The following is a 57671-nucleotide window of genomic DNA, read 5'->3' as shown; positions in this document are numbered from 1 at the left end:
TTGAAACAACTTCCGAAATAACGGAAAGAGCCATATCATCAAGTTCCGCCTGCTCTTCTTTATTGATTAAACTAGTCAGTTTCTGGGCAAATTCTGTAGAAAGAATAAAAAGATGGTCGCCCTTCAAGGCGGTTGTAAAATCGGCCATTACAGCGACAACCATTTCAGGAAGTTTTGCGAGCAGCTGGTCGCGCTCAAGAATTTCCACCGATGGCGTTTCAACAGAAAATTCACTGCCTGTCATTGAGTTGAGTTTAGTCTTTAATTCGTCTTTTATACCGTCAGCGAACTTTTCAAGGACAGAAGTATCAATATTCACAGAAGAAGAATTTCCTCCTGTAATTCCACCCATGTCCACGCCTGACAGCAATGCATCAATTTCGTCTTGAGAAATAGCACCATCACTCATATGATTCATCTCCTTCTACGGATAATTCTTCAAAATCTTCTGTTTCGCTGTCATCAATTTTTTCAATTATCTGAACAGCCATTTTTTTACCGACAACACCCGGCTGGCAATAAAACTTTTTCTTATTGCCGACACTAAGCGAAAGCGGATCACCGACGCGGACTGTTGAAAGCCGCACGACATCTCCAACCCGCAACGCAAGAACATCGCGAATCGGCATATTTATTGTTCCAATTTCCGCAACAACATCCATATCAACGTCAGAAAGTTTTTCTTTTAACGTTCCAAGATACTGAGTTGTAGAACTTCTCCGCACAGAACTAAACCAGAACTGCGAAGAAAGTTTTGAAATAATAGGCTCGATGGTAAGATAAGGAATACAGAAGTTCATCATTCCTTCTTCCTCACCGACCTTTGTTTCCAAGGTTACAAGAACAACCATTTCCGACGGAGGAACAATCTGCGCAAACTGAGGGTTTGTCTCAATCTGTCCAAGACGAGGACGCAAGTCAATTACCTGAGTCCAGGCTTCGCGCATATTCGCAAGAATTCTTACGATGATTCCTTCCATTACGGACTGCTCAATATCCGTCAAATCGCGGCTGACTTTTGCTCCCTGCCCTGTACCGCCAAAAAGACGGTCAATCATGCTGAAAGTAATCGCCGGATCAATTTCCAAAACCGCATTTCCCTTTAACGGATCCATATTGATTACAGCCAAAGTTGTCGGAGTTGGAATAGAACGGATAAACTCTTCGTAAGTCAGCTGGTCAACCGACGCAACATGAACGTGAACCAGCGAACGAAGTTGTGCAGAAAGAGATGTTGTTGTAAGACGCGCAAAAGTTTCGTGCATAATCGAAACCGTTCGAATCTGTTCCTTAGAAAACTTATCCGGACGCTTAAAATCATATATTTTTATTTTGCGCGTGTCATTTACAGGTTTAAAGTCAGTGTCTTCGCTTTCACCAGAACTTATCGCCTGCAGGAGTTGGTCAATTTCATCTTGTGACAGAACTTCGTTCATGCCTGTTCCACCTTTATAATCCGCTTTTACTGCTGAATAACATCCAGCTGCATAAAGCGCACATCTTTTATTTTTGAACTGCTTAAAATTGAATCGTTAATAGCATTGCGAATCTCAATTCTAAGCTCTTCCTCATTCTGCGGTCTTAATTCGTCTGCGGATTTCTGCGTAAAATAACGGCGCAAAAAATCCTTTAATTCAACTGTTCTCTGCGTAATTTCTGTCGAAGTCGTCTTATCATCCTTTTTGTAACCCAATACAACTTCTACAATTACAGACGAAGGATTTACATCGCTCGTCTTTGTTCTAGTTACGCCAAGAGAATTATACCAGTCAAGGATTTCTTTTGTTGAACTGTATTCTTCTGTAACAGGAACAAGCGCAGCCTGTGATTGATTTCCACCGACAACTTTCATTGTAATTACAACTACAGTCACAATCAAAATAACCGCAACCAAACCGATTGCAACCCATTTCAGAAGGACAGGAAAAAGACCGCCCAAACCCTTCTTTTTAGAAGATGCTGATGAAAGGTCGTCTGAACCGCCAGCATCATCGTTAATATCCAAATCATTATCATCAGCCATAAATTACTCCAGTTAAGAAAACGCTCTGCGCGCTTTCATTGTTTTTTTTAATATCGGATTTTTTTCAGCACAACTTAAGGATATAGAAAAAAGTATTTTATCCATTATTCTGCGCCAAAAAAGCTAAAAATGTCCTTCATCGAGAATTATTATATCGACACGGCGGTTGTAAGCCTGACCTTCCCTTGTATCATTTGAAAACACAGGTCTAGTATCGGCATAGCCGGCAATCGAAAATTTGCTTTCATCCACTCCAAAATCCGAAAGATAGTGAAGAGTATTCAATGCGCGCGCCGCAGAAAGTTCCCAGTTAGACGGATACTTTTCGTTTGAAACAGGATTGCTGTCCGTATGTCCTTCAATTCTAAAACGACGTTTTTGAAGTTCAGGTTCCTGAAAAAATTTTGAGAGTTTTAAAAGAATTTCGCGGGTTTCTTCGATATTGAGATCGGCGCTTCCCTCTTCAAAAAAAGCATCTGAAGCCAAGGTTATTACAAGCCCGCGTTCATCCGAGGAAATTGTTATTTTTGCAGAGTGAATTTCCGGCGCAAAAAGAGAAATGGCCTTTTTCTTGGCAAGACCGAGGGATTTTCCCTTTTCTACAGAAGGAAGGCTGTTTACTGTATTTCCCAAATCCGCAAGACGGCCTGCTGTAAGCGACATTCCGCCGGTTGTCGTAGGGTTTTCCATTGATTCTTCCTGAATTGCAAGCGATGCCTGAATCTGAGAAAGAGTCGTCGTGTCTACTTCTGAAGGATCGTAAAGCATAACGAAGAAGCAGAGCATGAGAGTAATCATATCTCCGTAAGTGCCCTGCCAGGCGGTTGAAGGTTTCTGTGGTTCATTACTTTTTTTAGCCATTTTTAACCTAATCCTTCAGAACGTCAGCCTCAATAACCTTTCGAGTTTTCGGATCCAAATAAGTCAAGAGTTTCATTGCAAGAATACGAGGGTTATCTCCAGCCTGAATTGAAAGAACCCCTTCCAAAACCATTTCGCGTGAACGAAGTTCCGCACTGTTCTGCGAGATGAGTTTTTGAGCCATTGGACCAAAAAGCCAGTTTGCAAGCATAGAACCGTAGAGCGTAGTTACCAAAGCTACGGCCATGTTCGGACCGAGAGAAGATTTATCCTCAAGGTTGTTAAGCATACCAATAAGTCCGATTACAGTACCAAGCATACCAAAACCAGGACCAAAACCAGCCCACTGAGTTACAAGGTTAATTCCAACCATGTGCCGCGCTTCCATCTGGTTCATTTCGTTTTCCAAAATCGAGCGGATAACGTTTCCGTCAGTACCGTCTACAACCATTCTAAGGCCAGATTTTAAGAACACATCGTCCAAATCATCAAGACCTTCTTCAAGTGCCAAAATACCTTCACGGCGAGCCTTTTCTGAAAGGGCAACCATATTTTGAATCAGATTTTTTTCGCCATAATCAAAAGTCTTAAAACAGCGTCCCATTACCTTGAACATTCCAAGAACATTTTTTAGGGAATCACAAAGAAACAGGGAGAAAAAAGAACCGCCGACAGTTACAAAAATCGAAGGAATATCAATGATACCGCCAATTGAACCACCGGATGTAAGAACACCTAAAAAAATTACACCTATACCGCCGACAATGGCAATAAGCGACGCAATATCCATAAAAAGTTTCCTCCCGCAAACCCACCAGACTTTTTTATTATAAGGAAACCTCTAAAATTCATTTTTCAGAGGCAACTCAGAATATTTTATATTTCCTGAGCGGAGATTCCAAGCCGCCGTCTGTAATCCACAATCCGCTGAATCAATTCTTCAGGCGAATCTTTTACCACGACTTTCTTGCCAGACAAAAAAGTGATGGTGAGGTCGGGAGTTTTTTCCATACTTTCTATCATGTGAGGATTTATCCAGTATATATTCCCATCCAAACGCGTAACCGAAATCATCTTCTTATTTTTACTTCTAATTTATTTATCGTCAAGTAGAAACATAAATTATGCCAGCTTGAACAATGTATTTTATAACAAATTCTAAAATAATTCAAAAAAAATTAACGAATTGTTATAAAAAAACTTGCTTTTTTTGTTGTTTGTGATAATTTAAATAAAAAGAAAAATAAGGAAATATAAAAATGAATTCTAAAATTCTTGTTGTTGAAGACGTTCCAGAAATGGCAGAACTTGCCTCTATGTATCTGAAAAAATCAGGAATGACAGTTGAATCCGTTGGCAGTGCAGAAGAAGCGCTTGAATACATTGGCAAGCAAATGCCAGACTTAATCATTTTGGATTTAAATCTTCCAGGAATGAGCGGCTTTGACTTCCTGAAAAAATTCCGCGATGAATACAATTCATCTCTTCCAGTAATCATAGTTTCTGCCCGCGACGCAGACGAAGACATTATAAAAGGACTCGGAAACGGCGCAGACGAGTTTGTCACAAAGCCGTATTCACCAAAAGTTCTTACAGCAAGAGTCGAAGCAATTCTTCGCCGGCAGGCAAAAGTTACCGCCGCAGCAGAAGCTTCCTACGAATTTGGTCCGTACACTGTTTTACTTAACAGCTGCGTGCTAAAAAAAGGACCAGAAAAAATTCCTCTCTCTACAAAAGAATATGAAGTTCTCGAATTCTTAATTTCTCACGAAAATGAAGTTTTGGGACCAGAAAAAATCTACAGAGAAGTATGGAAGGCCCAGTACGGAGATATTACAGCCGTTGCAGTATATGTTCAGCGCTTAAGAAAAAAGATTGAGGAAGATCCTTCTTCTCCAAAATACATTAAAACAGTATTTGGCATGGGCTACAAATTCGAAAAAGGCACAATCTAAATGAAAATAAAGCGGCAACTACATATTTTTCTTCTTCTTGTTGTACTTATTCCACTAGTTGCCTTCGCAATGATTCCAATCAACAGGCAGCTTGCAATCGAAGGAATTTCTTTTGAAAAAATCATAAGAATTTCTTTTCTTGTCGCCTCGGTGATTGAGCTTGTCTGCATAATTTTTACACTGCATATTTCAAACACAATTTCAAAGTCAATAACTTTTCTTCAGCGTTCTACAAAAAGGCTTGCGGACGGACAGGTGTCAAAACCTCTGGAAAGACGGAAAAACCACCGCGGAGAAAACGAGATTACGGATTTAATCGGAAACCTCGACAAAATGCGCATGAGCCTTCTCGAAAACGAAGAGAGAAGAAAGCGCTTTATAATGGGAATGAGCCACGATTTACGAACTCCTGTTGCGGTCATAAAAGGTTATCTTGAAGCAATTGACGACGGAGTTGTAAGCGGCAAGGAAGAAATTGCAAAATCTATAAACATAATTTTAAACAAGACAAACCAGCTCGAAGCCATGCTCAATTCGCTTATAAACTTTGTCAAGCTTGAGACGGCGGAACAGAAAAACAACCTTACACTGCAGCCGATTCTTCCTTTGCTCCAGGAATTTGCAGAATCATGCAAAAGTTCCGGAACAATCTTTAACAGAAATGTAAAAACAGAGATTCAGGTTTCGCCGGACACGCAGATTATGCTCAACAAAGAACTTGTTTTAAGAGCCTTGGACAATCTTTATTCAAATGCCCAGCGCTACACAAAAGACAAGGGCGTAATAATAATCAAGGCAAACGAAACAGAAAGCGAAATTAAAATTTCTGTGGAAGACACAGGTATCGGAATAAACGAAAAAGACATTCAGTTCATTTTTGATATTCTTTACAGGGCTTCAAACAGCCGGAACGAACCTGGCTACGGAATCGGACTTTCTGTCGTAAAAAACATAATCGATTCTCACGGCTGGAAAATCGACGTAAAATCGCAGGTCGGAGTCGGAACAAATTTTACAATAACGATTCCAAAAACAAGTTCAAAAGCATAAGTCCACGTTCGTTAAGAGCATAGAAAGTTTTGCCGTCTTTTTTGTAACTGCGGGCAAGATGCTTTTTAGACCATTCAAAAAAAAGTCCGTCTTTTACGCCGATTCTCTCTTCAAGGCTTTTTCCGAAGCGTTTTTTAAATTCTTCTGAGCACACGCCTTCCAAAAGTCTAAATCCCATAATAATCCATTCAAATTCCTGGGTCTGCAAATCGATTTTTTCAACCTGACGTATCGATTCCGGAATTTCTGATTCAGGATTAAAATCAAGCCAGAAATTTTCATAATTTTTAATAGAACAGGTATTTGTCCACCGTTCTGAAACCTCGCCGTAAACACTGCCGCACGCACCGCTTCCACAGCCAATATAATTTTCAAGATGCCAGTAAACTTTGTTGTGAAGACTTTCTGCTCCTGTTCTTGCAAAATTGCTTACTTCGTACTGAATAAACCCATTTTCTTTTAATATTTTTCTGCCTAAAATCCACATCCGGTCTGTTTTTTGCTGGCTCCATTTTATCTTTCCGGACTCGATTTTCTTATATAGCGGAGTATTTTCTTCCAAAGTAAGCGAATAAAGAGAAATGTGGTCGATATTTTTGAAGTTAAAAACCGTTTCAAACTGTTTTTTAAAAGAACTGTAAGTCTGGCCCGGAAGACCTGCTATAAAGTCGACAGAAAGCTTTTTTTTCCATTTTTTTTGAAGAAGCTCAAGTGAAGAAATCGCCGTCTGAAGCGGACAATGCCTGTTTACGCTGTCCAAAGCCTTCTGGTCAAGAGCCTGAATGCCCGTTGAAATTCTGTCAACGCCGGCTTTTTGAGCAGAATCCAAAATATCTTCTGCCAAATCCTCAGGATTCATCTCAACGGTAAATTCGTCTGCAGTCTTGTCGGAAACAGCACTCTTTATGCCCGAAACAAGTTCAAAAAGAAGTTTTGCTCCAAGCTGGCTCGGAGTTCCGCCTCCAATATAGACGGTTTTCCAGCGCGAAACTGAGTACTTTTTTACGTAAAACCGAATTTCATTTAAAACTGAACGGACATATTTCTCGTCGGGACAAACGCAGGAGGCACGGTTTGAAGGAATACTGAAAAAATCGCAGTAATCGCACTTCTGCCGGCAAAAAGGAACGTGAACATAAAGGGAGATTTCCATTTAAGGTTCCTCAAAACTAAAAAAGCTTTATTTTTGAAAAAGGAAAATAGATTAAAAGCGCCCTGCCCTTAAATGAAGCCGAAGTTACAGGTCCCCAAAGCCTGGAATCCGAAGATTCAAGGCGGTTGTCCGCAAGAACAAAATATTCGTTTTCTTTTAAGGTGAACTGGTCCATATTTCCTACAGTGCCGATTCTGCTGTCAGTTTTTGCAGAAATTTCTGGAACAGAGAGGGTGTATTTTATCTTTGTAAGTTCAAATTCCGTAAGAAACTGGGACTGGCCTTCTGGTTTTATGTAGACAAGATGGTTTGAAATATAAATCGTGTCTCCTGGAAGACCGACAACGCGCCGAAAAGACGGAGACAGTTCGTTTTTAGAAAAAGGAGAATATTGCTGGGCCGTAAAAAAGCGGCAGATAAAGTCAACAGATTTTTCAAAAAAAGAATGAACAGGCTCATCTTTTGGACTTACCAGCATAACCTGACCGCGCTCAGGACTGCGCAAAAGAGGGGCAATTTGAACAACGCAATCAGAAGAAATGTCGGGCGACATAGAATCAGATTTTGAAAGAACAGGATAAAAAAGCGCAAGCCGGATTAAATTTATGCTTACAAAGCAGACAAAAACCGAAAGCAGGATTGAAAAAACACGGTGATAAAGCTCCCTTTTCATTCTGTAGGAAACTGAATAAATATCTCGAAACATAAATAAAACATACATCTTTTTATGGCAGGTTGCAAGGTAAACCCATTAAGAATATAATTACTTCTATGTCTGAAAACGTAAAAATTATTGCACAAAATAAAAAAGCCCGTTTTGACTATTTTGTCGAAGAAAAATACGAATGTGGAATTGTCCTCGAAGGAACAGAAGTCAAGTCTGTAAAAGAAGGAAATGTTTCATTCAACGATTCTTTTGCCGAAATTCAAAATGGTGAATTATGGATGCGAAATTTTCATATTTCAGAATACAAATATTCATCCATTTTTAACCACAATCCAGACAGAGCAAAAAAACTGCTCGTCCACAAGGAAGAGTTAAAGAGGATTCAGCGCAAAGTTGATGAAAAAGGTTTTACTTTGATTCCATTGGATTTTTATTTAAAAAATGGACGCGTAAAACTTACGCTCGGCGTTTGCAAAGGTAAAAAGCAGTTTGACAAGCGGGCTTCAATCAAAGAACGCGACGTAAACAGAGATTTACAGAGAGAATTTAGAAATTCAAATCTGTAAAACGGGGATTTTATTTGAAAAAATTATCTGCAATTTTTACAGCAGTATTTCTCACCGTAGCGCAATCAGTTTTTGCAACCCCGCTCCAGCTCGATTATTACGGCGTCATTTCGTCGTCGGCAGATTCCAACATGCTGAAAATGGCCCAGGATTTTTTCTTTACGCAGATAAATGCGATCGACGGAGTTTCTGTCCAGGACAAAAGGCAGAATCCAGGAACTGTCTTGACTTCAGTTCCGGACACATCTTCAACTCATGCGCCAAAAATTGCTTTTTACGCAGAAATAAGAGAAGATAAAAAAGACGAGTCAGCAGTTTTTTGGAACTGTATTTTTTTTGCAGGGCTTGCAGACTCTTTAGGCGGAACAACCTACCAGAAAAGCAAAAATTATGATTCATACTACAAAATGCTGACAAACTCAAAAGACACGATCCATGAACTTTTAGACACGATAAAAATAAAAACTTCCGAGAATGGATCTTTGTCGGCTTCTTCAAAAAATTCAGCCTTTGCGCAAAAAAGTTTTAACATTGAAAAACTTTCGGGAATATGGAGCGGAGAGCCTTTTACAGACAAAATCGTTATCTTGCGAGGCGGACGCGGTTTTATAATCTTTAAAAACGGCGCAACTATGAACATTTCGGTTTCTGCAGAAGAAAATTCCGAACACGGAAGCCTTATAAAAATCCGGCAGATCGGAAAGCCAAACGCCTCTTTTTATCCTGAACTTCCGCGCGAAATTGCGCTTTCTGTCGCACCGAACGCCTCTCCAATCGAGTGGAATTTTACGATGAACGATGAAAACGCACTTTCCGGCACAAAGACAACTCTTTTACAAGACGATTCAAAGGCCGAAAAAGTAAAGGCTGGAAATCAAAGCGTAACCTGGTACAAAAAATAAAAATTTTCTTTTAGAGCGCGCAGTTGAGTTTTATCTGCCCCTGGCGTACAAGCTTGACGGTTCCGTCTTCTTCCAATGCGACGATTGTCGAAGGAACACCAGAAGTCTTGTCGCCGTCATCAATAATCAAGTCAACAGCAGAACCAAATTCTTTTTTAATTTCGCAAAGGTTATTTAAAGGAGCAGAGCCGCTTTTGTTTACGCTAGTTGAATAAATTGGCGCGCCGCATTCTGCGATCAATTTTCTGAGCCATTCGTCGCCCGGACAGCGGAATGCGGTTGTTGCAAAATTTCCGTCTTTTTCAAAGGTGTGTACGATTATCGTGAGCGGACCTGGCCAAAAAGAAAGCAATTCATCAGGAACAAGATCGCGGGTGTATTTTTTTAAATCTTCTGGTTTTGAAAGAAGCTGGATGCACCTTTTTCCTTCTTCCCTTCCCTTTATTTCTGAGATTTTTTGCTCTGTGTGATAAGAATAGTGTCTTCCGTCAACAATTCCAGAAAAACCGTAGACTGTGTCGGTTGGAAGAATGACGATTTTTCCGCGGCGAATGTAATCGGCGGCAATAAAAATAGATTCTGAATCAGACTTGCGGCAAATCATAAACAGGAATACCCTCCATAAAGACAGGATTTTTTCTTCGCTTAAAAAGTCCGGATTTTATATCTTGATAAAGTGAATACAGGCAGACCGTCAAAAAGGCTGCAATTCCAAGAATTTTGCTGACCCATTCAGGAAGATATTCAGGTTCACGGGCTTTTACAGGCGTACCTGCATCATATATCTTTTCCTGTTCAAATGAAAGACCGTTTATCTTGACGATTTTGTCGCCGTCAGAAACATAACCGAGTTTTTTTGCAAGACCTTCGATTACTTCTTTGTCGTTTTGCAAAGCCGTACATTCAAGCTTGAGAGAATTATTTGTTTTTTGAATTGATTCTGTCCGGACTGCGAGTATTCTTTTCTGTTCCCGCTGCTGCCGTTCTGCCAAAAGGCCGTCCCTTCCTGCAAAAACAGAAATAAAAACATAGACAAATGTTCCTGTTAAAGCCGCTGACAAAATCCTAAACCTTTTCATAATCAAGAATATCGGCGGATTTTTTGATTTTTATAACGGGATTTTTTATTTTTTTTGAAATTTAAAACCAAAAAACAAAACTTTTTTGAGAAAAACCTACCCCGGACAAAAGGGGCGGCGTGCCGTTGCCAAAAAGCAATGAGCGCCTAGCGAACCCCGGCTGGCCGGATTGACGGGCGATGCGGTCCAGATTAAAAATAGTTTTAAGCGATTTTAAACCTGCAAAAATAGACTTTGAAAAAAAATTCTGTTAGAATACTGATTTGTAAGTCTTATTTTTTAAGTTTTTAAGATGAAGATTTTGAGCGGTTATGCCGATATTTTCTTTGATAAAACTTTTTGCAAGGGGAATTTTATGAGCGATTCAAAAGAAACAAATGAACTTGACAGTTACGGTGTCTGGGTAAAAAACCCTCCAAAGACAGTGGATTCCTCTGAGACTTCTGTTAATTCAGACGACGCTTTTAATTTTGACACGGATTTGCCAGATTTTTCTGATTTAGATGTAATTGATGAGCCTTCGGATATTTCGGCTTCGGACAATTCGGGCGATGCGCTTTCGGCTGAGGATTTGGCTGGACTTGAACCAGAAAATAATTCACATCCGGAGGACAAGGCTCATGATTCGCCAGGTTCCAACGTTGAGGAAGAAATTTCTCTCGACGAATTTATCGAAGGCGGTGTTTTTGAAACAGGACCTGATGAAGACAAGATAAAAGAAAAAGAAGCGGAAAAAGCGGCTGCCCAAGCTGAACAGGAAAATAATTCTGATTCACAGCCACAAATTTCAAATGAGACTGCCGCCGAGGACGATTTTAACGTAACAGCGGATTTGGAAACAGAAACTCCTGAGGACGCGTTTAATTCCGGCAATTCGGAAAGCGCTTCGGACGATGATATTTTTAACGTGGATCTTTCGTTTGACGAGCCGTCTGATAATCCGGCTCCAGTTTTGCAGGAAACTTCTCAGAATGCACAGGAAACTTCAAGCGCAAACTCTCCGGCAGGAACCCAGGACGTTGATTTGAGCGAATTTGGTCTTGATGACTTGAACTTTGACCAAAGCGATTCTTCTTCCGAAACAAATGCAGGCAACGACGGAATGGAAAGCGTTGACTTGAGCGAATTCGGTTTTGACGATTCGGATTTCCAGGAAACAGAAAAAGCTCCGGAAAGCGCAGAAAAAGAGGAAGTGCCTGAGATTCCAGAACAAAAAGAACCTTCTCTAGAAACAGAAAACACTCCAAAACAGGAAATTGAAACCATAAATACTGAAGAAACAATTGCTCTTGAACCAGAAGCAGAACAGAGTTTTGAAGAAAAACCTCAAGAACCAGAAACATCTGAAGCAATTGCCGACGATGATGATTTTGACCTTGATTCAATTCTCGACAATATTACCGACGAAACTACAGGAGGCACTGTAAGCATTTCGGACGCTGGCGGAAGTTCAAAAGAGCCGGCTGAAAATACTTTGGAAAGCGGAATTATTGACGAGCCTAAAGAAGAAGTTTCTGAAAACACAGCTTCTGAAAGCGAGACTTTTGCAGAACCGGTTGAAATCACTCCGGAAAGCGGAATTATTGACGAGCCAAAAGAAGAAGTTTCTGAAAACACAGCTTCTGAAAGCGAGACTTTTGCAGAGCCGGTTGAAATCACTCCGGAAAGCGAAATTATTGACGAGCCTAAAGCCGATGCCGCCGATTTGACAGAAAAAGAAGTTGAAGAGACGGAAATTCCGGACACATTCGACGAAGAAGCGGCGTCTTTCCTTGAAAATGACGACGAAAAAGTCGCAGAAGTTGCGGATTCAATTACGGCGCCAATTTTGGACGAAGGCGAACTTGAAACAGAAAAACCGTCAACACAGATGACAGCGATTTTCAGCCAGATTGTTACAGAACTTTCTTCGCTAAAAAACGAAATTGCATCGTTAAAAAATGAATTTGAAACCCTCAAAAACGAAAAACAGCCGGAAAATTTAAAATTGGAAAGCAATGATTCTGGAAACGAAGGATTTTTCTCAAATTCAGACGAAGACGACACAATTGCCCTTTCAAAAGATGAAATGGACAATATTTTGAACACAGCGGACATTGCACAGGCTGAAAAAACAGAAGCAACACAGGAAAATCTTTCTGAACCGGAAGAACTTTCCAGCGAAGAGCCGGAATTTAAAGAAGAACCGGAAGCTACAGATGAAACCGAAAATCTTTTTGGAAGCGCAGATGACGTTGCAGATATTTCTGACGAAGACATTCTTTCGGACGATGATTTTGCAATGGAATTCGAAAACGCCCAGCCGGAAAATATCGAGGAACCTACTCTCGATGACGTAGACTATACGAATATTTCTAAGGAAACTGATTTGCCGGAAGAAATTTCCGTTCCAAAAAATGACGACATTTTGGTTGAATCAAGCCCGACCGACCTTTTAGAAACAAAGGACAGCGAAAATGAAGGCAAAAACTCTTCTGACAGTTTTGACGAAGATCCGTTTGAACTTTCTGCCGTTGAACCTTCAATTAGCGAGACTCTCACCGACGAAAAACTTGACTATCTCTCAAAAACTCCTGAAGAAGCGGAACAAAACGTAAACTCAGAAGAGGTGCTGGAACTTCCAGAATCAGAAGAAACTGAAAATGCGAAAGAAAATGAAGCCGCAGAAGAAGTTGAAACTGAAAAAACAGAAGCAACACAGGAAAATATCTCTGAACCCGAAGAACTTTCCAGCGAAGAGCCAGAAACAAAAGAAAGCAAAGATATTTCTGACGACCTTAAAACAGAAATCAAGTCTGTACTTTCTTATATGGATCAGCTGCTCGAAAATTTGCCGGAAAACAAAATCGCAGAATTTGCGCAGTCAGAGCAATTTGATACATACAAAAAGCTTTTCAAGGAATTGGGACTTGCATAATGGGTCTTTTAAGCCGTATAGAAAATTTGACTACAGAAAAAGCCGGTCTTTTAGCTCGTGCCGATGAGTTAAAAAAATGCGCCAGCAAACCTCAAGCACAGGAATCAGCAAATATTGATTTTTGTGCTTTTGCAGGTAAAAACGGCTTTACTCATTCAGGAATTTTCTCTTTAAAAGATGATTTTTATTATCTTTCCGAAACCCAAAATCTTGATTTGACAACGATAACAAAGTCACTTTCGACAAAAGATTTTTGGGACGGACTTATAAGCGACAAAAAAGGCTGGATTTTTTTTGAAGGAGAAAGCCTGAATCCTTTTTTTCAGCTTTTTTCGACTGAAATCAAAGACAAAATCAAAAACATTTCCATATTTCCGTTCTCACACGAAAATTCAACCTGCTATTTTTTTGCGCTAAATTTTCAGGAGGAATTAAATCTTTCTGAGACAGAATTTGCAGAAAATTTAAGAAAAATTTTAGAAAACAATCCTCTCCAAAACCAGAATTTGCCTGGCGAAACAAAACTCTGCGAAGGATTTGATGTTTCAAATGCCAGCCTTTTTATTATTTCTGCAAAACTTTCGCTTGAAGAGGCATTTAAAAATTTTTCCTCGCCTTTTAAGGAACTTTTAAAACAGACAGCATTAAAACAGCTTTTTGAATATTTAAAAACTCTCTTTTCTTTTCCAAACTGCTGCGCTTTGGGGCAAGATGAAGAAATTAAAGCCGTAATTTTTTCAAAAGAAGAAATTGATGAAAAATTTTTACAGTTTCAGTTGAACATTTCTACAAAAAAGTTTTTTTTGAATTCAAATATGCAAAATCTTCTTGTCCTCTGCGCAGGAATCTGTAAAACTCCGCACGGAACGCTAACATTTTTATCCCGGGACTAATTCAAATTGAGCGAAAATAATTTGAATTTTGATTTTTTTAATGCAAAAAACGGCGAGCAAACATGCAGACTGAACGGAAAATATTTTCATTCTGCTTACGCTCCTTCAAAAGAAGCCCAGACATTCTGCAATTCGATTGAATGCACTTTTAAGCCGTCCTGCGTAATTATTCTGGAGCCGGCCCTCTCCTTTTGCGCCGCTTTTTTAAGAAAAAATTTTCCTTCTGTCGAACTGATTGCAATCCGTTTTACGGATGTTTTTTGCAAAACTGACAGCCTTTGGGACAAAGTTTTTTATTTTTTTCAAACAGAAAATTTTGCCCAAAAACTTTATTCTGCGTTGGGAGAAGAAAAAATTCTTTCTGCGCTGATTTTAGACTGGCCTGGAAGCAAAAATATTTTTCCGGAAATTTCAAATTCAGCCTGGAAGGAAATTAAAACTGCGGTTTTGACGGCAAGGGACGTGCTTTATACGCGCGAAAAATTTGCAAAGCGCTGGTTTTTAAATTCCCTGGCGTTCTGCAAATTCGGACAGGATTTTTATTCACTTTGCAGAATAAAAAAAGACATTTTAGTAACGGCTTCCGGCCCTTCCTTGAGTTCCTCTCTAAAAAATATAAAAAAATACCGCGAAAATTTCTTTTTGATTGCAGTTTCTTCTTCACTTTCGGTCCTTCTCTACAATAAAATTTTTCCAGATTTGGTGATTAGCACCGACGGCGGATTTTGGGCAAAAAAACATCTTGAATTAAACGGTGAAGATTTAAAAAAACTTAAAAACACAGTTTTTGCGCTCACAGACGAAGCAAACTGTCCAAAAGATATTTTGCAAAACCAAAAAATTCTTCCGCTCGCCTATCAATCTTCTATCGGAGAAAAAATTTTTACTGATTCAAAAATTGAATTTTTGCCGGCATTAAGAAACGGAACTGTAAGCGGAACTGCGGCGGCTTTTGCGCTAAGACTTACTCAAAAAAATGTTTACTTTTGCGGACTAGATCTGGCAGAAAACAGCGGATTTCAGCATGCCCGGCCAAATATGCTTGAAAAAAACTCCCAAAATAAAGATTTCCGGCTTGAAACAAAAGAAAAAAGGCAGGTTTCTTCGAGATTTAATTCAAAAGGTTCGCTCGAAATCTACCGCAGCTGGTTTAAAAATCAGGGAAAAAATTTTAGAGAACGGCTTTTCAGGGTTTCAGACCATTACAATTTTTCGGAAAAACTCGGACAAATAAAAGATTTGTCATGGGAAGAACTTGTTTTTGACAAAAAAAATGCTGATTTTGATTCCACAACGGAAGTTTTTTTCAAAACAAAAAATTCAGCCGAAAAAAAGGAATTTGAATCACGTTTTTTAAAAATTCTTGAAAGTGGAGATTTTGACGGAGAACTTTTTCCGCTTGAATCAATACTTTTAGCGCGGGAATTTGACGAAGAAAAGAAAAATGGACAAAAATTAAAAATCCAGCAAAAAAAAGCAGAACTTGCAGAAAAAATCCGGAGACTTTTTGATGAATAGTTCCTACACAGCCCTCGAAAATTCAAAAAACGGAATTTTAATTCCCGTAAAAAATCGAATTTACGTCTGCTCAAAATACGATCCAGTTCACGAAGCTGAAATTTTTGCGTCCCAATTTGAAAAAAAAGAAAAATTTTTTGTAGTTGCAGGTTTATGTTCAGGCTGGCATATAGAAAAACTCTTAAATGAAAACTTTGACAGAAAAATTATCATCGTAGAAAACGCCGCTGAGGATTTTGATTTTTTAAGGCAGATTCCGCTTTGCAAAAAACTTTCGGAAGACAGCCGGATTATTTTTTCAACTCCACAAAGCCTTTTTAACGACATTTTATCAAATTATCTTCCTGCAATTTTCGGAAACCTTAATTTTTGTTTTTTACGCGGCTGGGAAAACGCTTTTTTAGACAAAATGCCGCTTATAAAAACAATCGTCGAAAAAGCAATAAAAACTGTAAAAGCCGATTTTGCGGTTCAGAGCCATTTTGGAAAAATCTGGAATAAAAATATCTTTGAAAACCTAAAAATTGCTTCTGAACAAAAAAACACCTCACAAACAATCGAAAATCTCAAAAAAAACAATAAAAAGACCGCGGCGATAATTGCGGCAGGTCCGACTCTAGAGACGACAGTTGAAAAACTGAAAAAAAATCCTGACAAATATTTTATAATTTCGACAGATACAGCATATTCAAGCCTTTTGCGCTCAAAAACCGTTCCAGACGTTGTTGTAAGCATTGACGGCCAGAACATAAGCTACGCGCATTTTCTTCATCAGGCACAAAAAAACAAGACGGTTTTTGCCTTCGACCTTTGCGCAAATTCAATTCCTGCAAAAAAGATTTCAGTTCAAAAAAACAAAATTCTCTTTTTTGAATCGGGACATCCGCTTTCAGTCCTCGCCTCACGCTTTAACGGAACAAATTTTATTCATTTAAATTCCGGTTCCGGAACAGTCACAATCGCCGCCACGGACCTTGCTTTTTTTCTGGGCTTTGAAAAAATTGAATTTTTTGGAGCGGATTTTGCATATTTAAACGGAAAACCTTACGCAAAAGGAACTTATCTCGATGACATTTTTTACAAAAAGCAAAACCGGCTTTTTACGGCGGAACAGTCTTTTTGCGCTTTGATGTACAGAACCGAACTTATTCCTCTTGGAGAAAAAAAATTTACAACAGAAGTTATGGAAAGTTACAGGTTTTCGCTGGAAACTTATTTGAAAAATCCCGGAAAATCAATTTCCGTCGAAACCAAGGACTTTAACTTTGAGATTTTCAACACTTTTTTAAAGAAAAAACTTCTCTCCCTTCCAGAAAATTTTACCGGCGAACTAAAAAACCAGATTTTGTATCCTCTTCTTCCGCTTATGGCTTTCTACGAAAAAACCCATTCAATTCAAGACAGCTATAAACTTGCACGTGCTGATTGCTTGCGATATACTTATTAAATATGAAAAAAAGAACTTTTAACTTGATTTCTGTAGTCATTGCGGCTATTTTTGTTTTTACGGCAGTTTATTTTATTGCAGGCATCGTTTCCGACAAAAAAAACGGACCTTTGCAGGCAGAAGAAATTTTCGATTCTTTAGTTATAAAAACTCAAAATGCCGCAAATTCATATCCGCTCAGTTCATATAATTTTTCGGATTCTTTTATCCGTGCCGCCGGAGATTTCAGCAATTACCAAAAATTAAACCTTTCTGTTGACGGAAAATTGATTTATTCGTATCCGTCAAAAGACACATACTTTTCAAGAAAATCAGGCGCAAAGTCTTTTACAAAAAGTTTTACGACAAAAAACGGAAATTCAATCCTTATAAACGCAGAAATTTATACGACAGTCCAGTCTTCGCTTTTTTACCACGCAAGGACAGCTTTCATAGTCATTTTTGCGGCAACATTGGCTGCTATTTTGATTTTAATCTTTGCAAAAACAGAAAAAGACGAGATTGATGGAATTGATGAAATTTCATTTGAAGACGAAACAGAAAGCACTGACAAAGAAATTTTTTCTCAAAATAAAACAGATGAAATTTCTTCAGAGAAACAGCACGACGAATACGCTTTGACCGAAGAAGAAAAAAAACAGCTTTTTGACGGTTTTGACACTGTGGATTTTTCTCAAAACGAAAACAAGGACGAAAAGATTTTTTCTGAAAATACGGACACAGAAGAAGAAAAATCTTGTCCAAAAACACAACCGATTGAAAATCTTGAGGCAAAATGCGAAGAAGCCCTTGTAAAAGCAGCAGAAAACGGTTCAGACCTTGCAGTTTTAATCATAAAAGTTAATTCTTCCGAAAACGAAATTTCATTAGAACAGATAGAGAACATTTTTGATTCGGACTTTGCTCAGAATGCGCTTGTTTTTTCAGACGAAAGCAACCTTTTTACAGTTCTTTTGGAAAACACAGGTCTTGATGACGCAATGACAGTTGCAAAAGAGATTTTTGAAGATTTTTCTGAAAAACTTGCAGATGCCGGACAAAAGGTAACAATCGGACTTTCTTCAAAAAATGGAAGAACGGTAAGCAGCGAAAGGCTTTTGACAGAAGCAAGAGAAGCTCAAAAACATGCGGCGACAGAGCCGGATTCTCCGATAATTGCTTTTAGGGCAAGTCCAGAAAAATACAACGACTACATCTTAAATAAATAAGTTTTTATCACTCTGCCTAAAGATTAGAAGTTTTTTCAGGTTCTTTTACAGGAGTTTCTGGAGTGTCGGCAGGACTTTCTGTTTCTTCTTTAGGCTGGAGTTTTTCGCGAAGTTTTTCAATCTTGTCGGAAAGGGATTGAAGGTTTGCATTGTCAGGAAATTTTTCTGACAGAATCTGATACTGTTTTTCTGATTCTTCGAGATTTTCCGAAAACAAAAGCAAGGTTAAATAATTTTCCAAAAGAGAAGAATCGTTCGGAAATTTTTCTATCAATTCTTTATAAAGCCGCGTCGCTTCCTCGGTTTTTCCGCTCATTCCCTTTATATATGCAAGAGAAATCTGCAAATCCTTATTTTCTGGATCAACAGAAAGAAGCTTTGTATAACATTTTTCGGCAGATTCATAATCTTTTGCCAAGGCATAACTTCTTGCAAGCTTATAGTAAGCGGCTGCATTGAGCGATTTATTTTTCATGGCAAGTTTATAATACTGAACCGCCTTTTGATAATTTTTTAAATTTAAATATTCGTCTGCAATTGCAAAATATTCTAAGGAAATATTCGTCGTGATAATTTCACTTTCTCCCGGCACCCGAAACGAATATTCGCTCTGGCAGGAAGAAAATGAAAATATTGCCGAGAAAACAAAAACTGCGGAAAAAAATCTGTACTTTTTCAATTTCCTAGTCAAGAACAGTTTCTTCGATTTTTGCAAGTTGATTTCGGTAAAGCTCCGAAATATTCGAACCATAATCTGCAATCAGACGAATAATATTGCGTGGATTGTCTTTTTTATCGCAGCCGTTAAGGCGGTCTCCAGCATCGCCAAGTCCAGGCATGATATATGCTTTTTCGTTTAAAACCGGGTCGAGCCACAAAGTATAGCAAGTACAGTTTTCGAGGGCGCGCGTTACGCGAAGACTTCCTTTTAATGCGGAAATTACATTAAAAAACTTGATTGATTTTGGCTTTACACCATTTTGCTGAAGATATTTTACAACTGTAACAAGAGAACCGCCTGTTGCATTCATCGGGTCTGCAAAAATCAAATCTTTTCCATCGAGATCTTCCAGATTAAAGAATGATTTTTTTAGGTCGAGAATGTATTCCATATTGTCTTCGTTTTTTGAATCGTCGCGGTTAATCTTAAAAAGCGCAAACGGAGTCACATATTTGTGGCTGGAATATTCTTCGATTTCTTTTGACATGATGATGCTTGGCAAAAGCGCGCCACGCAACATTACGCACATTACGGAGTTTTCAATTTCTTTATCAATATCAGGAATTTTATGAACCGCATAATTTTGGGCAGGGAACGTAACCGGAGTTTTTACGACAATGTGTCCCTTGTTATTTTCTGAATGGTCTGTAAAGGCAAGACGGAAAAGCATTTCGTATGCGCGCTGAACGTAATAGATAAATTCCTGGTGTCCAGTATTTATATCGCGGAGCTTTGAAATTACGCGGCTGGCTTCCGCATGGCTTCCAGATTCGGTTTCAAAGGAAAAAACCTTAATACGCGGATGCTCGCTGCAAATGCGCTGAAGCTCGTGCCCCATTTTGTCAAAGCTGTCGATTACATTCTGTTTGTCGAGCGGCTCAAAAGACTTTAGCGTCTGTCCGTACATATCTTCCAAAAGTTTTATATCTTTAAAATCCTGTTCCTTTAAGTAGCCGTCAAGGTCTTCCGCCTTAAGAATAATTTTTTCGCTGCTTTTCATAGTTCCTCCTAAAAGCTATTGCCTTAAAATTTTTCCAAGCTGATTATATGATAATGAAATATCCGAAAGTTGAATCTGAGAAGCGCCTTTTTGCACAATTTTTGCAGGAATCGGGAACAAGGCAACTTTTAGCATTTTGACTGCAGCCTTTGCAATTGCCGGATTTGAAAGCTCAAGATTAAGAACAAGCGCAAATTTTTCATCGGCTTTTGACGCTTCCAATGAACCGGAAAGACTTTTTAGTCCGAGATTTATCGTCTTTCCGACAATTTTTCCGAAAAGGTTTCCGGGATTTTGTGAATAAAACCGAATCTGAGAAGCATTGTTGTCGGTCAAAAAATCGTAAATTTCATCTGAAAGAGAATCTTGAGAATTTTTTCCGTTTTCGCCAAATTCAAAAATATTCTGCTCTCTTTCGTAGCGGGCAAGCATTTTTGAAACATTTTCGGAAGCAACAAAAGTTTTTGAATCAGGAAAAGCAACTTTAAAAGGAACGGCAGCTGAAGAATAAACTGCAAAAGGAAAACTAGTTCCCTTTATAATCTGCGTATTCCAGCCTTTTTTTTCAGAAAAAGCCATTTTTATTCCAGCTTTTGGAAAGGAGCCTTCAACTGCAATCTGAATTTTTTCGTCAGAATCCAAAGCAAGGGCAATATTTTCCATTCTGGAAACTATGGACTGGACATTTTTTTGCGAAAAATCAAAAAAATCGGTCATCGCATATTCGACAAAAGTTTTGCTGGCAGAAACAGGAATATAAACAATAACCGGCGAACCTCCATCAATCAGTTTTAAAGGCTCAACCTGCTCCAACTGAACCGGAGATTTACAGGAGAAAATTAAAAATACAGAAAAAAAAGTGCAGACAGAAAATAAAATTTTCTGAAAGCACTTTAAATTTTTACGCTTTTGCAACGCAAATTCTCCAGATTTTATCGTCTGCCTCGATTTCGTTTGCACCGTCAATTTTTTCTACCCAAGACTGCTCGTTTGTAAGTGTTGATGTAGAAATCAATGAGGCGAACATTTCGTAAGCCGATTTTAACTCAGAATCGCCACTCAGTTTAAGATTGATTTTGTCCTGAACTGTCAGTCCCTGATCTTTTCGGATTGACTGAATTCCGCGGATAAGATCTCTTACATAGCCTTCTTTTTTGAGCTCGTCTGTAACCTTTGTTTCAAGACCGATTGTAATCGTTCCGTCGTTAAGAACTTTCAAATCTTCTTTTTCTGTGCGCTCAACAATGATTTTTTCAGTGTTGAGTTCAACTTTCTGGCCCTCAACGTCAATTTCGACATTTTTTCCAGAAAGAATATCAGAAATCTGCTCATTTTTGAGTGTTGCGATAATTCCTGCGGCAACCTTCATTTTTGAACCAAGTTCTTTTCCAAGCACGCGGAAATTTGCCTTTGCAGAATAGTGAACAAGCTCATCTTCCCTTTCGTGGAAATTTACTTTTTTAACATTCAATTCTTCGGCAATTGCATCGACCATGCTTTCAAGAACCTTGCGCTCTTCCGGATCTCTTGTGACAAGTTCCGCAGAAAGAAGCGGCTGGCGGTTTTTTAAATTGAACTGGTTGCGAAGAGAGCGTCCCATAGAAACAGCTTTCTGTACTGTAGCCATCTTGAATTCAAGGGCTGTGTCGCGCAATTTTTCGTTATAAACAGGATAGTCCATAAGATGAACTGATTCTTTGTCGCCTTCAAGTTTTAAATTCTGCCAAATTTCTTCGGCGAGGAACGGAATAAAAGGAGAAGCAACAAGACAGAAAGTTCTGAAAGCAGTATAAAGAGTTTCAAAAGCCTCAATCATGTCGTTGCGGTCTTCGTTGCGGGAAAAACGCTTTCTTGAACGGCGGATATACCAGTTATTGATTTCGTCGATAAAGTCAACAATAGGATCGATTGCAGCGCTCAAGTCATAATCATCCAAGGCTTCTGTAACTTCTTTTACCATTTTCTGAGCAACAGAAATAATCCAGCGGTCCATTGGATTTGCAGGAGTTTTGCCGTCAAAATAATGGCCTGTCGCCTTATAGTTTTCTACGTTAGAGTAACTGATAAAGAAATTGTATCCAGACCAAATTGGAATTATGATGTTTTTGATTACTTCACGAACACCATTGTCAGAATAACGAAGGTCGTCTGCCCGAACTACAGAAGAATGAGTTAGGAAAAGACGGAGCGCATCGGCACCAAATTTGTTGATAGCTTCGACAGGGTCAGTGTAGTTGCGCAGAGATTTAGACATTTTGCGTCCGTCTTCTGCAAGCACAAGGCCGTTTACAATACAATTCTTAAATGCCGGACGACCGAACAAGTGGGTTGCGAGAATCGTAAGTGTGTAGAACCAGCCGCGTGTCTGGTCAAGACCTTCTGAAATAAAGTCTGCCGGAAAATGCTTTTCAAAATATTCTTTGTTTTCAAACGGATAATGCTGTTCAGCGTAAGGCATAGAACCTGATTCAAACCAGCAGTCAAAAACTTCCGGAATACGACGCATCGTGCCTTTTTTACATTTTGGACATTCAAAAGTAATTTTATCTACAAACTGCTTGTGTAAATCTTCAGGATAGGTTCCAGAAAGTTCTTTAAGTTCCTGTCTTGAACCTACACAGATTTTATTTCCACAGTCAGGATCATCACATCTCCAGATTGGAATTGGATTTCCCCAATAACGGTTGCGGCTTACAGCCCAGTCACGGCTACCTGCGAGCCATTTTCCAAAGCGGCCTTCTTTTATGTGCGCAGGCTGCCATTTAATCTGGCTGTTTGAATTTAAAAGTTCCTTATGATAGTCCGCAACTTTAACAAACCAGGAACCAATTCCACGGTAAATAAGAGGAGAAGAACATCTCCAGCAATGAGGATATGAGTGCTCATACTGTTCTTTTTTTACAAGTTTTTTTTCTGCCTTTAAGCGGTCGCAAATATCTTTGTCGCATTCTTTTACAAATCTTCCCTTATAGTCAGAAACTTCCGAAGTAAATTTACATTCTGCGTCAATCGGCTCAACGTTAGGAACTCCGCTTCCTCTAAATAACAGGTTATCGTCTTCACCAAAAGCAGGAGCAATATGAACAATACCTGTACCGTCTTCCGTAGAAACATAGGCTGCATTGAACATTCTGAAGGCGCCTTCAGAACATTTTTGTCCTGAAATTCTTTCGCACTCAGCAGGATCTGAAAGATTTGCAAAATAAGGGAAAAGCGGTTCATATTTCGCACCGATAAAGTCCTTTCCCTTGCGTCTGTAGATGATTTCGTAATCTTCAGAATTTTTGTAATAAGAAGCAAGTCTGGCTTCTGCAAAAATATAGAAATCTCCAGATTCTTTATCGAGAATCTTTACATAGTCAATTTCCGGACCCATACAAAGACCGAGGTTTGAAGGCAAAGTCCATGGAGTTGTTGTCCAGGCAATAAAATAGGTTCTGCCGTTTTCCAAATCTTTGTCGTCAATTGATTGAGGAGCTTTTGTAATCTTAAAACGAACTGTAACAGCCGTATCTTTTACATCTTTATATCCCTGGGCAAGCTCGTGAGTAGAAAGAACAGTTGCACAACGAGGACAGTACGGAAGAATATATTTTCCCTCGTAGATAAGACCTTTCTCCCACAAAGATTTTGCAACCCACCAAATTGATTCCATGTAATCAGGATTCATGGTCTTGTAGTCGTTGTCAAAATCGACCCAGCGGCCCATTCTTGTGATTGTCTTTCGCCATTCTGAAGTGTATTTTAAAACTGAAGCACGGCATTTTTCGTTAAAATTGGCAACTCCATAAGCTTCGATTTCGTGCTTAGAGTTGATTCCAAGTTCTTTTTCAATAAGGTTTTCTACTGGAAGACCATGGCAATCCCAGCCAAAACGGCGCTCAACCTTTTTGCCTTTCATAGTCTGGTAGCGTGGAATTATATCTTTTATAGTTGACGGAATAAAATGTCCAAAATGTGGCAGTCCTGTTGCAAACGGAGGTCCGTCAAAAAAAACAAATTCTTCCGCTTTGTCGCGCTGACGGATCGATTTTTTAAAAATATCATTTTTTTCCCAAAATTTTAAAACTTCTTCTTCCTGTTTAGGAAAATCTGGCTTTGGATTTACTGGAGTATACACAGTCGTCTGCCCTCTTTTTGTTGTAGTTTATTTATCGAGTATAATGATTTTTGGCATTTTATACAATTATTTATGAATATCAAGGTTACGTTTTGACCAAGTACGCACATCATAAACTTCAATGTCGGAAATCTCTTTCCAGCGGAATTCAGGCTCTTTGACAGGAAAAATCGGAGCTGAAGGCGGATGGCGGCGCTGATTGTTTTTTTCAGCAATATTTAAAATCTGCTCATAATTTCCAGTTCCTGGAACATAGACAAGATATTCTTTTCCATAAGCGTAAATTTTTTTGTCATCATCAGCAATAAAATTAACTGGAAAATTTTCAATTTTTTTTACGTTGCGGATTTTTGAACTTCGTCCCGTTGTGCAGGTATAAAGGTTTCCGGCAGCCTGAATAAATTTTGGAAGGCTGAATGTTTTTTTTCCATCAAAAAGTTCGGCACGGTCTTCGGATTCTTCCATTTGAGAAAGCCAGTAACGAACAGGATAAAAATTCTTGCCGTCCACGACATAACTTAAAAGCTCGTTTTTTATAACAGGAGGCGAAATAGTAATTCCGGAAGCAGCGGAAAAATCTTTTAAGAAAAAAACTTCCGTATCTAAAACAGAAAAATTACTTTTTGACAGTAGATTTTCCTGATTAAAATTTTCGCCTGCAAGAACAGGGTTTTCATAAAAGGCTTCGCGTATAAAAAAATTAAGGAAGATTTTTCCGTCGACGACAGCAAGAGGAATATAAACATAATCCTTTAGCGCAGGATATTTTATCCTTAACTCAAATGCAGCCGCCGTTTTTGAGGAATTTTCAAAAATCGTCTTAAAGTCTATCGAGATGTTTTCCGGATGAATTGCGCCCGTATTGTTTCTGTCCCGGCTTGAAATTTGGGCAAACTGTCCGCTTTCTGCGGCACGGTCGTCATACCATTGATAAAAGACACGAAGAACGCAGGCAAAAGAGGAATTTTTTCCGGAAAAAAGCAAAAGCCTGTCGCTGCCCTGCCAAACGCCTTCAAGCAAGGCCGGAACTTCCGAAGAATATTCTGAAAAATGAGAATAGTCGCGTCCAAAAGAAGAAAAAACAACGGCAAAAAAAAACAAAAGAAAAATAACTTTCTTCACAAAAAAATTATAAATAAAAAAAAAGAATTTTTCTATAAGAAGTTGATGCCAAAAGATTTTTGCCAGAACGGTTTGTGTAAAATTTTGCCTGATTTTTCTGCGTTAAGGATAGGAGCACCTGCGGAGCAGTTCCGAAACGAAGTGAAGGAATGAACCGCGAAGACGGTGAAGTGCGAATAGCCTGCCCCTTGCAAAACTTTAGTTTTGCAAGGGAACGCCCTGAATTAAAAACTGTTTTGTCTATTTTTTTTCGGAAAACAGTTTTTTGATTTCTTTTTTGTAGATTTCGGAAATTGAATGGCGCATAAGTTCGTGCTTTGCGTTGATTTCTTTTCCGAGCTGGAAACTCTGGTGCAAAAGTCCGAACTTAAAAATGCGTTCACAGGTACGGAAACCAGTTTTTGCATTTACGCGCATGTCGATTTCTGTGCGGAAAACATTTTGAATTTCGTTTGTTTCGAGAAGATTCTCGTAATTGTCGTAAAAAATTGAGTTTTCCTCTGCGTAAGCGATTACATTTGCCTGGTCTGGACAAATAAGCGCTGCTATGTATTTTTGATCCTGTCCAAGAACAACGCAGCGTTCAACAAGCGGTGAGGCGTTTACTGCATTTTCGATTACAACAGGCTCGATGTTTTCGCCGCCAAGAAGGACAATCGTGTCTTTTGCACGGCCGACGATTTTTAATTCCTTGTCGCAGCTTATCATGCCGAGGTCGCCTGTGTTGAGCCAGCCGTCTTTATCGATAATTTTTGCCGTCAAATCAGGACGCTTGTAGTATCCTTTCATTACCTGACGGCCTTTTACCATTACAAGACCGCGTTTGCCCGGTTTGAGAGGTTTTGAATCAACCGGCTGTCCGTTTTTTTCTTTTACGATTTTGACCTCGTTGCTCGGAAAAATCTGGCCGACATTGTTTGAACGCGGCTTTTTTGAATTGCAAACTGAAAGAACCGGAGATGTTTCTGTCATGCCGTAGCCTTCCATAAGTTTAAATCCGATTGCATGGAAAAAACTTTCGGTAGAAGGCTGAAGCGCGCCTCCGCCAGAAATCGCGGCACGCATTTTTCCGCCAAATTTTGCACGCAATTTTTTAAAAACAAGTTTTTCGGCTACAAAACGAGGAATCCATAAGATAATATACGGAAGAATTCCGAGCAAGGTGTCCAAAAAGCGCGGATACCAGTGATAGCGGCATCTTAAGCCAAAAACAAGTTCTTTTGCCTTGTAAAACTGTTTGCCGATAAATACCGCCGTGTTGAATTCCCACTGACGGATTCCGCTCTGTTTTTTGATTTCGCGGAAAAGTCCCTGCGCAACCGACTCCCAAAGGCGTGGAACGGCATTCATCCATTGAGGCTGAATAAGAGCCATGTCGCTGAGCATTACGGAAACAATCGGCTTTGAATAGGCAAATCCGCCTTCCATTGCAACGACCATATAGCAGAATGCGCGCTCAAAACTGTGCCAGATTGGAAGAACCGTAAGCCACATGTCTCCTCTCTGCATAAGTCCAAGACAGTGATGGGCAACTTCGCACTGTGCAATAAAATTGTCGTGAGTAAGCTGAACTCCCTTTGGAACGCCTGTCGTGCCGGAAGTAAAAATAATCGTCGCCGTATCGTCCGGAGAAATAGTTTCCATTGAGTCTTCGAGCTCTTTCCATTCCTCTTTTGTAATTTCCACACCAGAACTTTCCAAAAAGTGGTAGTTTACGACTTCAATTCCGAGAGATTTTGCCTTTTCAATAAGTTTTTCATCCGGATAGTCAAAAAGAACAGCTGTCTTTAAAAGAGGGACTTCCTCGACTTTTTCGAGAACTTTTTCAAGCTGTCTGCCGTTTTCAAAAAAACTTACCTTACATTCGGTAAAATTCAGGATAAAGCGAATTTCAACGCCCATTGAATCGCATCCACGAGGAACGTCGATTGCGCCGAGAGTTAAAAGCGCATAGTCGGCAATGAGCCATTCGCGGCGGTTGTCGCTCATAAGTCCAACATGCTCACCGCGTTTAATTCCGAGTTTTTTAAGGCTGTGCGCCATTTCGAGAACATGCTGATAAACTTGGGAATAACTGTAGCGGACAAAAACTCCGCTCTTGTTCTTTACGGCCTGCAAAGTCAAGTTCGGATTTTTTTTAGTTTTTTCTCTAAGAAGAATCGGAAGGTTTTTTCCGAGTGTTTTGTCAAATGTAGTATCAGGGAAAATTTTTTCAATCATAATAATATGACATTATCACAAAATATGTCATTTTGACAAGCAAAAAGTTTTGACATGTAAAAACAAAAAAAAGGCATCAGATGATTTTTTCAAACTGATGCCTTGTCCACATTTTTGTAATTCATTTTTTTAATCAACAAGCTCTTTAAGCGAAAGAACCGCGTTTTTGCAGCAGTCAGGACATTCGCAAAGAACTTTTCCTGTTGAAAGGCCTTTTAGCTCACGGCAGAGAGTTGCGCCGCATTTTTCCTTAAAGTCCGAAAGTATTTTTTTTGCGGCAACTGGAGTTCCTTTTCCTCCAGTCAAAAAACCTGCAACCATTACGGCTCCGATTAAGGCGCCGCATGTGGCTTCCATACAGCCCATTCCGGCGGCAAAACCAGCACCGCTTTTCATCAAATCGTCAGAAGAAAGCGGAAGAGTGTCTTCAAAAACTTTCAGCACCGACTGAGTGCAGTTGCATTGTCCAGTCGCCTTTAATTCAGCCGCTTTTTGAGCGCGTTCTTCTAAATTCATTATGCCTCCTATAAAACTCCGCGTTAGCGGCGAGCCACGGATGGCAAGAATCACAGTTTGTGAAAGCTTTGCTTGAGCAAACTGCAATGATAAAAATTACAAGGATGTAATTTTTATCTACCTCCTACGGAAGAATAGCACAAAATTCAAAAAAATACATCGCAAAAAAAAGATTTCACAAGACAAAAGATTTCACAAGTCTTGAAAATCGGATATAAAAATTGAAAAAACTTCAAAACCTTACCGGAACAATTTTTAATGGAACAAGATTTTTTTTTCTGTTATATTGATTTTATGGTTACATATTTAGGAAAACTTGGCGAGCTTACTTTAAAAGGCTCCAATTTAAAATCATTTGAAAAGCTTTTGGTTCAAAACGCAAAATCTTATCTTCTGTCGGTCGAAGCAAAAGTTCACTTAAATTTTGGAAGGCTTTATATTGAATGTGATGAAAGCGCCTGTCCTGCCGTTGAATTTACACTTAACCATTTGACAGGAATCACAGGCTGGGCAAAGGCCGAAGTCTGCGGCAAAAACATTGAATCAATTCAAAAAAAAGTTCTGGAACTTGCAGAATCAGAAAAAAAACGCGGTGCCAAAACATTTAAAATCGAAGCAAAACGAAGCGACAAAAGTTTTGAACTTGACAGTTACGGAATTATGCGCGAAGCCGGAAATCTAGTCTACGAACAAAAACTTCTCGACGTAGACGTTCATTCGCCGGACGTTATTTTTACTGTAGAAGTGCGCGACAAAGTTTACGTTTATTCGGATTCAAAAAAAGGCTGCCGTGGACTTCCTGTCGGCTGTTCGGGTAAAGGACTTTTACTTTTGAGCGGCGGTCTTGACAGTCCGGTTGCCGGTTACAGAATGATTCGCCGCGGAATGACGGTTGAATGCGTTTATTTTCACTCATATCCTTACACTTCCGAGGAAGCACAGAAAAAAGTCGAAAAACTTGCGGAAATTGTAAGCGGCTATGGAATAAGGCTGCACTTGAACACAATTCCTTTTACGCAGGTTCAAATGCAGATTAAGAAAAAATCTCCAGAAAATTATACAACTCTTATGCTCCGCATGTGCATGATGAAAGTTGCAACTATGCTCGCAAAAAGAATCGGCGCTGACTGCCTTATCACCGGCGAAAGCCTCGGTCAAGTTGCAAGCCAGACGGTCGAAAATATGGCTGTGACCGAATCTGCCTGCGGACTTCCGCTTTTAAGACCGCTCGTTGGTCTGGACAAAGAAGAAATCATTGCAACAGCAAGAGAAATCGGCACTTACGAAACTTCAATCCTGCCTTACGAAGACTGCTGCGTGCTTTTCAGTCCAAAACATCCAGTTCTGCGCGCCCCGCTTGACGAAGCCCAGGAAATTTTCAAAAGCCTCGAGGTCGACTCTCTTATCGAAGAAGCGTTCAACAACAGGGAACTTATGAGATTTGAAGCCACAGGATTTGTTGCTCAAAACTGGGGAACAAAAGAAAATACAGAAAAACTTTCAAAAGACCACGCAGTCTTGATTCCAAGGGAAAAATAAATTTCCTCGAAAATCTAAGCTTTTAAGTTTATAAGGGGAGAAGTCTCTCCCCTCGCGGCAAACTTCGTAAGCCGCTCCCCTCTCTGCGGGGACACCCCGCAACGCCCCGGTTCTAGTACGTATATCTAAAACCGAGCGTAAAATAGTGATTTACCCTGTCGGTTAAATTTTCAATCCATTCGCTCTTTTGCTTAGCTGCTTCTTCCTTAGCTTTTGCATAAAGTTCTGTTTTTTCGATCTTTTCACCATTAAGATAATAAGTCTTGCTACCATCAGATTCTGTCTTATAATCCCAAGTAAAGGTTCCGCCCTTATAAATATTTTTATTGACTCCGGAATTTTTTACATATTCAAAGGTGTAGCCTGCAAGGAAAGTAAGCTGTCCGCCTCTTGTCTTTGGAAGGTCAATCTCGGCTGTAAGTCCAGCCTGCATTACAGCCATCTTGTGGTCTGAAGTCATAAATCCGAGATTTTCCCAGGCCTGATCGACGTGTGTTCCAGAAGTTCCGTCCGGGTCAGAAAACATCTGGTGCATGTAGGCAGAGCCGTCTGTCACATACTGGCCCTCTTTTGCAAGAACATATTCCGCCGCGTCGTCATCGTCAAATGCTTCCGCCGAATTTGCATGGCGGATAAAATTCGTTGCAAAACCAAATCTCATAAACGGCTTTGGAGAAAATTGCGCATAAAACGAAACCTTGTCGGAGTTAGGATCTAGCGCAGAACCAATATTCACTCCTGCGTTCGTGTAATTCTGGCGGTTTGCAGTAGCCCCGGAAATTTCTCCCGAATCATCGCTTCCGTATTCCCAGTGTGCATAAATATAAGGCAAAACAATCTGGTAATTAAGTCCGATTTTTTTGCAAGATGTGTTTGACGGAGCAAAAACAAGTCCTGTCTGCCCTGCCACGCGGATTTTTGTGTCAAAATTAAGTTTTACAATGTCGTTCACTTCAATATCATCAACAAAAATATCTGTCGACCACAAAAGTCCGTTTGCTGGTTTTATATTGAGCACAAGTCCCATTTGCAAATTGTCATTTGCGCCTCCAATATTCTGAATCGGCATGTACGGAACAGGAAAAAGATACGAAATGTTCATATTCGGACCAAAAACAATGTTCTCGTAATAAGAAACATTGATAAAATCATTAAAGCGGTAGTTTATAGAATGAAACGAAAGGTATTTTCCGTCGCTGTGGTCGCTGTATTCATAAGGATTGTTCGTCGTCGCGCCAATAATTTCAAAAACAGAAGAATAACTCCACTTTTTTCTGGTTACGTTCATAATAAGGTTTGCAGAATGAAAAGAAGTGTCGTTAAGGGCAAGTCCGTCGTTCAAAAATGAACCGTAGCCTGTTTTGCTAAGTCCGGCAATTGCATAATATTCATTTGTGCCGACAGCAACGTTTGTGTTCCAGTCAAGGTAAAGAGCAATCGGTCCAATGCTTGAAGAGTCAAACACTGAATCCGGAGCCTTGTTTTTGTAAAGAGGAGCAATATCTTCGTAATCTGTAACTTCCGCATACATTCCAAGGTCGTAGCCAGCAGAAATATACGGATTAAAAACTATTTCTCCGGCAATTCCGCCCTCGCCCTTTACATTTTTTGTTCCTTTGTCGGTTTCTTCCGTCAGGTTTTGCGAAGCCTTGTATTCTCCGTCGCCAGCAACATAAAGATTCAAAGATTTTCCGAAAATTCTTTCATATTCATAAAGCGCAAATTCGCGGTCAAGTTTGTCGCCCTTGTCTATAACTTCTTCGAGAATAGATTTTATAAGGTTTGAAGGATAAGGACGAATCTGCGGAAGAGCCGAAATATAGCCTTTTAATTCCCAGCCCTGGGCTTGAGAATAAAATCTGTCCGTCGGATCTACACTTACCTGGGCAAATGAACAGAACAAATCTGCGAGTAAAACTGCAGAAAGCAAAACTTTTTTCATAAAAATCCTCGTTTTGGAAAATTATATCAGGACATTCCAGCTTTTTATTTTCAGGAATTCCTTAAACAAACATCTCCAGCTTAAAACAATTTACAATTTAATCGAACACGCTCCGGCAACTTCAAGTCCAGCGGCTTTTTTCCCTTCTTCGTGTCCCTTGTTGAATATAAACACAAAGGAAGGCTGCAAGGCACATTCGATTTTTGACGAAAAATTGTATGTTCCGCGGACTGAAATTCTGTTTACAAACTCAGGAGTTCCGGTCGGAGTTACAAGCGACTGAAGGTCCTTTGCAGTTAATGACGGAAAAACTGAACTTCCTTTTGAACTGCTTCCAGGATAACACCAGCCGTCAGGATAATCATCATTTGTATGAACTCCTCCCCACAAGTATTTTCCGTCGCTTACCATTGTGTCAAATACACTTGTTCCGGACATTTCGCCTCTTGCCATAAAAAGATAGATAAAGTTCAAAGCCCATTTTTCAGGAACTTCGTATCCCATGTCAAGCTCTCCGCTGATTGTGTCAGGACCAAAAGGAGAACCAATCCATTCGTAGAACGGATATTTTTTATTTCCCATGTTTTCGGCGTATGTGCGGACCAAGGACCAGTTCGGACTTTCCTTTATGTAAAGATAAGGCTGGGCATAACTTCCCTCAAGAGCAAACGTAAAACGTCCTTTTGAAACTGGCAGTGTATACCTTCCTCCAAGCTGGCCGCCCATTGCGTTCGGCGTCGTGTCGTCTGGATAATTGGAAGTTTCGTAAGAAGTCTGAAACTGTGTCATGGCAAAAAGACCGTAGAATTTTAAATTTGAAACAGGAGTAAACTGAAACTTTATGCCAAGATATGCGCCGGTATGGCTTTCCCTGTCATAAGAATCATCACCTTCGTCTGGATATTCACGCCACGGCGCCATTCCATGAAAAATCGTAAAAGGATTTAAGTAGCGCAGTTCAACAGGAGCATTTACAAAAATGCCCTCAAGAGCCGTAATTGTCAGTTTCTTAAAAAGCCTTATATCAAACTGATGCGCGTACATATAGCGGTCAACGTTAAACTGGCTTACAATTCCTGTGTATTTTATGTCTGGAGAATAAATCGAAAGCTGGGCATAAGAAGCTCCGGTAAGATATTCAGACCAAATCATTGAACCCGTAAGCGTTTTTCCGATATTTCTAGCTCCTTTTCCAATCTGAAAAGAAACTCCTGTCTTTTGCGTCAATCTGTGTCCGATCGAAAAATATGCGGTGTCAGGAAAGTTGATGTCGATTGCATCCGCCGAAAAAGGAACATTTGAGTATATGTCATTTTTTACCGCATTGTTTTTATTCATTCCAAGAAGAATATCCATCTTCATTGTGACAAAGTCCGAAACTGTAAAATTTAAAGGAACAAAAATGAACGGTTTGCGCTCATATCTGTCATAAACCCAGTCAATATCGTCATTCGTCTTGTAAAAACCAGAAAGGTTAAAAGAAGGCTCTATTCCAAAGTTTATGAGGCCGGATTTTAAGCCAATCTGCTCATATTCAAAATAGTTTTGAATTTTCTTGAGTTCTGCACGGCCGGCTTCGCTCAACTTAAAAAAATCAATTTCCTGCAAATAAAGTTTTAACTCAGAAATTAAAGCCGGTTCAGAATCTGCAAAATTTACAATTCCGCTTTCCATGCACAGGTTTTCGATTGAGTCGTAAATCCAGTGTCCGGCTTCCACAAGTTCCTGATCTCCGCGGGCAAAAGCAAAAAACGAAATTCCGCAAAAAAGAACAGTTGAAAATATTTTTTTCATAACCCTTTTATTCATTTTTTAATCCATTTTTTTCTGAAGTTTTTACGGCAACAGCCTTTTCGTAACATTCGACAAGTTTTGGCGTCAAGGAAGAAATTTTCCATTTAGCGCCCCAAGACTTAGCTTCGAGAGATTTTTCTTTTCTGAGATTCTGGTCTTCGAGAAGGAGCTGGACTTTTTGGGCAAATTCATTCACATCGTCTTTTACCATAAATCCGCCGTTATCGCCCTGCATTACGTCAACAGTTCCCAATTCTCCGATTGCAACAACAGGAAGACCGCTCAACATGGCTTCTACAGTAACAAGTCCCTGGGTTTCTGTTTTGCTCGGGAAGGTAAAGACGCTTGCCATTCTGTAAAAATATATCAGGTCTTCGCCGGGAATGTAACCTGTAAAAAAAACTGAATCCGTCAAATTTTGATTTTCTGCCAATTCCTTGAGCTCTTCAAGGTAAGGACCGTTTCCAACAAATAAAACAGCAGTCTTTTTATTCTTTTTTTGAATTTCACGCAGAACATCAAGCAGAAAAGCGCAGTTTTTTTCTTTTACGACACGGCCAACAAAAAGAAGGATCTTCTTGCCTTTTATTCCTGGACATTTTGAATAAAGTCTGGAACGAACCGCCATTCCGCGCTTTATCGAATATTTTAATTTTTCTTCGGGGATTCCCGTTGGAAGAATATCAGGCACCTTATCAATTCCGTATCTTGAAACGACAGAAGCAATTCTTTGGGTTGGAGCAATTATTTCGTCAGCGCGCTTAAGATAATATTTTACGATTCCTGCACCGATTTTGCGAAGACTTATATCCGGCAAAAAATTAACGTAATTTGAAAGATAATCTTCCCACATCGTATGAAAGGTAAAAACGCATGGAAGTTTCCGGTGACGTGCATAAATAGACCCCAAATAGCCGATAGTCCATTCAGAATTCAGGTGAACTACGTCCGGTTTGAATTTATCAAGAGATTTTTTGAGATAATGCCAGGTATTCAGACGCACAATGCGGTCTTCCTTCGAAAAAACAACTGAGGTTGAAGGAATACGGAGGATTTTAAAAGGCGCAGTTGCATCGCTTTCTTTTTCGTTAAAAAAAGAGCTTCGCTGCTGTTCCTGAGAATATTCAAGGCAGACAACGCAGACTTCGTGGCCAAGCCTTGAAAGCTCCGTTGCATAAGACTTTACTGAAACAGAAACCCCGTTGATTCTCGGAAAATAGGCGTCTGTAAACATTGCTATTTTCATAGAATCTACATTTTACTCAATTAAAACGTCAACTTCAAGATGACGAATGACAGATGACGAATGACGGACAGTTTTGCTTTAAAACCGCAGATTTAATGTTTTTAGGATGAATTTTTCCAGAGAATTCTATAAACTTAATTTATATGACTTCAGAACAAAAACAGCAGATTTATTCGCTTTTAAAAACCGCATCAGATTCTATTCTGGGCTACAAATCTAAAAGTTTTGACGAAAATGCTCCGTTTTTTAAGGATGATGAAAAAATTCAACTTCAAGAAAAACAGCAGCCACAACAAAAAATTCAGCCTCAGGAAAATACAAAAAGCTCAAATCAGATTTTGCCGCAGTCGATGCAAAACGTAATCGAAAAAATCGCCCAGTGCTCACGCTGTCCGCTTGCAAAAACCCGCCACAACACAGTTCCGGGAACAGGAGTTTCTTCTCCATTTGTCCTTGTAATCGGCGAAGGACCTGGTTTTGAAGAAGATATGCAGGGACTTCCATTTGTAGGGCCAGCAGGACAACTTTTAGACAAGATGCTCGCCGCAATCAATTTGAGCCGAATTTCAAACGTTTACATTGCAAATATCGTAAAGTGCCGTCCGCCTCAAAACAGAAATCCTTATCCTGAAGAAGCAGATGCGTGTTCTTCTTTTTTGCAGGCGCAGATTGCGCTTTTAAAACCAAAGGCAATTCTCTGCGTAGGAACAGTCGCTGCAAAAAACCTTTTAAAGACCGAATTTGGAGTTACAAAGCTTCGCGGACAGTTTTTTGAATATCAAAATATTCCAGTCTGCGTAACTTACCATCCAAGCGCGCTTTTGAGAGACATTTCACTTAAAAGACTTGCATGGGAAGACTTGAAATTTTTTAAGACAAAACTGCTTGAATTAAACCCAGGCTACGAAAGCCAATATATTCCATACGTAAAACAATAAAAATGGCAAAATATCTTCAGGTTGCGCTAAACGTTCCCTTAAACCAGACATTCACTTACCTCAACATAGAACCTTCCGGAATTTCAAGAATCGGATGCAGGGTTGAAATAAAATTCGGGGCACGGAAAACAAAAGGCTGCGTCGTAGGCGAATTTGAAAATCTTCCGACAGATTTTCCAATCGAAGAATCAAAAATCCGGCCAATCACAAAAGTTATTGACGAAAAGCCGCTTTTAACTCCGGAACTGATTGAACTTGCATTCTGGGTTTCAAAATATTACATCTGCGCAATCGGCGAAGCAGTAAGCGCCATGCTTCCTTCTGCAAAACGCGAAACCGATGCCGGAGGATTTTCGTTCGTAGATGAAATTTCTTCGGAAAAAGCGGCTGTCTTGAGCGAAGAACAGGAAAAAGCCGTAAAAGAAATTCTTTCGCCAGAGTCAAAGACAAACCTTCACTATCTTTACGGGCCGACAGGCACTGGCAAGACGGAAGTTTTTCTTCAATGCGCGCAAAAAATCCTTGACCAAAAAAAAGGCGTAATCTACCTTGTACCGGAAATCGGCCTTACACAGCAAGTTATCGAGGCAGTCGTAAAAAGATTCGGTCAGACGGCGGCCGTTCTTCATTCAGGTCTAACTCCAAGTCAAAAATTAAGCGAATACCACAGAATCTTAAACCGGGAGGCACGGGTCGTAATCGGCGCGCGAAGCGCAGTCTTTGCTCCAGTTCCAGACCTCGGCCTTATAATAATCGACGAAGAGCACGACGGCTCCTACAAATCAGGCTCAACTCCGCGCTACCATGCAAGACAGGTTGCAATGTACCGCTGCAAAAAACAGAAAATTCCTCTTGTAATGGGTTCGGCGACACCGAGCGTTGAAGCCTGGTATCTTATGAACAAAAAGACAATCGCCAGGCACACACTCTCAAAACGCCTGGCCGGCGGAAAAATGCCTCAAATCAAAACAGTCGACCTAAAAAACGAACCGGCCGACACTCTCTGCATTTCGCGCGAGCTCGAGCACGAAATAAACCAGACCCTTGCAGAAAAAAAACAGACAATCCTGTTTTTAAACCGCCGAGGATTCACCCACTTTTACCGCTGCCGCTCCTGCGGATTTGAATTAAAATGCAAAAACTGCTCTGTAAGCCTTACCTACCACAAGACAGAAAACCGTCTTCGCTGCCATTACTGCGGCTGGAGCACAACGCCGCCACAGCAGTGTCCGCAATGCGGCTCTCTTGATGCAGGCTATTCGGGCTTTGGAACAGAATTTATAGAATCCGAAGTAAAGGCAAAATTTCCGAATGCAAAAATCGTGCGCATGGACACGGACAACCTTACAAAAAAAGGCGAGCTGCAGGAAAAAATCAACGCCTTTAAAAACAACGAATACGACATTATGCTCGGAACCCAGATGGTCGCAAAAGGGCTCAACTTTCCAAACTTAAAACTGGTCGGAGTAATTCTTGCGGACACAGCCCTTCATCTGCCGGATTTCCGCTCAGCAGAACGCACATTTTCGCTCATAACGCAGGTTGCCGGCCGCGCAGGAAGATTTTTTCCAGACGGCAAAGTCCTCGTACAGACATATTCGCCAGAACGAGAGCCTATTCTCTTTTCGGTAAACAATCAGACGCAAAAATTCTACGAAATGGAAATAAATAACCGACGGATGCTCAATTTTCCGCCTTTTTGCCGCCTTGTCCGTCTGGTTTTCAGGGCGCCGACAGAAAAACAGGCAGTCGAGGCCGCAGAAGGAGCGTCATCAATTCTCAGAAACGAACTTTACGCCCTTTACAACCAGAAAATCTCGCCTGATTTTACGCAGGAACAAAAAAACAAGGTCGCTTCCACAGAAATTCTCGGTCCAGCCGAGTGTCCGCTTTCAAAAATCTCAGGAAGTTTCCGCTGGCAGCTCATTTTAAAAGGACAGGACATAACAATTCTTCAAAAAGCAGCAGCTGGTCTTTTTTACAACTATTCGCGCCCGACAGACGTCTACATCGAAACCGACGTGGATCCTGTAAACCTTCTTTAAATTTTTGGGCGCCACCCGCTTTTGCGGGCCGGAGTATTACGGGCTTCGGTGCCCTCGGTGCTTTGCACCGGCTTCGCCGCCCTCCATGTTCCTGGCGCAGAAAAAAGCTCAAATATGACGCCTGGTTCCATCAAATTTTATTTCGTGCAAAAAAAGTCCCTTTGCAGGAGCCGTCGGACCTGCATTTTTTCGTTCTTTGCTTTCCAAAACTTTCTTAAAAAATTCAGCATCTTTTCCCATACGCTCAAAATAAATCAGGCTTCCTGTAATCGAGCGGACCATTTTCCACAAAAAGGCATTCGCTTCAATCTGAAAAACAAGGTTTTCGCCTTCATAAAAAAAATGCGCATCATCAATATAACGGAACATCGAAACGCTCTGGTCGCCGGCCGCGGCAAAAGTCGAGCAGTCAATTTCGCCATGCAGACATTCGGCCATCTTATTCAATTTTTCAATATCCGGTCTGTAATGAATCGGCCAGACATATCTCATCTGGCTTGCAAAAGGTTTTCCCGTATTTATAAAATATCTGTAAACCCGGCTCGTTGCATTTCTTCTGGCAGAAAAATTCTCGTCAACCACCCTTGCATTCATAATCCGCACATCGTCCGGCAAAAAACAGTTTAAAGCCACAGGATATTTTTCTATCGGAATCGAATCCACCGGAGAATAAAAATTCGCCGCCTGAGCAAAAGCATGGACTCCGCTGTCAGTCCTTCCGGAACCCTGCAAAGAAATTTTTTGTTTATGGAGTTTTTCCAGCGCATCTTCCACAGTTTGCTGGACAGTTCTGACAGCTTTTCCCTTATCTGCAAAATCTTGCCGCTGCCAGCCGCAAAAATCGGTTCCGTCATAAGAAATAGTCAAAAGTATATTACGCAAAATAACCGCCTTTTTTCGCAAATTGAATTTTCAAAAAAGTCTATTCATCGTCAACCGAAATAACATTGGCTTCGTTTAAGGTTGCCGTCAGTTTGTCGTAAAGGTCGCGAGATTTTTCCAAAAGCGGTCCAGGTTTTGATTTTGAAGATTTTCCAAGTCCAAAAATTCGGGCAATAGAACGCTTGTTTGCATCGAGTTTTTTATAGCGCATCTGCATGTCTTCTTTCTGTCCGTATTTGTATTCCAAAAGCGAATTAAGATAGATTACGCCGTCGTAACCGTAATTTTTGTCTATGTCAGGTCCAAAATTCGTAATTTTTGCAATCGTTTCGATTCTCTGAGTCTCGTTAATCAAAGTCTGCTCGTAAAAAAACTGGGCTTTTCTGTAAAAAACTTCGGCCGCATAGTCATAATTATGCTCAGGAACAATTTTCTGCAAATCGCGGCAAATCCATGCCAAACGAAGCGAAATTATCGCCCTTTTCATTGTCGGCGCATACGAAAGATCCACTTTTTCGTAAGACAGAAGCGCAAGATAATACATTGCCGCTCCGTCAAGAAGGTTTCGTTCTCTCGTCAATTCATAATAAGGAAACATGTTGTTTACAATTTCTTTGCGGTTTTTGCTGTCCGCCAAAAGCGCATTGAGAGAATTATTATCCTGAATTTCTTCAAAATCGCTCCAAAAAAGCGCAGTATGGCATTTTGGACAGGCTCCGATTGAATAAATCACCGGATAAATCTGACCGTATTTTGCAGAAGGCTCAAAAACGCGGTGCAGTTCGTCAGTCAGTTCTCCGGCAATCATTCGTCCAGAACCGGAAAGCATTTCCTCACGCTCAAAATTGTTCTGGCAGACCGGGCAATGGCATCTGTTTTTTGACCAATAGGAAATCTTTGGCTTTTTTCCAGGATTTTCAACTTTTTTTGAACTGCGGTACAACATAGATTCTCCAGAATTTTATTTTATAAAAGTATTTTAACTCAATTTTTCGATTATAACAAAAGCAACTGCATATTCTTTTTCGTGGCTTATAGAAAGCTGAATATTGAGGTCCTTTCCTATATTGGCTTCAAGATTTTTTTTAGTTTTTTCTCCAAATTCAAAAAACGGTTTTCCGGCTTTATCCTTGGCAACATAAAAATCATTCAAGCTCAGGCCGGTAAATCCTGTTCCCATGGCCTTGGAAAAAGCCTCTTTTGCGGCAAAACGGGCCGCATAGTGACGGCAGGCTGCTCCTTCATTTTGACAAAAATCACCGGAAAACTGCTCATTTTCGTTAAAAAAACGCAAAAACAAATCCGGTTTTTTGAGCCACTTTTCAAACCTTCTTACTTCGCAAATGTCCGTTCCAATTCCGTAAACCATTATTCGCCTGACTGTCCGCCTGTCAATTCAATTTTTTCTGGAAGAATTTCATTCACCGGAGAAGTAATCACATCTCCAACTTTTTCTTCAAGCTCATCTACAACCTTGATTTTTTCTACGGCAACTTTTATTTTTTTAGGAGAAAAATCCTGAACTGTAAATTTTGCAGGAACTGACGCTTTTACATCAAGCTCGTAAATTCCAGGTTCAGAAATCTCCGACGCATTTACAAAAAGCGAACCCTGAGAAACGCTAAATTTCTCTAAATCGACCAGTTTTCCGCTTAAATTCAAAATTCCAGAATTTTTTTGAGAGGAAACCACAAATTCTTTAGGCAAAGATTTTACATCTATCATCTCAACAGAAAAACTTTTTTCCGAAACGACAGGCGCAATTTCGACCGTAACCGTAAGTTTTTCTTCATTATTTTTAAATTTTAAATACGAGCCCGGATTTTCTGGCAAAACAGGAGAAGCAAAACTTTTATCCGCATTTTTTACCGAAACAGCCTTTGTCTGAAGCCTCGTGCAGTTTTGAACCATCGAGCGCGGTCCTGTAAGTTCAACCGTGTCTGGTTTTACAGTAATATTTTTTATCTCATAGCCATGAGCAGGACTTCCGTTTATAAGAGGCAAAACCGGCACAAAGGCTGAAATTTTTTCCTCAACTTTTAAATTGACTTCCTGAGGCGAAACTGTAACTTCAAGTGTATCAAGCAAGAGAGCCTGCTGAGGAAGCTCAACAAGAACAGGAAGCTTGTAAACTCCGTCTTTTGGCAGATAGTTCAGGTCAAGATAGGCGGAAAAGTTGTTTTTTTGAAGAGAAGCAATATCTTCTGTCTTTCCCTTTAACTTGATTTTTACATTTGCAGGATACGGACTTACCGGCACAATTCCTGAACCGTTTTTTATCTTTAAAGGAACTGTAAAAGACCTGGAATCTTGAAGCGAAAGCGTATAAAAAACGTAAATACATATTGCAAGCAGAACACAACTCGCCTTTACCGGCCAGTTTTCCGTAATTTTTTCAATAAAGTCCTTTATTTTCATCAATTGTGTCCTCTATCGTTTTTTGCGCAGGCGTCATTTCCAACAGTTTTTCGAGCTGTTTTGTAATCTGGTTCGGGTTCAAATCGTAGTGAAGCTGGCTGTCGTAAGCAAGAGAAACCGCTCCAGACTCTTCTGAAACGACAAGAACAACGGCATCGCTTATTTCGCTCATTCCGAGGGCGGCACGGTGTCTTGTTCCGAATGTTTTTTTAATATCATATTGCTCGCTCAAAGGCAAAAAACAGCCTGCGGCGATTATTTTTCCGTTCTGAACGACGCAGGCGGCGTCATGCAAAGGCGTGTCATGACCAAAAATCGTCACAAGAAGAGCGCTTGAAAGGTCTGCGTCAAGACGTGTTCCAGTTTCGATAATGTCATCAATTTTGGTATGGCGTGTAAAAACTACGAGCATGCCTCTCTTCATTTTTGAAAGCATTTCGGCGGCAATGATTACGGTATCGACATAAGTATGCCTTGAGCGGTTTCCAAAAGTGAACCACTGGCTCTGTCCAAGCTTTAAGAAAACCTTTCTAAGTTCCGGCTGGAATACAATCGCAAAACAGACAACAAGTCCAGGAGCAAGTTTTTGAAGAACCCACAGCAGCATTGAAAGATGAAGCAAAAGCGCCACAGCATAGGCCATTGCAACGACAATCGCGGCTTTTATTATCTGAAGGGCATTCGTTTTTACAATTATTTCGTATGCCTTGTACAAAATAAAGGCCATTACACCAATATCTAAAAACGGCCGTATAAAATCATAAATATGAAGAAGATTTTCAAATCCGTTCAATCTATACTCCAATTCCTTTTAAAACATTCAGTGAATCAACTGCTTCTTTTACATCGTGCACGCGGACAAGAGTTGCTCCGTTCATAACGGCAATCAAATCCGCAGCAACAGTTCCTATCATTCTGTCCTGAATTTCACGGTTGCAAAGCTGACCGATTACAGTTTTTCGGGAAAGCGCCATTAAAACTGGATATTTTGAATCGCACAGCTGTCCGCATCTTCTGATTAAAGTGCAGTTGTCAGTCATATTCTTTCCAAAGCCGATTCCAGGATCAACAATAATCTTATCAGAAGATATGCCCTGCTTTAAAGCGTGTTCAACTCTCTGACGCAAATAAAGGTCAACTTCCTTAAAAATATCCTGATATTCGGTATTGTTCTGCATAACGTCCGGAGTAGAACGCTTGTGCATTAAAATTACAGGAATTTTTGATTCCGCGCACAGTCCTGCAAGTTTTTCATCGTCTTCAAGGGCGGAAACATCGTTCAAAATGTCAGCACCTTCGTCGAGACAGGCTTTCATGACAGAATATTTTCTTGTATCTATCGAAACGGGAATGTCTGAATGACGGCGGATTTCGCTTAAAACCGGAATAAGCCTTTTTATCTGCTCATCTTCGCTCACATAATGGGAGCCAGGCCTTGTAGATTCTGCGCCAAGGTCAATAATATCCGCTCCCTGCTCAATCTGTTCAAGAGCCATCTGAGTTCCGCCGCGGCTTCCCTCCCAAAATGAATCTGGAGTCGCATTTACAATTCCCATTACGAAGGCATTTTTTTCTGTCGTAATAGTCTTATCTGCAAGTCTTAATGAAATCATTTTCTATAAACCACCTTATAAGCACATTCCGCAAGACTCCGCGGATCCATTTTTACATCTTCGCAGATTTCGCCGCGAGTTCCTTGACTTAAAAATTTTTCCGGCAAAGCATTGACCGCAGTTTTATTAAATCCGCGTTTTAACAATTCATATTCAAGCTCTTCACTCACACCGCCGCGGCATATTCCGTCTTCAACAAATATAACCGCATCACGATTTTTTGCATATTCAAAAAGATGATTTACATCAACCTTATTTAAAAATCTCAGTGAATAAATATCAGCCTCAATGTTTTCAATCATAAGATTGCGGCTCGCCTGTATCACTTCCGAAAGCATGCTTCCTGTAGAAACAAAAAGAACGGATTTTAACTTTTTCTTTTTTTGAACTGAAACATCTTCCAGCCCATCTTCATCAAACTTCAGGCTCAAGGCAGGCGCAAATTCCTCGCATTTTACGTAAACGCCCCTTCCTTCTTCAATTTTTTGAGAAAAACATTTCAATTCTGTCGGACAAGTCGATTTTGGATAGCGGAGCACGACAGGCTTGTTTCGAGAAAGCGCCCATTCAAGGCTAAGCTTAAAATCAGCGGCAGTCGCAGGGGAAAGAATTGTTAAATTCGGAACAGTCCTCAAAAGCGCAATGTCAAACATGCCCTGATGAGTCTCTCCATCGCTCGGAACAAGTCCTGCCCTGTCCAAACAGAAAACCACCGGAAATTCCGGCAATGCGACATCGTGGATTATCTGGTCGACAGCCCGCTGCATAAAAGTTGAATAGATTGCAACCACTGGCTTTAGTCCACCGGCCGCAAGTCCAGAAGCAAAAGTTACAGCGTGCTCTTCGGCGATTCCAACATCAAAAAATCTTTCCGGAAAGCGCCTTGCAAAAGCATCAAGTCCAGTTCCTTTTGCCATTGCCGCCGTAATCGCAGTAATTCTCTTATCTTTTTCCGCAAATTCAAGCAAAGTCTGGCTAAAACATTCGGTAAAGCTCATCGTATCAAAATGCTCAACTTTTCCGTCAGAAATTAAAAACGGTCCGATTCCATGAAAAGCCGCCGGATCATTTTCCGCAGGAGAATAACCTTTTCCTTTTTTTGTAACTACGTGAACTACGACCGGTCCTTGAAGTTTTTTTACGTCCTTAAAAACATTTTCGAGCTCACCGATATTGTGTCCGTCCAAAGGTCCGACGTATTCAAAACCTAAATCTGTAAAAAAATTATTGCTTAAAAAGAGAGCCTTTAGAGAACGCTTAAATCTGTAGACAAATTTTCCGATATGTCTGTTTGAATTTGGAATTTTTGAAAGCGCAAGGTCAATTTTGTGGCGAATATTCTGATAAAAACCAGACATCGTAAGTTTAGAAAGATATTTTGAAACAGCTCCAGTATTCTCGCTGATTGACATTTTGTTGTCATTCAAAACAACTATAAGATTTTTTCCAAGCTGGCCTGCATGGTTCATAGCCTCAAGCGCAAGTCCGCCGGTCAAAGAGCCGTCTCCGATCACAGCGACAACTTTTCCGTTTTTTTTCTGTAAATTCCAGGCTGTCAAAAGACCAAGCCCCTGAGAAATCGAAGTAGAAGCGTGTCCGTTGTCAAAAAAATCATGTTTGCTTTCAGTCCTTCTGGTAAAACCAGAAAGTCCATTTTTTTTTCTTATAGTTGAAAAATCCGAAAAACGGCCAGTAAGCATCTTGTGCACATAGCACTGATGGCTTACATCAAAAATTATCGCGTCTTCCGGCGAATTAAAAACCCTGTGAAGCGCAATCGTAAGCTCGACAACACCAAGATTTGAAGCAAGATGTCCGCCGTTTTTTCCGACTACTTCAATAATTTTTTTTCTAATTTCTTCTGAAAGTTTCGGAAGCTGGTCTTCCGGGAGTTTTTTTAAATCATCGGGCGAATTTATTTTGGAAAGCAACATAACAATCTTCTATTATTTTTATTGTAAGACAAAAAACTGATTTTTACAATTTTGAAGAAAAAAAAGACCGCGAAGTAAAAAACTACCGCGGTCTATTCTACGGGCATATATCAAAACACCAAAAAAGATGTTACTTGCTCTTATGCCGATTGCGTCTAAGCATCTTCTTGCGCTTATGTGTAGCCATCTTCTGGCGCTTTCTTTTTTTACCACAAGGCATTATGGGCACTCCTTAATCAAATTAGTATACTAATTATCATCAATTTAAAGTCTTTCGTCAAGAGATTAAAACCGATGTAAATTACTTTTGTTCAATTCTTTTGTATTGAATAGTGTTGTTAAAAACCTGTTTTGCCGCAAGAGATACAACTTTACCGTCATTGCGGTCAATTTCTGCATCTTTCATCATTGCCAGCTGATAAGCACGGCGACTTGCTGCGACAGTAATCTCATAAACGTTTCCTGAAAATTTTACAAGCTGTTCCAAAGGAAAAATCATTACACTATCCCCCAAGTTAATGTGAATACTCGATTATATTATAATCTAAAAATGCTGTCTAGTATTTATTAAATCAGTTTTTCAAATTATAATAAATTTATGCGCAGTTCATCTACTTTTGCAACAATTCTTGCTCTTAAACAGTCTGGAGAAAACAACCGTTCTGTAACACTCCTTACTCCTCAAGACGGAATTGTTTACGCAACTCTTTATGGCGGTCCAAAAAGCAAATTTCGTTCGCTTGTAAGCCCATTTAACTGCGGAACTGCGTATCTTTACAAAGACGAAACAAAAAATTCCTGCAAGATAACCGATTTTGACGTAAAATCCTATCATCCGTCGTTTAGAGAAAATCTTTTTAAAACCTATGCGGCAAGTTTTGCTTCGGAAATCATAATAAAATCACGCTGCGCAGGAAGCCCGGAGCAGGCATTCTATCTTTTTAACGGACTTTTGGACGGAATGGAACAGAGCACAGAAAACAATAGCAGGCTCGGTCTTATCCGTTTCTTGTGGCGTTACACAGGAATTTTGGGAATGAGGCCGGACGCGCAATTCTGCTGCCAATGCGGAAAATCTTTTTTAGCAGACAAAATTGACCAAAACGCGCAGACTTTCTGCGGAATGTACAGCGAACGCGAAAATGGATTTGTGTGCAGAGACTGCCTTTCAAACGCGCAAACAGAAAACCGAAACAGTTTTTTTCTTTCCAAAACTTCGCTAACATATCTTCAGGCAGTTTCGGTTCTAAAACCAAAAGACGTCCGCGAAATAATAATTGATGAAAAAACAATGATTGAATTAAAAGACTTTTGCTATTTTTTAATTCAAAATATATGCGGAACAAGATTCCTTTCGCTTGAATCAGGAATTGCTATTCTTTAAGTTGCAAAAAAAATAAAAACAGGATTATAAAATGAAAAAATGGATTAAAAAACCGGTTCTAAAAGAATCAGTAAACGAAATGACAAAAAAATACGGAATTGACGCAATCACCGCTTCAATTCTAATTCGCCGCGGAATTACAAAAAGCAGCGACATACTTTATTTTTTGGAAGACGACAAAAGATTTTTACACAATCCGTTTGAATTTTCTGCGATGGAAGACGCCGTTGATAGAATTCTTCAGGCCCAGGAAGAAGGAGAAATCGTCCTGATTTTCGGAGACCGCGATGTAGACGGAATTTCAAGCACTACGATTTTATACGAACAGCTCAAGTCTATGGGAATCGAAGTTGAATGGAGGCTTCCTGGCGGAAATGACGGTTACGGACTATCTATCGAAGCCGTAGACGAATTTTACAAAAAAAACGGAACACTCATCATTACAGTTGACTGCGGAATTTCAAACAACGCAGAAATCGCCCATGCGGCAGAGCTCGGAATCGACACGATAGTTCTTGACCACCACAACCCTCCCGAACAGCTTCCAAGTCCGGCAATAATCGTTGATCAAAAATGCGAAGATTCACAATATCCTTTCCACGATATTTCTGGAGCAGCAATCGCCTGCAAAACCGCCGCAGCCCTCCGCTTTACAAAATCTGAGCTTTACAAACAGGAAATATGCCTGCTTACAGCGCGCAAAGAAAACGAAGAGAACGTTATCGAATGCATGAAGGTCCGGAACCTTGTAAAACAGGAAATTTTAGTTCAAAAAATAGTTCCATTGAGCGTGCCGTTTTCAAAGACAAAATTTCTCTCTTTTTTGACAGGACAGCAGATTTTTGTATGGGACAAAAGCGAAACCATGAAAATTTTGAACGAAACGTTCGGCTCTTCAATCGAATTCAACGTCCTTGACCTAAGAAATGAAGTTTCAAAAATATTTCCTCAATTTTCAGAAAAAAGCCTTTTAGATTTAAAAAAAGCGTCAATTCTCGCAAAATACAACGAAACTGACGGAACCCAGATTGAAACCTTTTTCAATATTTTTGTAACATACATCAATACTGTAACTGCAAAACAATTTCCAAAAGACAGCATTCAGGAAGAAAAAGACTTTCAGCTTGCAGCGCTTGCCGCACTCGCGGACATAATGCCCCTCAAAGACGAGAACCGCATAATCGTAAGACAGGGGCTAAAATCAATAAACTCAGGAAACGCGCGTCCAGGCTTAATCGAACTCCTCTCAAAACTAAAACTTTTGGGCACAACGGTGACAAGCACAAAATTAAGCTGGAATGTAGTTCCTGTTTTAAATGCCACAGGCCGCCTCGGACAACCGGAACTTGGAATGAAACTTTTTCTTGAAGAAGATCCGTACAAAAGAGACAAAATTGCTGACGAAATACTCGAAATGAACTGCAAGCGAAAAGAACTCGGTCAAAAAGCCTGGGAAATCGCCTCAAAAACAGCAGAAGAAAGCATAAAACACTACGGCGGAAAACTCTGCGTAATAATCGACAAAGACATAAACCGCGGAGTTTCAGGAATTCTTGCAGGAAGACTTACTTCAACATATAAAATTCCGTCAATGGCAGTTACAGTTGTCGATGGAATTGCAATCGGCTCAATGCGCAGCTGCCGTGGATTTTTACTGCCACCATTTTTGGACAAAATGTCCGATATTTTTATAAACCACGGAGGACACAACCTTGCGGCAGGATTCAGTTTTGAAGAATCAAAAATGGAAGAATTCAAAAAACGCCTTGAACATCTCTGCAAGGAAATTGAACTGAATAACGACGAAGAAAGCGAAAATATCGAAATCGACGCCGAACTTCCGCCTCAATATCTAAAACCGGAAATTTTAAATATAATCGACCGTTTTGAGCCTTACGGCGAAGAAAATCCAGAACTCACATTTTTGAGCCAGGGAATGAAAATTCAAGACGGAATTCTCATGGGAAAACCAGATCCAGTCCACCTAAAATTGATTCTTGACGCTGGAGAAACAAAATGGCCGGCAATATTCTTCGGCGAAGGCGAACGTCTCCACAGAGACTTTGACAAGGGAGATTTTATAAATATTTTGTATCAGGTTCAGCGCAACGTCTTTAACGGAAATGTGACTCCGCAGATGATTTTGTCCGAAACTCAACTTACAAACAAGTAGAATCCAGCTTGATTTTAAGAATTTGCGACTGATTCGCAGGCAACGCTACTTTAAGAGAGCCAGAAACTGCTCTTCTGTAATTACCGGAATTCCTAATTTTGCGGCCTTTACATTTTTTGAGGAACCGCTTGCAGCGTCGTTTGTCACAAGATAAGAAAGATCTTTTGTGACAGACGATTTGCATGTTCCGCCGTTTTTCTTTACGAGGGATTCGGCGTCCAGTCTTTTCATCGTCACAAGTTCACCGGTAAAACAAAAAGATTTACCTGCAAAAACACCAGAAGCTCTTCCCTCTTCAACTTGAATGTAGTTTTTTGAGAGAAAAACAAGCTCGTCCTTATTTTCTTCAAGCCCTTCAAAAAAGTTTCTGGCAGAAATTTCTGCAAATCCATAGACTTTTGCAAAATCCTCAGTTTTTGCCTCAAGCATTTTTTCCAAAGTGTTAAATCCGCTGTCCACAAGTTTTTGAACCATAGTTTCGCCCATGTCTTCAATATCAAACCCCGCAATAAAGGCGGCTAATTTTGCTTTTCTGTGAGATTGAATTGAATCATAAACTTTCTGCGCTCCAAGGCTTTCCTTTTCTTTTTGACGGCTTTCCTCATTCAAAAAATACGGTGTCAGTTCTTCGACCGTAAGAGTGTACAAATCGCTAATCGAACGCACCCTGGAAGAATTAAAAAGCGATTTTATCAAAGTTTCGCCAAGGTCGCGAATGTCAATCACGCTGACCCATTTTAGAAGCTGATGCAAAATTCTTTTTTCGCAGTTTTTGTTTGGACAAAAAAGCCTTGTTCCCTCGTCCGTAAGCTTTGAACCACAGCAGGAACATTTTTCGGGAATTTGAATTTCCGAAAACACCTGCCCTTTTTCTGCCGGAACAACGCTTTCGATTTTTGGAATTATTTCTCCTCGCTTTACCACGACGATTTTGCTTCCAATTTTTACTCCGAGTCTTCGCATTGTTTCGGGATTTGAAAGAGACGCCCTCTGCACTGTAGTTCCATTCAGCTGAACTTCGTCAAAAACAGCCACAGGAGTATAAGTTGCTCCGGATTCACTCCATTCAACATTGCGCAAAACCGACACCGCTTCTTCCAGACTGAATTTAAATGCGATCTGTCTGTCCGGGCGCGCACGGCTTGCGTCTGCATGGTTTATCGTCCGCTCTTTTACAACAAGTCCGTCTATGTCGTATTCAAGATTTTTTCGTTCTTCCATAACAGATGCGCGATATTCGATCACTTCATCTGCTGAACGGCAAATTTTTAAAGGAACGACATTAAATCCGCAGTTTTTAAGCCAGACGATTTTTTCCTCTTCATCTTTAAAAGGCTGATTTCCGTCCGAAGCCCAGGCATCGTAAGTAATGAGTTTTAGATTTTCGCTTCCTAGACCGTCTTTTCTTTTCATAAGACCGTTTGCGGCATTCCGGCAATTGGCCTTATCTGCATACAAACTGTCATGAACAGAATGCGTCATTATGACTTCGCCACGCACGCCGCCCGTATAATCAAGAATTTTTCCGTCCAAAGAGCAAAGTGCCGCCGGAACTCCGTGCATTTTTTTTGCGTTAAGCGTAATGTCATCGCCTACAGTTCCGTCTCCGCGAGTTACAGCAGCCTTTAAAATTCCATGCTCAAACTGAAGCTCAAGGCTTGCGCCGTCAAGCTTGTATTCAACAAGATATTCTGAATACGAATGATTTTTTGTCCATGCTAAAAACTGCTGAGGATCGGCGGCTTTTTCCTGACTTCCCATAGGCATGATATGGCGCACTTTTGCAAAATTTCCGCTGTCCGCTCCAACTTTTTGCAGGACAGGATTTTGCGGATCCAAAAGTTTTAATTCGTCCCAGAGTTTATCAAATTCAAAATCCGAAATTTCCGCTTCACCGTTGTAATAAGAAGCCTGATATTTTTTTATTAAACTAACTAATTCTGAAATTCTTGCGCTTTGACCTATGTCAAAAAGATCTCCCATAAAATCCCCTCTTTTTAAGGCTGACGCTCTCACAATTTTTGGGCAAATTACTGCTTTATAAACATCATCTCGTTGATTACGCGGTTTGCATCAATTCCTTTTTGCTCAAAACGAGTCTCAGGCCGCCACTGCTGATGAGGAGCGTAACCTTCATATTTGTTTTTAAGGCCGGGAGTTTTTTCAAGTTGCTCAAGGCCAAATTCCGCATAAGGAAGCCAGTCCGTAACAAAATACAGATAGCCGTCTTTTTTTAAGCGTGAAGCAATCAAGTCCGTTCTCGGCCTCTGAATCAACCGTCTTTTTTCATGGCGCTTTTTCTGCCACGGATCTGGAAAGAAGATATGAAAAGCATCGACGCTTTCAGGAGCAATCATGTTTTCCAAAACTTCCATTGCGTCGTGTTCAATTATGCGGATATTTTTTAAATTCCGTGTCCTGATTTCTCCAAGAAGTTTTCCAACTCCAGGCTTATGAACTTCAAGACCAAGATAGTTTATATCAGGATTATTTTCTGCAATTATCGCAGTAGCTTTTCCCATTCCAAAGCCGATTTCGATTACTGCCGGATTTTTATTTCCAAAAATTTTCTCAAAATCCAAAATTCCTTCTTTGTATTGAACTCCAAAAACCGGTAAAAGCTGGGCATAATCTTTTTTTTCGCAGGCTGTAAAATGACCGGCACGAATTGCAAAAGTGCGGATTGTGCGCCTCATCGACTCTTCGGCAGAAAGCGAGCATCTTTTATTTTCTGTTTCTGCAATTTCATTCATAAATCAAATCCTTTTTTTTATTTTTCAATTAAATTTTCGATGGGAAGTTTTATAACGACAGTTCCGGATGTATCCGTCAAAATCCGTCTCTTAAAAAAAGCCCGGCTGTATTCTTTTAAAATATCAGAATTTTTCTTCCAGGCTCTTTTTGCAGTTCCATAAAAAAGCATATTCATGTTTTTGTCAAAAAGAATGACAACTTCACTTAAATTTATGCCGGCGGCCTTGCGGACATTTTCCGGTTTTGACTTAAGGATTTCTTCGTTATATTTTATAAAAAATTTTTCTTCAGCTTCGTTTCCGGCGGCATCTGTGTATAAAACTTCATATTCACCGTTTTTTATAACCTTGTCTTCCGGCGCAAGCAAAGACGAATAACCAATCCAGTTTTTGTTCTGGCTTTCAAAAATCACCGGAGAATAGACATTCCAGCTGTAATTTTCCTCTATTTCTGTAATTTTAAGAAAATCCGCCCTCTGAGCTTCGTATTCGCCCTGAATAAAGACGGAAAGACTCGTTTCTGGAAGCGATTTTTCATCTTTGTAGTCAAAAACAACGCTCGCATTTACAGAAAGAATATTTGCGGACGATTCGGAACACGACGAAAAAAGAAAACCTGTCAAAATCAGACACAACGGGAGACAAAAAGACAGACTGCTTATTTTTAAATTCCGAGGGCTTTTCATTTGACCTAAAAATTAAAAATAAGGTTTATGACTGTCAAATCGCTTGAAGAGAACTGATTTACGATTGATTCAAATTTTACGTTCACTTTTTTGCAGGCGTCATCAAGATAAGAAAGGTAATAAAGTCCCAGATCTGTGCTTTCCTGACCTTCAGGCAATTCACGGTAAAAGTCAATCAGCGATTTTTTATTAGTGTCGGCAGAAGCCTTTGATTCGATATTTTCCTTTACTTCCTGAAATTCATCGTCCTTATTGTAAAGAGTAATCTGAAGCCTTCCCTGCTTTCCGATTGCAGACGAACCGCCGCCGAGTTTCCAAGAAATAAAAACCTGCTCGTGATTGCGCTTTAATTCGGCAACGATTTTTTCACGCTGCTCAGGATCGTAAATAAGAGCATCAACATCTTCAATTCCTGCAAACATACGCTTTGCTTCCTTACGCATATTTGTATTTTCACTGTTGAGGGCAAGTTCCATTACGAGAATTGAAATATATTCGGCAACACGGCTCTTTTCCATATAAACCTGAAGAAGATGGCGAATTGCAATGTTTATTTGAGAAAAACCTTCTGTACGGTAGAATTTTGTAATTATGTACCAGTTCATCAAAGAAAGACGGTTCAAAAATTTTTCTGTCATAAGAAGATAGATGTTTTTTTCTTCGAGAGAATAATCTTTGTTTTCCATCAAAGATTTCCAGACTGGATCCAAAATTTCCTTTTTTGCAAGCTGAACAGTCGCTTTTTGAGAGGCAAGTATCTGTCTGAGCTGATTTTCCGACATTTTTGTGCGTTCATCAATCAACTGAGTAGGATTTTTACGGTTGTGTTTTTGAACGGCATCTGTTTGAATAAAATCCGCAAAAAGCTGGCGGTCAAACTGTTTGTAAAGGAGCGAATAAACCACAACTTTTGAAAGATCCATAACTTCCTGACGAACAGAAACAAATTCCGACATGGAAATTTCAATTTTTGAAATATAATTCACCAAAATCATATTTTGCAAAGACTGAGGTGAAAAAGGATTCAGTGAAATTCCATATTCTTCAATATTGTCAGCAAGCCTGAAACGCAAAAGTTTTATTTTATGACTGATAAAATGTGATGCTCCCTCTTCTGTCAAAATGACCTTGAGCGGTAGATTAAGTGAAAATTTTTTTTCAGCAGACATCTTTTCTCCAACTAGTGGCTCTAATTATACTGCAAGGGGCTTGCATTGTAAACCTTCAAATTATATTCTGTTAGAATGAGTTTTAATGTTCTGCGGAAGTTTTTAATTTCTTTACTGCTATTGAATTACATTATTTTTTATCCGCAGGCGCAAAGTGCAAAAAAACAGTTTCTGAAAGGATCGGAACTTTCGCTTTACACAGAACAAATGCTTGAAAAATCCGATTTTTCTTTTCACAGGCTTGAGCTTGCCCCGACAGGAAACGACATTTTTCCGTTCAATGTAAACGTTCGCCTTGAACCTTCATTGCCGGCGGTTTCGGCAAAAACAATGCTGATTCTTGTCTCACAGGAAGATTTTTTTGAATATCCGGAAGAAATTTTATCGCTTGTCGAAAAAACAAAAAAAATGAAAAGGGCTTTTCCGGTTGAATTCGTTTTTACAGCCCTTGATGACAGAAATAATATTTTTCCAGAATACAAGTTTTTTTTACAGGGAACTGAAAATTTTGCGGGAAATTTAGACGACGGTTCAGAATATTTTGCCGTCTTGATCAACTTTTCAAAAAACACAAAAGCAAAGGCGGAAATTTTTACAACTGGCGGAAAAAGCTCGACTCCAATGTGGCTTGCAAAGGAAACTGTAGATTCTTTTTTGAGCAAAAACATTCCATTTTCTGTTCCGCAAAAACTGCTTTCGATTTACAGGGCAGGCCTTCTTTTTGGCGATGAACAGATGGCGGCTTTTTTTAAGGAAGGAGTTCAATGCATAAAATTGCAATTTTCTAAGGTTGAACAGATTTCTGCGCTTGAAAATTTTATTCAAAATCATATTCCTTCTCAAAACGAAAAAAACGATGTTCATTATTCATTTATCACTCTGGCAAACCACACTTTCTGGATAAATGAATTTAAAAATATACTTTCTGTCGAAATTTTCGGAATTCTTGTAATTCTTTTTTTAGTCTGCTTTACTTTTACTGGAAAAAATCGGCTTCAGTCAAAAAAAGATTTTTCTAGATATTGGCTTTTTATTCCAGCAATGCTATGCGCAAGCGTTTTTTCGCTTTATATCGGGCAATTTTGCTGCAAAAATCTGGCTTTTATTTCCCAGGCAAATCCCGTAATTCAATTTGCGGCAAAACTTTTTATTTCCGTAATCGTAATCTCCGTATTTTTTCTATTTCAGGTGCATTTAAAGCTTCCTGTCACATCGTTCATCTACGGTTTTATGATTATTTTGGTTTCTGCGGCAAATATTTTTCTTTTCAGCATGGCGGACATAACTGTTTTTTGGGTTTTCGCCCTTGAATATTTTATAATTTACTTTACGCGGAATTCTTCAAAATTGCTTTCGCTTATAATCTCGTTCTCTCTTATGCTCCTGCCTTTTTTGTCTTATGTTGCAGTTTATTTTGCAAACGTAAACGCTCCGGACATAAAAATTTTAATTTCGAGCGGAAAACAGGTAAACATCATGCTCAGCCTTATTCTTTTTCCGTTCCAGATTGTCTGGCTAAAAATTCTTGTGCGCCTTCGCGTCATCAACAAAGACAAATCGCTAAGCCTAAAAAAAATCGCAGGTTTTACCTTTATTTCTGCCGCAATAATTGCCGCCGTCATAACACTTTTTGCTTTTTTAACGACAGAATTTGTCTACAACAAAAAGCACGGCTTTGAAAAGCCTCAAATTCTCGAAGATTCAACGGAAAAAAATCTTTTTTGTAAAATTTTTAACGACGATTCTTCAATGCTCCGCTCAAGCAGATTAAAAATAAAATCAAAAAAACAGGCAGTCCGATGCTCAGTAAACATTTCGAGCGGGCAAAATACGCCGGTTTTAGATTCAAATTACAGTTATCTGGTTTTAAATAACTCAAAAACCGCAGATTTCAATATTCCAGACTTTCCGCCGCAGAATTTTGAAATTGAATTTTCAACAGAAAAAAACACCTCAAAAATCGTCACGGTAACTTCTTACTACACAACAGAAAATCAAAATGAATTTAAAAAAGAAACCGTCTCTATTTTTGTTTCCGGGGATAAGGCAAAGTGAAAAATTTTTTCATCCATGCAGATTTAGACGCGTTTTTTGCCTCAGTTGAAATTCTTGACCATCCAGAATGGAAAAATCTTCCTGTAATTGTCGGTGGAAAACAGGAAGACCGCAGGGCTGTTGTTTCGACAGCCTCATACGAAGCCAGAAAATACGGAGTTCATTCGGCAATGCCAACCGCAATAGCGTCAAGGCTGTGTCCAAACGGGATTTTTGTTCATCCGAGAATGAAGCGCTATCTTGAGATGTCTGGTAAAATTATGGAAATTTTTTCGCGATATTCTCCGGACGTGCAGCAGATTTCAATCGACGAAGCCTTTATCGACCTTACAGGAACAGAAAAGCTTTTTGGACCTCCAGACGAAACGGCAAAAAAAATAAAGGCCGATGTAAAAAAAGAAACAGGACTTACGGTTTCAATCGGACTTGCGCCGACAAAATACCTTGCAAAACTCGCCTCAGAAATAAAAAAACCGGATGGATTTTTTGAAGTAAAAGAAGGAAACGAAGAAAATTTTATGCTTTCGCTTCCGCTAAAAAAAATCTGGGGAATCGGAGAAAAGACCCTCGCCCTGCTAAACAAAAACGGAATAAACACGACAGAAGACCTTCATTCAAAACCAAAAAATCTTCTTGCAGCCCTTTTTGGACAGGTGACAGGAACTTTTTTATACGATGCAGTCCGCGGCCAGGAAAAAGAAACATTCAATCAAACTCCAAAAACCCACACAATCAGCGCAGAAAACACTTATCCTTTTGACCTGACCTCAAAAGAAGCAATCGAAACCGCCCTTCTCGAATTAAGTTACACGGTAATATGGCGGATGCGAAAAGAGAATTTAAGAAGCTGGACAATCGGCCTGAAAATCCGCTACGAAAATTTTACAACGACAACAGTCCAGGAAACTTCGACCAGAGAAATCAGCAGCATTGACGACCTTTTTGAACGTGCAAAAAAACTTTTCGATAAAAAAGCGGACACTTCAAAAGGAATAAGGCTTTTGGGCCTCGCCCTGCAAAACACAGAAAGCGCCTCAAATCCGCATCAGGCGGAGCTTTTTAATTTTGATGAAGAAAAAAAACGGAAGGTTGAAGAAGCTGTTTTAAAAGCAGAGAAAAAAATACCTGGAATAAAAATTACAAAGGCAAGACTTTTAGGAAAAGATTCGTTAAAAAGCATTGTTTTTTTTGTCATTCCATCAGTTTTTTTTATATTTTCCACACAAAAAATATTTTCTTCGCCATTAACTTCCACTCAGACCGAAAGAAATGCGGACGGAGCAGGTTCAATTGTTTTTAATTCGACCTTGCTTCCGCCTCAAACCGAAGAATCTGACGAAATTCCGCTTAAAGAAAAAAAAAGCCTTTTTAACTATTCGATTTTTGACAAAAATGTCGATTTTTTTGCCGAAGGCTACTGGAAATCCCTCGTAAACGGAGGATTTTCTTCAAGTTTCGGGTTCGGCTCAACGCCGGCGCTTTCGCTCAGCACTCCAGTTGTTTTATCAGAAGTCAACCTCAGCCTGTTTTTTTTGCTTGAAAAACACTGGTACTTTGAAGCCGATTTTGCAGACCATTTTGACAAAAATACGGTTGCGGCAGGATATTACGGAGACGGAATTTTAAAAAACGCAAGAATTTCAAACCGCGGAATTGTTTTTGAATCCGGCTATTCAATCGACGATTTAAACCGGAGTCCTGGCGGTGGCGAAAACCTTGCTCCAGGAATTTCTGCCCATTTTGAGACACAGACTTTAAGCGCAGATGCAATTTTGAGGTACGATTCCCTCGAGGCAAAATCCAAAACCTGGTACGGAAAAAACAGCGTTTCTGAGCAAAAAATAGAACTTTCTGACTACGAAACAGGTTTTCAATTTGTGCTTCCTTCAAGACAAGCCGTTCTTGCCGTAAAATCGGTTTTTATAGAAAATTCAGACGGAAATTACAAGGACGAAAACGGACGGACGTTTAAAAAATTAAATTCATCTCAATTTCTTTTAAGCGCGTCAAATTATTCAATTTTTCTTTCAAAAGAAGCAAAGGCATATAAAATTTCCGGAACTTTGCCGGCTGTCGCAGTTGAATACGACTCTTCCTACCCGGCTTCTATTGCGCTTTCCGAACTTGGAACTTATGGAGAAGCAGGAGAAAAAAATGGAAGCGGATTTTTGGGCGAAGTTCAAGACAAATTTTCAAAAAACTTAAAAAACTATTCGCTCTCGCAAACCGGAAAAATTGACGGAAACGAGGTTTTCTATATTCAATATCCAAAGAAATTTTCACCATACGCTGTCTGCTATCGTTACGACGCAGGACTTTTGTCTTCCGGAGAAGCAGCAGTTTGTTCTGGCTCAACCTCAGTTCAAAATGAGAATTTTTTTGTTACCCTAGGCGAAAACGATTTTTCGGACGTTCTGACAGATTTTTTTAATTCATCGCACATTTATGCCGACGTTTTTTCAAAAAACTCCAATTCTCCGCTTTCGGCAGAATACAGATTTCCTTTTTGTTCGGAAGCTGAAGAAATTTATCTTGGACTAAAGCCTTCTTCAGATTTAAAAGTCTGCGTACGAAGCTTTACGCCGGTAAACCGTTTTGAGATCGGCACGGATGCAAGCGGCGGAACAGTTCTTGTTTATAAAAACGGAATTCAGGATGCCGGCGCGGCTTACGACAAGGAATCTGGCTGCATAACGCTCTCAACTTCGGTTTCGGCTTCCGACAAAATAACGGCTCAATGGTACGAAGACAGCTCGGACTCGTCTTCCGGGGCAATCACAGCGGCAGGCGGAATAAAAAAACAGTTTACAAAAAACCTTAGCGGAGATTTTGCTTTTGCAGGAAGCTGGACTCTTCCAAACACAGACAGCGAAAAAAATTACACGACCTTAACAACTTCTTCTCCTGGACACGCAGTTTTTGCAACAGGACTTGAATATTCGGCCGAAAATTTTAAATTCAAGAACACAGGAGCCGTAAGCCTCGAAAGCTCAAACACGACCGGAAAATGCCTGATTTCGGGAATGGACGAAGAAAAAACAGAAACATTTTATCTTGCAAAAGACGCCGCGGTCAGCATTCCAGACGACATTCTGCCGGTTTTAAACCCACGGCCAGGCGAAAGTGAACGGAAAATTGAACTAAAAGGCTCTAAAAACGGTT

The 57671-nt window shown here is 39.8% G+C and carries 48 protein-coding genes (2 of these 48 cut by a window edge); 16 read left to right on the top strand and 32 right to left on the bottom strand.

The window, feature by feature from the left end:
* The 6 genes from fliN to B5D47_RS00730 all read right to left on the bottom strand — a co-directional run.
* A protein-coding gene (gene fliN, locus B5D47_RS00755; protein ID WP_078929872.1) for a flagellar motor switch protein FliN crosses the window boundary here: on the bottom strand, positions 1-409 show its start. The gene continues 791 nt to the left of window position 1, outside the view; the window shows 409 of its 1200 coding nt (coding positions 1-409); its start codon is at positions 407-409; its stop codon lies off the left edge, out of view.
* On the bottom strand, positions 402-1436 hold the full coding sequence (gene fliM, locus B5D47_RS00750) for a flagellar motor switch protein FliM (protein ID WP_078929871.1): 1035 nt from the start codon (positions 1434-1436) through the stop codon (positions 402-404). Before fliM ends, fliN begins: the two co-directional genes overlap by 8 nt.
* Positions 1437-1462: 26 nt before the next feature.
* Positions 1463-2023 carry a flagellar basal body-associated FliL family protein gene (locus B5D47_RS00745; RefSeq protein WP_078929869.1) on the bottom strand — a complete coding sequence of 187 codons (561 nt, stop codon included), beginning with the start codon at positions 2021-2023 and terminating at the stop codon, positions 1463-1465.
* Between the two features lie 123 nt (positions 2024-2146).
* Entirely contained in the window at positions 2147-2884 is a 738-nt protein-coding gene (motB, locus tag B5D47_RS00740) for a flagellar motor protein MotB (RefSeq protein WP_078929868.1), read from the bottom strand.
* A 7-nt stretch (positions 2885-2891) separates the two neighbouring features.
* The gene (locus B5D47_RS00735) at positions 2892-3674 is read right to left on the bottom strand and encodes a motility protein A (RefSeq protein WP_078929866.1); all 783 of its coding nucleotides are present in this window, start codon (positions 3672-3674) and stop codon (positions 2892-2894) included.
* An 86-nt stretch (positions 3675-3760) separates the two neighbouring features.
* Positions 3761-3958, bottom strand: coding sequence for a flagellar FlbD family protein (locus B5D47_RS00730; protein WP_078929865.1), 198 nt, complete (start codon positions 3956-3958; stop codon positions 3761-3763).
* A 185-nt stretch (positions 3959-4143) separates the two neighbouring features.
* Between B5D47_RS00730 and B5D47_RS00725 the strand changes: the two genes are divergently transcribed.
* Together B5D47_RS00725 and B5D47_RS00720 are read left to right on the top strand one after the other, a co-directional pair.
* Positions 4144-4839 (top strand): response regulator transcription factor, encoded by a 696-nt coding sequence (locus tag B5D47_RS00725; RefSeq protein ID WP_078929863.1) that lies wholly within the window; start codon positions 4144-4146, stop codon positions 4837-4839.
* Positions 4840-5889, top strand: a complete 1050-nt coding sequence (locus B5D47_RS00720; protein ID WP_078929861.1) for a sensor histidine kinase — start codon at positions 4840-4842, stop codon at positions 5887-5889.
* Here B5D47_RS00720 and hemW read toward each other — a convergent pair.
* Both hemW and lepB read right to left on the bottom strand, forming a co-directional pair.
* A complete protein-coding gene (gene hemW / locus B5D47_RS00715) occupies positions 5852-7042 on the bottom strand; it encodes a radical SAM family heme chaperone HemW (RefSeq protein WP_078929859.1) in 1191 nt (396 codons plus the stop codon). The genes B5D47_RS00720 and hemW overlap by 38 nt on opposite strands.
* Positions 7043-7058: 16 nt before the next feature.
* Complete coding sequence (lepB, locus tag B5D47_RS00710; protein ID WP_159443457.1) at positions 7059-7748, bottom strand: signal peptidase I; 690 nt, start codon at positions 7746-7748, stop codon at positions 7059-7061.
* 65 nt (positions 7749-7813) lie between these two features.
* Here lepB and smpB point away from each other — a divergent pair, with 65 nt between their 5' ends.
* Both smpB and B5D47_RS00700 read left to right on the top strand, forming a co-directional pair.
* Entirely contained in the window at positions 7814-8275 is a 462-nt protein-coding gene (gene smpB / locus B5D47_RS00705; protein ID WP_078929855.1) for an SsrA-binding protein SmpB, read from the top strand.
* 14 nt (positions 8276-8289) lie between these two features.
* Positions 8290-9177 (top strand): TP0183 family DNA metabolism protein, encoded by an 888-nt coding sequence (locus tag B5D47_RS00700; RefSeq protein WP_078929854.1) that lies wholly within the window; start codon positions 8290-8292, stop codon positions 9175-9177.
* A gap of 10 nt (positions 9178-9187) precedes the next feature.
* Here B5D47_RS00700 and B5D47_RS00695 read toward each other — a convergent pair whose 3' ends face one another.
* Together B5D47_RS00695 and B5D47_RS00690 are read right to left on the bottom strand one after the other, a co-directional pair.
* Positions 9188-9781, bottom strand: a complete 594-nt coding sequence (locus B5D47_RS00695; RefSeq protein WP_078929852.1) for an L-threonylcarbamoyladenylate synthase — start codon at positions 9779-9781, stop codon at positions 9188-9190.
* Positions 9762-10256, bottom strand: coding sequence for a septum formation initiator family protein (locus B5D47_RS00690; RefSeq protein ID WP_078929850.1), 495 nt, complete (start codon positions 10254-10256; stop codon positions 9762-9764). The genes B5D47_RS00695 and B5D47_RS00690 overlap by 20 nt, the downstream gene beginning before the upstream one ends.
* A gap of 355 nt (positions 10257-10611) precedes the next feature.
* Between B5D47_RS00690 and B5D47_RS00685 the strand changes: the two genes are divergently transcribed.
* The 5 genes from B5D47_RS00685 to B5D47_RS00665 are packed head-to-tail and all read left to right on the top strand — an operon-like array spanning position 10612 to position 18239.
* Positions 10612-13173: a midas domain-containing protein gene (locus B5D47_RS00685; RefSeq protein WP_078929848.1), complete on the top strand. Its 2562-nt coding sequence runs from the start codon at positions 10612-10614 to the stop codon at positions 13171-13173.
* Positions 13173-14066: a hypothetical protein gene (locus B5D47_RS00680; RefSeq protein WP_078929846.1), complete on the top strand. Its 894-nt coding sequence runs from the start codon at positions 13173-13175 to the stop codon at positions 14064-14066. Before B5D47_RS00685 ends, B5D47_RS00680 begins: the two co-directional genes overlap by 1 nt.
* A 21-nt stretch (positions 14067-14087) precedes the next feature.
* Positions 14088-15584 (top strand): 6-hydroxymethylpterin diphosphokinase MptE-like protein, encoded by a 1497-nt coding sequence (locus B5D47_RS00675; RefSeq protein WP_159443456.1) that lies wholly within the window; start codon positions 14088-14090, stop codon positions 15582-15584.
* Positions 15577-17031: a 6-hydroxymethylpterin diphosphokinase MptE-like protein gene (locus B5D47_RS00670; protein ID WP_078929824.1), complete on the top strand. Its 1455-nt coding sequence runs from the start codon at positions 15577-15579 to the stop codon at positions 17029-17031. The genes B5D47_RS00675 and B5D47_RS00670 overlap by 8 nt, the downstream gene beginning before the upstream one ends.
* Positions 17032-17033: 2 nt before the next feature.
* The gene (locus B5D47_RS00665; protein WP_078929822.1) at positions 17034-18239 is read left to right on the top strand and encodes a hypothetical protein; all 1206 of its coding nucleotides are present in this window, start codon (positions 17034-17036) and stop codon (positions 18237-18239) included.
* Positions 18240-18255: 16 nt separating this feature from the next.
* On the opposite strand, the gene B5D47_RS00660 is transcribed toward B5D47_RS00665, so the two are convergent.
* The 7 genes from B5D47_RS00660 to B5D47_RS00625 all read right to left on the bottom strand — a co-directional run bounded on the left by B5D47_RS00660 (position 18256) and on the right by B5D47_RS00625 (position 27938).
* Complete coding sequence (locus B5D47_RS00660) at positions 18256-18990, bottom strand: tetratricopeptide repeat protein (protein ID WP_078929821.1); 735 nt, start codon at positions 18988-18990, stop codon at positions 18256-18258.
* Positions 18923-19960 carry a uracil phosphoribosyltransferase gene (locus B5D47_RS00655; protein ID WP_078929819.1) on the bottom strand — a complete coding sequence of 346 codons (1038 nt, stop codon included), beginning with the start codon at positions 19958-19960 and terminating at the stop codon, positions 18923-18925. Before B5D47_RS00655 ends, B5D47_RS00660 begins: the two co-directional genes overlap by 68 nt.
* Before the next feature lie 15 nt (positions 19961-19975).
* Positions 19976-20875, bottom strand: coding sequence for a hypothetical protein (locus B5D47_RS00650; protein WP_078929818.1), 900 nt, complete (start codon positions 20873-20875; stop codon positions 19976-19978).
* The gene (ileS, locus tag B5D47_RS00645; protein WP_078929816.1) at positions 20862-24080 is read right to left on the bottom strand and encodes an isoleucine--tRNA ligase; all 3219 of its coding nucleotides are present in this window, start codon (positions 24078-24080) and stop codon (positions 20862-20864) included. Before ileS ends, B5D47_RS00650 begins: the two co-directional genes overlap by 14 nt.
* 66 nt (positions 24081-24146) lie before the next feature.
* On the bottom strand, positions 24147-25202 hold the full coding sequence (locus B5D47_RS00640; RefSeq protein ID WP_143592564.1) for a hypothetical protein: 1056 nt from the start codon (positions 25200-25202) through the stop codon (positions 24147-24149).
* A gap of 240 nt (positions 25203-25442) precedes the next feature.
* Positions 25443-27422, bottom strand: coding sequence for an AMP-dependent synthetase/ligase (locus B5D47_RS00630; RefSeq protein WP_078929812.1), 1980 nt, complete (start codon positions 27420-27422; stop codon positions 25443-25445).
* Positions 27423-27551: 129 nt separating this feature from the next.
* On the bottom strand, positions 27552-27938 hold the full coding sequence (locus tag B5D47_RS00625) for a C-GCAxxG-C-C family protein (RefSeq protein ID WP_078929810.1): 387 nt from the start codon (positions 27936-27938) through the stop codon (positions 27552-27554).
* 294 nt (positions 27939-28232) lie between these two features.
* Here B5D47_RS00625 and thiI point away from each other — a divergent pair, with 294 nt between their 5' ends.
* Positions 28233-29477 carry a tRNA uracil 4-sulfurtransferase ThiI gene (thiI, locus tag B5D47_RS00620; protein WP_078930133.1) on the top strand — a complete coding sequence of 415 codons (1245 nt, stop codon included), beginning with the start codon at positions 28233-28235 and terminating at the stop codon, positions 29475-29477.
* Between the two features lie 112 nt (positions 29478-29589).
* On the opposite strand, the gene B5D47_RS00615 is transcribed toward thiI, so the two are convergent.
* From B5D47_RS00615 to B5D47_RS00605, 3 genes are all read right to left on the bottom strand, one after another.
* Complete coding sequence (locus tag B5D47_RS00615; protein ID WP_078929808.1) at positions 29590-31419, bottom strand: hypothetical protein; 1830 nt, start codon at positions 31417-31419, stop codon at positions 29590-29592.
* Between the two features lie 90 nt (positions 31420-31509).
* The gene (locus tag B5D47_RS00610; RefSeq protein WP_143592563.1) at positions 31510-33213 is read right to left on the bottom strand and encodes a hypothetical protein; all 1704 of its coding nucleotides are present in this window, start codon (positions 33211-33213) and stop codon (positions 31510-31512) included.
* 7 nt (positions 33214-33220) lie between these two features.
* Positions 33221-34459 carry a glycosyltransferase gene (locus B5D47_RS00605; RefSeq protein WP_078929804.1) on the bottom strand — a complete coding sequence of 413 codons (1239 nt, stop codon included), beginning with the start codon at positions 34457-34459 and terminating at the stop codon, positions 33221-33223.
* Positions 34460-34602: 143 nt separating this feature from the next.
* Here B5D47_RS00605 and B5D47_RS00600 point away from each other — a divergent pair, with 143 nt between their 5' ends.
* A complete protein-coding gene (locus B5D47_RS00600; RefSeq protein ID WP_078929802.1) occupies positions 34603-35397 on the top strand; it encodes a uracil-DNA glycosylase in 795 nt (264 codons plus the stop codon).
* 2 nt (positions 35398-35399) lie between these two features.
* The gene (priA, locus tag B5D47_RS00595) at positions 35400-37442 is read left to right on the top strand and encodes a replication restart helicase PriA (protein WP_078929800.1); all 2043 of its coding nucleotides are present in this window, start codon (positions 35400-35402) and stop codon (positions 37440-37442) included.
* Between the two features lie 108 nt (positions 37443-37550).
* Here the strand turns inward: priA and truA are convergent, their stop codons facing one another.
* The 8 genes from truA to B5D47_RS00555 all read right to left on the bottom strand — a co-directional run bounded on the left by truA (position 37551) and on the right by B5D47_RS00555 (position 44788).
* Entirely contained in the window at positions 37551-38324 is a 774-nt protein-coding gene (gene truA / locus B5D47_RS00590) for a tRNA pseudouridine(38-40) synthase TruA (RefSeq protein WP_078930132.1), read from the bottom strand.
* Between the two features lie 40 nt (positions 38325-38364).
* Positions 38365-39270 carry a DUF2225 domain-containing protein gene (locus tag B5D47_RS00585; RefSeq protein WP_078929798.1) on the bottom strand — a complete coding sequence of 302 codons (906 nt, stop codon included), beginning with the start codon at positions 39268-39270 and terminating at the stop codon, positions 38365-38367.
* Positions 39271-39303: 33 nt separating this feature from the next.
* Positions 39304-39693 (bottom strand): holo-ACP synthase, encoded by a 390-nt coding sequence (gene acpS / locus B5D47_RS00580; RefSeq protein ID WP_078929796.1) that lies wholly within the window; start codon positions 39691-39693, stop codon positions 39304-39306.
* Positions 39693-40742 carry a CdaR family protein gene (locus B5D47_RS00575; protein WP_078929794.1) on the bottom strand — a complete coding sequence of 350 codons (1050 nt, stop codon included), beginning with the start codon at positions 40740-40742 and terminating at the stop codon, positions 39693-39695. The genes acpS and B5D47_RS00575 overlap by 1 nt, the downstream gene beginning before the upstream one ends.
* The gene (gene cdaA, locus B5D47_RS00570; protein WP_078929793.1) at positions 40720-41535 is read right to left on the bottom strand and encodes a diadenylate cyclase CdaA; all 816 of its coding nucleotides are present in this window, start codon (positions 41533-41535) and stop codon (positions 40720-40722) included. Before cdaA ends, B5D47_RS00575 begins: the two co-directional genes overlap by 23 nt.
* 1 nt (position 41536) lies before the next feature.
* Positions 41537-42355, bottom strand: coding sequence for a dihydropteroate synthase (gene folP, locus B5D47_RS00565; protein WP_078929792.1), 819 nt, complete (start codon positions 42353-42355; stop codon positions 41537-41539).
* Positions 42352-44289 carry a 1-deoxy-D-xylulose-5-phosphate synthase gene (gene dxs, locus B5D47_RS00560; RefSeq protein WP_078929790.1) on the bottom strand — a complete coding sequence of 646 codons (1938 nt, stop codon included), beginning with the start codon at positions 44287-44289 and terminating at the stop codon, positions 42352-42354. Before dxs ends, folP begins: the two co-directional genes overlap by 4 nt.
* A gap of 301 nt (positions 44290-44590) precedes the next feature.
* Positions 44591-44788 carry a DNA-directed RNA polymerase subunit omega gene (locus tag B5D47_RS00555; RefSeq protein WP_078929789.1) on the bottom strand — a complete coding sequence of 66 codons (198 nt, stop codon included), beginning with the start codon at positions 44786-44788 and terminating at the stop codon, positions 44591-44593.
* A 99-nt stretch (positions 44789-44887) separates the two neighbouring features.
* Between B5D47_RS00555 and recO the strand changes: the two genes are divergently transcribed.
* Both recO and recJ read left to right on the top strand, forming a co-directional pair.
* Positions 44888-45673, top strand: coding sequence for a DNA repair protein RecO (gene recO, locus B5D47_RS00550; protein WP_078929787.1), 786 nt, complete (start codon positions 44888-44890; stop codon positions 45671-45673).
* 31 nt (positions 45674-45704) lie between these two features.
* Positions 45705-47846, top strand: a complete 2142-nt coding sequence (gene recJ, locus B5D47_RS00545) for a single-stranded-DNA-specific exonuclease RecJ (RefSeq protein ID WP_078929785.1) — start codon at positions 45705-45707, stop codon at positions 47844-47846.
* 45 nt (positions 47847-47891) lie between these two features.
* Here recJ and ligA read toward each other — a convergent pair whose 3' ends face one another.
* From ligA to B5D47_RS00525, 4 genes are all read right to left on the bottom strand, one after another.
* On the bottom strand, positions 47892-49829 hold the full coding sequence (gene ligA, locus B5D47_RS00540) for an NAD-dependent DNA ligase LigA (protein ID WP_143592561.1): 1938 nt from the start codon (positions 49827-49829) through the stop codon (positions 47892-47894).
* Between the two features lie 47 nt (positions 49830-49876).
* Positions 49877-50542, bottom strand: a complete 666-nt coding sequence (trmB, locus tag B5D47_RS00535) for a tRNA (guanosine(46)-N7)-methyltransferase TrmB (protein WP_234969871.1) — start codon at positions 50540-50542, stop codon at positions 49877-49879.
* Between the two features lie 74 nt (positions 50543-50616).
* The gene (locus B5D47_RS00530) at positions 50617-51222 is read right to left on the bottom strand and encodes a hypothetical protein (protein ID WP_078929781.1); all 606 of its coding nucleotides are present in this window, start codon (positions 51220-51222) and stop codon (positions 50617-50619) included.
* 68 nt (positions 51223-51290) lie between these two features.
* A complete protein-coding gene (locus B5D47_RS00525) occupies positions 51291-52454 on the bottom strand; it encodes a DUF8084 family protein (RefSeq protein ID WP_078929779.1) in 1164 nt (387 codons plus the stop codon).
* Positions 52455-52661: 207 nt separating this feature from the next.
* On the opposite strand from B5D47_RS00525, the gene B5D47_RS00520 reads away from it, so the two are divergent.
* Both B5D47_RS00520 and dinB read left to right on the top strand, forming a co-directional pair.
* Positions 52662-54509 carry a hypothetical protein gene (locus tag B5D47_RS00520; RefSeq protein ID WP_143592560.1) on the top strand — a complete coding sequence of 616 codons (1848 nt, stop codon included), beginning with the start codon at positions 52662-52664 and terminating at the stop codon, positions 54507-54509.
* Positions 54506-57671, top strand: partial view of a DNA polymerase IV gene (gene dinB / locus B5D47_RS00515; protein WP_078929775.1) — the 5' portion only. The gene runs 2750 nt beyond the window's last position; 3166 of the gene's 5916 nt are visible here — the first part of the coding sequence; the start codon lies at positions 54506-54508; its stop codon lies off the right edge, out of view. Before B5D47_RS00520 ends, dinB begins: the two co-directional genes overlap by 4 nt.

This window comes from Treponema berlinense (genome assembly GCF_900167025.1).
GTDB classification, from domain to species: Bacteria; Spirochaetota; Spirochaetia; order Treponematales; family Treponemataceae; genus Treponema_D; species Treponema_D berlinense.
This window is presented reverse-complemented; position numbering and strand designations above follow the sequence as displayed.

Excerpts from the sequence above, each read along its gene's own strand:
- B5D47_RS00630 (WP_078929812.1), bottom strand. The coding sequence starts at position 27,422 with ATGATTGAAAAAATTTTCCCTGATACTACATTTGACAAAACACTCGGA.
- B5D47_RS00695 (WP_078929852.1), bottom strand. The coding sequence starts at position 9,781 with ATGATTTGCCGCAAGTCTGATTCAGAATCTATTTTTATTGCCGCCGAT.
- B5D47_RS00615 (WP_078929808.1), bottom strand. The coding sequence starts at position 31,419 with ATGAAAAAAGTTTTGCTTTCTGCAGTTTTACTCGCAGATTTGTTCTGT.
- smpB (WP_078929855.1), top strand. The coding sequence starts at position 7,814 with ATGTCTGAAAACGTAAAAATTATTGCACAAAATAAAAAAGCCCGTTTT.
- B5D47_RS00525 (WP_078929779.1), bottom strand. The coding sequence starts at position 52,454 with ATGTCTGCTGAAAAAAAATTTTCACTTAATCTACCGCTCAAGGTCATT.
- B5D47_RS00605 (WP_078929804.1), bottom strand. The coding sequence starts at position 34,459 with ATGAAAATAGCAATGTTTACAGACGCCTATTTTCCGAGAATCAACGGG.
- B5D47_RS00610 (WP_143592563.1), bottom strand. The coding sequence starts at position 33,213 with ATGAAAAAAATATTTTCAACTGTTCTTTTTTGCGGAATTTCGTTTTTT.
- folP (WP_078929792.1), bottom strand. The coding sequence starts at position 42,355 with ATGATTTCATTAAGACTTGCAGATAAGACTATTACGACAGAAAAAAAT.
- acpS (WP_078929796.1), bottom strand. The coding sequence starts at position 39,693 with ATGGTTTACGGAATTGGAACGGACATTTGCGAAGTAAGAAGGTTTGAA.
- B5D47_RS00690 (WP_078929850.1), bottom strand. The coding sequence starts at position 10,256 with ATGAAAAGGTTTAGGATTTTGTCAGCGGCTTTAACAGGAACATTTGTC.
- hemW (WP_078929859.1), bottom strand. The coding sequence starts at position 7,042 with ATGGAAATCTCCCTTTATGTTCACGTTCCTTTTTGCCGGCAGAAGTGC.
- B5D47_RS00730 (WP_078929865.1), bottom strand. The coding sequence starts at position 3,958 with ATGATTTCGGTTACGCGTTTGGATGGGAATATATACTGGATAAATCCT.
- B5D47_RS00735 (WP_078929866.1), bottom strand. The coding sequence starts at position 3,674 with ATGGATATTGCGTCGCTTATTGCCATTGTCGGCGGTATAGGTGTAATT.
- B5D47_RS00720 (WP_078929861.1), top strand. The coding sequence starts at position 4,840 with ATGAAAATAAAGCGGCAACTACATATTTTTCTTCTTCTTGTTGTACTT.
- B5D47_RS00655 (WP_078929819.1), bottom strand. The coding sequence starts at position 19,960 with ATGAAAAGCAGCGAAAAAATTATTCTTAAGGCGGAAGACCTTGACGGC.
- B5D47_RS00660 (WP_078929821.1), bottom strand. The coding sequence starts at position 18,990 with ATGGTTCGAATATTTCGGAGCTTTACCGAAATCAACTTGCAAAAATCG.
- B5D47_RS00665 (WP_078929822.1), top strand. The coding sequence starts at position 17,034 with ATGAAAAAAAGAACTTTTAACTTGATTTCTGTAGTCATTGCGGCTATT.
- dxs (WP_078929790.1), bottom strand. The coding sequence starts at position 44,289 with ATGTTGCTTTCCAAAATAAATTCGCCCGATGATTTAAAAAAACTCCCG.
- B5D47_RS00600 (WP_078929802.1), top strand. The coding sequence starts at position 34,603 with ATGACTTCAGAACAAAAACAGCAGATTTATTCGCTTTTAAAAACCGCA.
- B5D47_RS00725 (WP_078929863.1), top strand. The coding sequence starts at position 4,144 with ATGAATTCTAAAATTCTTGTTGTTGAAGACGTTCCAGAAATGGCAGAA.
- lepB (WP_159443457.1), bottom strand. The coding sequence starts at position 7,748 with ATGTTTCGAGATATTTATTCAGTTTCCTACAGAATGAAAAGGGAGCTT.
- fliM (WP_078929871.1), bottom strand. The coding sequence starts at position 1,436 with ATGAACGAAGTTCTGTCACAAGATGAAATTGACCAACTCCTGCAGGCG.
- recJ (WP_078929785.1), top strand. The coding sequence starts at position 45,705 with ATGAAAAAATGGATTAAAAAACCGGTTCTAAAAGAATCAGTAAACGAA.
- recO (WP_078929787.1), top strand. The coding sequence starts at position 44,888 with ATGCGCAGTTCATCTACTTTTGCAACAATTCTTGCTCTTAAACAGTCT.
- B5D47_RS00745 (WP_078929869.1), bottom strand. The coding sequence starts at position 2,023 with ATGGCTGATGATAATGATTTGGATATTAACGATGATGCTGGCGGTTCA.
- B5D47_RS00625 (WP_078929810.1), bottom strand. The coding sequence starts at position 27,938 with ATGAATTTAGAAGAACGCGCTCAAAAAGCGGCTGAATTAAAGGCGACT.
- ligA (WP_143592561.1), bottom strand. The coding sequence starts at position 49,829 with ATGGGAGATCTTTTTGACATAGGTCAAAGCGCAAGAATTTCAGAATTA.
- B5D47_RS00585 (WP_078929798.1), bottom strand. The coding sequence starts at position 39,270 with ATGTTGTACCGCAGTTCAAAAAAAGTTGAAAATCCTGGAAAAAAGCCA.
- B5D47_RS00670 (WP_078929824.1), top strand. The coding sequence starts at position 15,577 with ATGAATAGTTCCTACACAGCCCTCGAAAATTCAAAAAACGGAATTTTA.
- B5D47_RS00680 (WP_078929846.1), top strand. The coding sequence starts at position 13,173 with ATGGGTCTTTTAAGCCGTATAGAAAATTTGACTACAGAAAAAGCCGGT.
- B5D47_RS00520 (WP_143592560.1), top strand. The coding sequence starts at position 52,662 with ATGCTTGAAAAATCCGATTTTTCTTTTCACAGGCTTGAGCTTGCCCCG.
- priA (WP_078929800.1), top strand. The coding sequence starts at position 35,400 with ATGGCAAAATATCTTCAGGTTGCGCTAAACGTTCCCTTAAACCAGACA.
- B5D47_RS00575 (WP_078929794.1), bottom strand. The coding sequence starts at position 40,742 with ATGAAAATAAAGGACTTTATTGAAAAAATTACGGAAAACTGGCCGGTA.
- motB (WP_078929868.1), bottom strand. The coding sequence starts at position 2,884 with ATGGCTAAAAAAAGTAATGAACCACAGAAACCTTCAACCGCCTGGCAG.
- trmB (WP_234969871.1), bottom strand. The coding sequence starts at position 50,542 with ATGAGGCGCACAATCCGCACTTTTGCAATTCGTGCCGGTCATTTTACA.
- B5D47_RS00685 (WP_078929848.1), top strand. The coding sequence starts at position 10,612 with ATGAGCGATTCAAAAGAAACAAATGAACTTGACAGTTACGGTGTCTGG.
- thiI (WP_078930133.1), top strand. The coding sequence starts at position 28,233 with ATGGTTACATATTTAGGAAAACTTGGCGAGCTTACTTTAAAAGGCTCC.
- B5D47_RS00555 (WP_078929789.1), bottom strand. The coding sequence starts at position 44,788 with ATGATTTTTCCTTTGGAACAGCTTGTAAAATTTTCAGGAAACGTTTAT.